52 protein-coding genes (1 of these 52 cut by a window edge) are annotated in these 57,671 nt (G+C 50.0%); 14 read left to right on the forward strand and 38 right to left on the reverse strand.

Translation table 11 applies throughout. The features are described 5' to 3' along the window. Positions 1-182 precede the first annotated feature (182 nt). From chrS to chrA, 3 genes are read left to right on the forward strand one after another with little or no spacing between them, the layout of a single operon-like run. Entirely contained in the window at positions 183-665 is a 483-nt protein-coding gene (gene chrS / locus M2277_RS15660; RefSeq protein ID WP_006208546.1) for a chromate efflux transcriptional regulator ChrS, read from the forward strand. A 54-nt stretch (positions 666-719) separates the two neighbouring features. Further along, positions 720-1,289, forward strand: a complete 570-nt coding sequence (gene chrB, locus M2277_RS15665) for a chromate efflux transporter ChrB (protein ID WP_063479755.1) — start codon at positions 720-722, stop codon at positions 1,287-1,289. Further along, positions 1,289-1,831 carry a chromate efflux transporter ChrA gene (gene chrA, locus M2277_RS15670; protein WP_063478762.1) on the forward strand — a complete coding sequence of 181 codons (543 nt, stop codon included), beginning with the start codon at positions 1,289-1,291 and terminating at the stop codon, positions 1,829-1,831. Before chrB ends, chrA begins: the two co-directional genes overlap by 1 nt. A gap of 694 nt (positions 1,832-2,525) precedes the next feature. Here the strand turns inward: chrA and M2277_RS15675 are convergent. From M2277_RS15675 to M2277_RS15700, 6 genes are all read right to left on the reverse strand, one after another. Further along, on the reverse strand, positions 2,526-2,897 hold the full coding sequence (locus tag M2277_RS15675) for a Rieske (2Fe-2S) protein (RefSeq protein ID WP_036641122.1): 372 nt from the start codon (positions 2,895-2,897) through the stop codon (positions 2,526-2,528). A gap of 323 nt (positions 2,898-3,220) precedes the next feature. Next, positions 3,221-4,276, reverse strand: a complete 1,056-nt coding sequence (locus M2277_RS15680; protein ID WP_280755130.1) for an amidohydrolase family protein — start codon at positions 4,274-4,276, stop codon at positions 3,221-3,223. 27 nt (positions 4,277-4,303) lie between these two features. Next, on the reverse strand, positions 4,304-5,854 hold the full coding sequence (locus M2277_RS15685) for an ABC transporter substrate-binding protein (protein ID WP_063478760.1): 1,551 nt from the start codon (positions 5,852-5,854) through the stop codon (positions 4,304-4,306). Positions 5,855-5,912: 58 nt separating this feature from the next. Beyond that, a complete protein-coding gene (locus M2277_RS15690) occupies positions 5,913-6,773 on the reverse strand; it encodes a carbohydrate ABC transporter permease (protein WP_006208540.1) in 861 nt (286 codons plus the stop codon). 12 nt (positions 6,774-6,785) lie between these two features. Next, positions 6,786-7,706: an ABC transporter permease gene (locus tag M2277_RS15695; protein WP_006208539.1), complete on the reverse strand. Its 921-nt coding sequence runs from the start codon at positions 7,704-7,706 to the stop codon at positions 6,786-6,788. Positions 7,707-7,897: 191 nt separating this feature from the next. Further along, complete coding sequence (locus M2277_RS15700) at positions 7,898-10,207, reverse strand: helix-turn-helix domain-containing protein (RefSeq protein WP_280755131.1); 2,310 nt, start codon at positions 10,205-10,207, stop codon at positions 7,898-7,900. 310 nt (positions 10,208-10,517) lie between these two features. Between M2277_RS15700 and M2277_RS15705 the strand changes: the two genes are divergently transcribed. Then, positions 10,518-11,702, forward strand: a complete 1,185-nt coding sequence (locus tag M2277_RS15705) for a glycerate kinase family protein (RefSeq protein WP_148248065.1) — start codon at positions 10,518-10,520, stop codon at positions 11,700-11,702. Then, positions 11,699-13,153: an SLC13 family permease gene (locus tag M2277_RS15710; RefSeq protein WP_280755132.1), complete on the forward strand. Its 1,455-nt coding sequence runs from the start codon at positions 11,699-11,701 to the stop codon at positions 13,151-13,153. Before M2277_RS15705 ends, M2277_RS15710 begins: the two co-directional genes overlap by 4 nt. Positions 13,154-13,273: 120 nt before the next feature. Here the strand turns inward: M2277_RS15710 and M2277_RS15715 are convergent, their stop codons facing one another. From M2277_RS15715 to M2277_RS15750, 8 genes are all read right to left on the reverse strand, one after another. Then, positions 13,274-15,235 (reverse strand): copper amine oxidase N-terminal domain-containing protein, encoded by a 1,962-nt coding sequence (locus tag M2277_RS15715; RefSeq protein WP_280755133.1) that lies wholly within the window; start codon positions 15,233-15,235, stop codon positions 13,274-13,276. 569 nt (positions 15,236-15,804) lie between these two features. Then, on the reverse strand, positions 15,805-16,059 hold the full coding sequence (locus tag M2277_RS15720; RefSeq protein WP_280755134.1) for a hypothetical protein: 255 nt from the start codon (positions 16,057-16,059) through the stop codon (positions 15,805-15,807). 151 nt (positions 16,060-16,210) lie between these two features. Further along, positions 16,211-16,552 (reverse strand): hypothetical protein, encoded by a 342-nt coding sequence (locus M2277_RS15725; protein ID WP_280755135.1) that lies wholly within the window; start codon positions 16,550-16,552, stop codon positions 16,211-16,213. Positions 16,553-16,604: 52 nt separating this feature from the next. After that, the gene (locus M2277_RS15730; RefSeq protein WP_280755136.1) at positions 16,605-18,851 is read right to left on the reverse strand and encodes an outer membrane protein assembly factor BamB family protein; all 2,247 of its coding nucleotides are present in this window, start codon (positions 18,849-18,851) and stop codon (positions 16,605-16,607) included. A gap of 196 nt (positions 18,852-19,047) precedes the next feature. Further along, on the reverse strand, positions 19,048-19,377 hold the full coding sequence (locus M2277_RS15735) for a hypothetical protein (RefSeq protein ID WP_006208529.1): 330 nt from the start codon (positions 19,375-19,377) through the stop codon (positions 19,048-19,050). Between the two features lie 218 nt (positions 19,378-19,595). Then, on the reverse strand, positions 19,596-20,804 hold the full coding sequence (locus M2277_RS15740) for a sensor histidine kinase (RefSeq protein WP_481857774.1): 1,209 nt from the start codon (positions 20,802-20,804) through the stop codon (positions 19,596-19,598). Between the two features lie 30 nt (positions 20,805-20,834). Beyond that, positions 20,835-21,527 (reverse strand): response regulator transcription factor, encoded by a 693-nt coding sequence (locus M2277_RS15745; protein ID WP_006208527.1) that lies wholly within the window; start codon positions 21,525-21,527, stop codon positions 20,835-20,837. 144 nt (positions 21,528-21,671) lie between these two features. Next, positions 21,672-22,856: an acyltransferase gene (locus tag M2277_RS15750; RefSeq protein WP_280755138.1), complete on the reverse strand. Its 1,185-nt coding sequence runs from the start codon at positions 22,854-22,856 to the stop codon at positions 21,672-21,674. Between the two features lie 232 nt (positions 22,857-23,088). Between M2277_RS15750 and M2277_RS15755 the strand changes: the two genes are divergently transcribed. After that, on the forward strand, positions 23,089-23,835 hold the full coding sequence (locus M2277_RS15755) for a class I SAM-dependent methyltransferase (RefSeq protein ID WP_152826853.1): 747 nt from the start codon (positions 23,089-23,091) through the stop codon (positions 23,833-23,835). A gap of 126 nt (positions 23,836-23,961) precedes the next feature. Here M2277_RS15755 and M2277_RS15760 read toward each other — a convergent pair whose 3' ends face one another. From M2277_RS15760 to M2277_RS15820, 13 genes are all read right to left on the reverse strand, one after another. Continuing rightward, complete coding sequence (locus M2277_RS15760) at positions 23,962-24,711, reverse strand: SDR family NAD(P)-dependent oxidoreductase (protein ID WP_063479752.1); 750 nt, start codon at positions 24,709-24,711, stop codon at positions 23,962-23,964. A 206-nt stretch (positions 24,712-24,917) separates the two neighbouring features. After that, the gene (locus tag M2277_RS15765; protein ID WP_006208523.1) at positions 24,918-25,406 is read right to left on the reverse strand and encodes a cation:proton antiporter regulatory subunit; all 489 of its coding nucleotides are present in this window, start codon (positions 25,404-25,406) and stop codon (positions 24,918-24,920) included. A gap of 81 nt (positions 25,407-25,487) precedes the next feature. Then, positions 25,488-26,708: a cation:proton antiporter gene (locus tag M2277_RS15770; protein ID WP_036641084.1), complete on the reverse strand. Its 1,221-nt coding sequence runs from the start codon at positions 26,706-26,708 to the stop codon at positions 25,488-25,490. Positions 26,709-27,073: 365 nt separating this feature from the next. Beyond that, a complete protein-coding gene (locus M2277_RS15775) occupies positions 27,074-27,676 on the reverse strand; it encodes a response regulator transcription factor (RefSeq protein WP_006208520.1) in 603 nt (200 codons plus the stop codon). Continuing rightward, positions 27,673-28,806 carry a sensor histidine kinase gene (locus M2277_RS15780; RefSeq protein WP_006208519.1) on the reverse strand — a complete coding sequence of 378 codons (1,134 nt, stop codon included), beginning with the start codon at positions 28,804-28,806 and terminating at the stop codon, positions 27,673-27,675. Before M2277_RS15780 ends, M2277_RS15775 begins: the two co-directional genes overlap by 4 nt. 34 nt (positions 28,807-28,840) lie before the next feature. Then, on the reverse strand, positions 28,841-29,917 hold the full coding sequence (gene desA / locus M2277_RS15785; RefSeq protein ID WP_006208518.1) for a Delta(5) desaturase DesA: 1,077 nt from the start codon (positions 29,915-29,917) through the stop codon (positions 28,841-28,843). A 128-nt stretch (positions 29,918-30,045) separates the two neighbouring features. Next, a complete protein-coding gene (locus M2277_RS15790; RefSeq protein WP_006208517.1) occupies positions 30,046-31,044 on the reverse strand; it encodes a Gfo/Idh/MocA family protein in 999 nt (332 codons plus the stop codon). Positions 31,045-31,091: 47 nt separating this feature from the next. Beyond that, complete coding sequence (locus M2277_RS15795; protein WP_280755139.1) at positions 31,092-31,547, reverse strand: acyl-CoA thioesterase; 456 nt, start codon at positions 31,545-31,547, stop codon at positions 31,092-31,094. A 269-nt stretch (positions 31,548-31,816) separates the two neighbouring features. Continuing rightward, the gene (locus tag M2277_RS15800) at positions 31,817-32,812 is read right to left on the reverse strand and encodes an ABC transporter permease (RefSeq protein WP_006208514.1); all 996 of its coding nucleotides are present in this window, start codon (positions 32,810-32,812) and stop codon (positions 31,817-31,819) included. Beyond that, a complete protein-coding gene (locus tag M2277_RS15805) occupies positions 32,809-34,299 on the reverse strand; it encodes a sugar ABC transporter ATP-binding protein (RefSeq protein ID WP_280755196.1) in 1,491 nt (496 codons plus the stop codon). The genes M2277_RS15800 and M2277_RS15805 overlap by 4 nt, the downstream gene beginning before the upstream one ends. 144 nt (positions 34,300-34,443) lie before the next feature. Continuing rightward, on the reverse strand, positions 34,444-35,565 hold the full coding sequence (locus tag M2277_RS15810; protein ID WP_006208513.1) for a sugar ABC transporter substrate-binding protein: 1,122 nt from the start codon (positions 35,563-35,565) through the stop codon (positions 34,444-34,446). A gap of 337 nt (positions 35,566-35,902) precedes the next feature. Continuing rightward, a complete protein-coding gene (locus tag M2277_RS15815) occupies positions 35,903-36,538 on the reverse strand; it encodes an SGNH/GDSL hydrolase family protein (RefSeq protein ID WP_036641078.1) in 636 nt (211 codons plus the stop codon). A 585-nt stretch (positions 36,539-37,123) separates the two neighbouring features. Beyond that, the gene (locus tag M2277_RS15820) at positions 37,124-38,866 is read right to left on the reverse strand and encodes an ABC transporter ATP-binding protein (RefSeq protein WP_280755140.1); all 1,743 of its coding nucleotides are present in this window, start codon (positions 38,864-38,866) and stop codon (positions 37,124-37,126) included. A gap of 147 nt (positions 38,867-39,013) precedes the next feature. On the opposite strand from M2277_RS15820, the gene M2277_RS15825 reads away from it, so the two are divergent. The 3 genes from M2277_RS15825 (at position 39,014) to M2277_RS15835 (ending at position 43,879) form a co-directional block, all read left to right on the forward strand. Next, the gene (locus M2277_RS15825) at positions 39,014-40,456 is read left to right on the forward strand and encodes an ABC transporter permease (RefSeq protein ID WP_006208510.1); all 1,443 of its coding nucleotides are present in this window, start codon (positions 39,014-39,016) and stop codon (positions 40,454-40,456) included. Between the two features lie 13 nt (positions 40,457-40,469). Continuing rightward, positions 40,470-41,978 (forward strand): ABC transporter permease, encoded by a 1,509-nt coding sequence (locus M2277_RS15830; protein ID WP_280755141.1) that lies wholly within the window; start codon positions 40,470-40,472, stop codon positions 41,976-41,978. A gap of 80 nt (positions 41,979-42,058) precedes the next feature. Then, positions 42,059-43,879, forward strand: coding sequence for an ABC transporter substrate-binding protein (locus M2277_RS15835; protein ID WP_036641075.1), 1,821 nt, complete (start codon positions 42,059-42,061; stop codon positions 43,877-43,879). 430 nt (positions 43,880-44,309) lie between these two features. Here the strand turns inward: M2277_RS15835 and M2277_RS15840 are convergent, their stop codons facing one another. Further along, positions 44,310-44,501 (reverse strand): hypothetical protein, encoded by a 192-nt coding sequence (locus tag M2277_RS15840; protein ID WP_280755142.1) that lies wholly within the window; start codon positions 44,499-44,501, stop codon positions 44,310-44,312. Positions 44,502-44,542: 41 nt separating this feature from the next. Between M2277_RS15840 and M2277_RS15845 the strand changes: the two genes are divergently transcribed. Beyond that, positions 44,543-44,767 (forward strand): hypothetical protein, encoded by a 225-nt coding sequence (locus tag M2277_RS15845; RefSeq protein WP_280755143.1) that lies wholly within the window; start codon positions 44,543-44,545, stop codon positions 44,765-44,767. Between the two features lie 106 nt (positions 44,768-44,873). Here the strand turns inward: M2277_RS15845 and M2277_RS15850 are convergent, their stop codons facing one another. After that, positions 44,874-45,305 carry a VOC family protein gene (locus tag M2277_RS15850; RefSeq protein ID WP_036641072.1) on the reverse strand — a complete coding sequence of 144 codons (432 nt, stop codon included), beginning with the start codon at positions 45,303-45,305 and terminating at the stop codon, positions 44,874-44,876. 92 nt (positions 45,306-45,397) lie between these two features. Then, a complete protein-coding gene (locus tag M2277_RS15855) occupies positions 45,398-46,300 on the reverse strand; it encodes a putative RNA methyltransferase (protein WP_006208506.1) in 903 nt (300 codons plus the stop codon). 446 nt (positions 46,301-46,746) lie between these two features. On the opposite strand from M2277_RS15855, the gene M2277_RS15860 reads away from it, so the two are divergent. From M2277_RS15860 to M2277_RS15870, 3 genes are all read left to right on the forward strand, one after another. Continuing rightward, the gene (locus M2277_RS15860) at positions 46,747-47,256 is read left to right on the forward strand and encodes a DUF6773 family protein (protein WP_228030064.1); all 510 of its coding nucleotides are present in this window, start codon (positions 46,747-46,749) and stop codon (positions 47,254-47,256) included. A gap of 22 nt (positions 47,257-47,278) precedes the next feature. Continuing rightward, positions 47,279-47,476 (forward strand): helix-turn-helix transcriptional regulator, encoded by a 198-nt coding sequence (locus M2277_RS15865; RefSeq protein WP_006208504.1) that lies wholly within the window; start codon positions 47,279-47,281, stop codon positions 47,474-47,476. Positions 47,477-47,663: 187 nt separating this feature from the next. Then, positions 47,664-49,115 carry an erythromycin esterase family protein gene (locus M2277_RS15870; RefSeq protein WP_280755144.1) on the forward strand — a complete coding sequence of 484 codons (1,452 nt, stop codon included), beginning with the start codon at positions 47,664-47,666 and terminating at the stop codon, positions 49,113-49,115. Positions 49,116-49,257: 142 nt separating this feature from the next. On the opposite strand, the gene M2277_RS15875 is transcribed toward M2277_RS15870, so the two are convergent. Next, the gene (locus M2277_RS15875; RefSeq protein WP_280755145.1) at positions 49,258-49,926 is read right to left on the reverse strand and encodes a DUF4097 family beta strand repeat-containing protein; all 669 of its coding nucleotides are present in this window, start codon (positions 49,924-49,926) and stop codon (positions 49,258-49,260) included. Between the two features lie 162 nt (positions 49,927-50,088). After that, positions 50,089-50,577 carry a DinB family protein gene (locus tag M2277_RS15880; RefSeq protein ID WP_006208500.1) on the reverse strand — a complete coding sequence of 163 codons (489 nt, stop codon included), beginning with the start codon at positions 50,575-50,577 and terminating at the stop codon, positions 50,089-50,091. 117 nt (positions 50,578-50,694) lie between these two features. On the opposite strand from M2277_RS15880, the gene M2277_RS15885 reads away from it, so the two are divergent. Beyond that, positions 50,695-51,642 (forward strand): helix-turn-helix transcriptional regulator, encoded by a 948-nt coding sequence (locus tag M2277_RS15885; protein WP_280755146.1) that lies wholly within the window; start codon positions 50,695-50,697, stop codon positions 51,640-51,642. Between the two features lie 711 nt (positions 51,643-52,353). Here the strand turns inward: M2277_RS15885 and M2277_RS15890 are convergent. The 6 genes in view from M2277_RS15890 to M2277_RS15915 are tightly spaced (at most 57 nt apart) and all read right to left on the reverse strand, a layout consistent with a single transcriptional unit that may run on beyond the window. Further along, entirely contained in the window at positions 52,354-53,517 is a 1,164-nt protein-coding gene (locus tag M2277_RS15890; RefSeq protein WP_280755147.1) for an N-acetylglucosamine-6-phosphate deacetylase, read from the reverse strand. Next, positions 53,510-54,298 carry a glucosamine-6-phosphate deaminase gene (locus M2277_RS15895; protein WP_006208498.1) on the reverse strand — a complete coding sequence of 263 codons (789 nt, stop codon included), beginning with the start codon at positions 54,296-54,298 and terminating at the stop codon, positions 53,510-53,512. The genes M2277_RS15890 and M2277_RS15895 overlap by 8 nt, the downstream gene beginning before the upstream one ends. A 17-nt stretch (positions 54,299-54,315) precedes the next feature. Next, entirely contained in the window at positions 54,316-55,344 is a 1,029-nt protein-coding gene (locus tag M2277_RS15900; protein WP_006208497.1) for a Gfo/Idh/MocA family protein, read from the reverse strand. Positions 55,345-55,394: 50 nt separating this feature from the next. Next, on the reverse strand, positions 55,395-56,405 hold the full coding sequence (locus M2277_RS15905) for a Gfo/Idh/MocA family protein (protein ID WP_063478742.1): 1,011 nt from the start codon (positions 56,403-56,405) through the stop codon (positions 55,395-55,397). Then, complete coding sequence (locus M2277_RS15910) at positions 56,402-57,268, reverse strand: sugar phosphate isomerase/epimerase family protein (RefSeq protein WP_280755197.1); 867 nt, start codon at positions 57,266-57,268, stop codon at positions 56,402-56,404. The genes M2277_RS15905 and M2277_RS15910 overlap by 4 nt, the downstream gene beginning before the upstream one ends. A 57-nt stretch (positions 57,269-57,325) precedes the next feature. Next, positions 57,326-57,671: the 3' end of a carbohydrate ABC transporter permease gene (locus M2277_RS15915; RefSeq protein ID WP_006208494.1), read on the reverse strand. The gene runs 479 nt beyond the window's last position; 346 of the gene's 825 nt are visible here — the last part of the coding sequence; the start codon falls outside the window, past its right edge; it ends in the stop codon at positions 57,326-57,328.

Below are 57,671 nucleotides of genomic sequence, written 5' to 3' on the forward strand. Positions count from 1 at the left end.
TCATAGACTTAGACTTGAAAAGCACGCAAAAAGTTTCAAACTTTGCAAATCATATTGAAAACATCATGAATACCTTATATATTTAGACTTATCGTAATGGATTGGAATGATTTGATTGCGTTTTGTAATAAAATACTGAGAAATCCCTTACATATAAGTAAAGGTCAAAGGAGCTGCATTCGATGGATATTCATTCTAACGGGGAGAATTCTCCTCCCGTGATTGACGATACAGACCGCAGGATCATGGCGATTCTTGGCAAGAACGGTCGAATCTCGTACACAGATCTAGCCAAGGAAATCGGATTATCCCGTGTCGCCGTTCAGGCCAGGGTCAGTGCCCTGATGGACGACGGCATTATTGAACGGTTCGCGGCGGTCATTAATCCGGAGAAGGTGGGGATTTCGGTGTCTGCTTTTTTCAACGTGGAGGTCGAGCCCAAATATCTGCAGCAAGTGGCGGACACGCTGGAGAACGAGCCGTATGTAACGAGCCTCTATCATATGACCGGGCCCAGCAAACTGCATATGCACGGACTGTTTACCAATCATAAGGAAATGGAAATGTTTTTAAATGAGAAACTCTACCCGCTTCCCGGCATTACGAGTGTAGACACCCAAATCTTGATCAAGCGGTATAAAAGCCGCATGGGCATCAGGCTCTAACTCCCACAACAGAAAGGACTCATACCTTTGAGCAGTAAACATAGCAACCCCTACATGGAATTAACGTTCGGCATGGTCCGAACCGGAATACTCGGCTACGGCGGTGGTCCTTCCGTTATTCCGCTGATACGGCACGAAGCCGTTGTACGCTATCACTGGCTGAGCGACGATGAATTCGGGGAGGTGCTCGCGCTCGCCAACGCGCTTCCGGGCCCGATCGCCACGAAGATGGCAGCCTATCTCGGCTACCGGGAAAAAGGAGCCCTCGGCGCGGTTGTCGCCGTTCTTGCGCACATCCTCCCAACCTGTATCGCGATGATTGCCCTGCTGTCTGCCGTCACCTTCCTCAGCAGCTCCAAAGTGGTCGCCGGCATGATTGCAGGCGTGACGCCGGTCATTGCCGTCATGCTGGGAACGATGGCTTACGAGTTTGGCGAGAAGGCCGTGAAGGGCCTCGGCATTTATGCCGGAATCGGATTTTTTGCCGTATCGTTTCTCCTGCTGGAGAGTTTCCAGATTCATCCGGCCATTGTGATTATATTGTTCCTCGCTTACGGCACGGTGCATTTCAAAACCGTATCCAAATTGAAAAAACAAAGACGGGACAAGGAGGGATCCGCTTAATGGAAGAATGGCTGCAGCTGCTGATCAGTTTTTTCATTGCTAACGTGCTCGGTTATGGCGGCGGTCCCGCTTCCATCCCGCTCATGTACAAGGAGATCGTCACCAACCACGGCTGGCTGACCGATCCGGAGTTCTCCAACATGCTTGCGCTTGGCAATGCACTCCCCGGTCCGATCGCCACCAAAATCGCCGCTTTTGTCGGGTATGACGTATACGGCTGGATGGGCATGTCCCTTGCCCTCGCGGCTACGGTTATTCCTTCCGCCGTCGCCCTCATTTGGCTGCTGAATCTGCTGCAAAAATACCGCACGTCACCGGTCGTCAAAGGCATGACCCTCCTGGTCCAGCCAGTCATCGCCATCATGATGCTGACCCTGACCTGGCAGATGGGCAAAAGCTCCGTCATCTCCATCGGCCTCCTGCAGTCGCTCGGCATCGCCGCCGTCGCCTTCTGGGCCATGAACATCCGCAAAATCCATCCGGCCTTGGTGATCCTGGCCGCGTTTGCCTACGGGGGGTTAGTGTTGTCGCGGGTGGTGTGAGGGGCTTGACTCATTAAAGTTCCCAGTTCCCAGACTGCATGTGGTCCGCTGCTATTCAAAAGAGCGAGTTGAAGGTAAATAGCCCTCGATACTCGCTCTTTTCGTTTTTGTTGAGCTAATCCAATTGTGGTGCTTATGGAAGTTGCCTCCCGTACCGGACACAGGATACCTTATTTCTTGGAAAACAGTACTTTTGAGAAGACGAACGGACCCAGAGGACCTTATTTACTGTCTTACTAAGTATTTGTACCCGTAATCCGTACATTAGCGGATCTGGTGTCCGGAACATTGTAAAAAAATGACTTATAATACGAAATAGCGGATCTACAGTCCGATGAAAGCTGGCGGGTGCTTTGAGTGTCTTGAGTGTCTTGAGTGTCTTGAGTTTCTTGAGTGTCTTGAGAGCCTTGGGTACTTTGAGTCTTTAAGCGCTTGAGTGTTTTGAATTCCTTGAGTGCCTTGAGTGCCTTGAGTGCTTTGAGTACTTTGAGTGCTTTGAGTGCCTTGAGTACCTCCGTGTAGATCTGCTATAGATGGAATTCATCCGTCCCAGATGACCAATTTCATCGACCTATTCTCTACTGATTCCTCCACTTATACCTCTACTACTTCCATCTACTACTTTCCCCACCTATTCCTCTACTACATCCCTACCTACTTCTCCACTACTTTCTTTACTACTTTCTCCACTTCGTTACCCACCAACTACTTTCCTCCCCATCACCACACCAACCTTGCCCTCATGAACCTCCACCTTGTATTTCTTCACCCGAATGCGGTCGCTGAACAGCGACTTGCCTGTCTGCAGGTCGAACTCCCAGCCGTGCCAGGGGCAGCGGACAATTTCGCCTGCCCGACCGTATTCGTAGTCGTACACCTCCGAGGGAAGCGTCGTCCCGGAGACGAGCCCCGCACAGATCGGCGCCCCTTGATGCGGGCAGTAATTGAGAATCGCGTGGTATTCGCCATTGATCCGGTAAATGCCGATTTCGCGTCCTTCAATATTTACGACCGCATGCCCATCATCCGGAATATCCCCCTCCGCCAGCACATAATGTATTCCCATTCATGCACCTCCTTGCCATTAACCGCTATTCATTGAATTTCTTGCTCAATTAGTTTGATATCTCATCACAATAATTGGCTCTAATGCTCAATTAGTAGGATATCTCATCGCAATCATTGGATCTCGTCGCTATTCGTCGGGTAAGTTCGTTATTCTCCTCGTGCGCTAGTTGAATGAGTCTGTCTTCCACCTCATGCACAATTAGTTGAATGAGTCCGTCCTCTACCTCGTACATAGTTACCTGGATGCGTAGTGTCCTCCACCTCATGCTCTATTGGTTGGATGCCGTAGTCTTCAACCTCGTGCCTTCTTCATCCATCCCCTCAATCCAGCCGGTACAGCTGCTTCGCATTCTCGCAAAAGATCTTCCGCCGCGCCTCGGGCTTCAGGCCCCGCAAAATATGCCCCGGCGAGTCGAAGTCCCAGTGCGGGTAATCGCTGGAATACAGCAGCATATTCTCGGCATCGATCATATTGAAGAGATCGATGAGATGCTGCGGATTATCCGGCTCCTCAATCGGCTGCGTGGATAAGAAGCAGTGATCCCGGATGTACTCGCTTGGCATTCTCCTAAGCCAGGGCACAGTTGCGCGCAGCGCTTTATAATTTTTATCCAGCCGCCACATCAGGCCCGGCAGCCAGGCCACACCGCCTTCAACCAGAACCACCTTAAGGTTCGGGTACTTCACGAACACGCCCTCGCAGACCATGCTCACCAGATGGGCCATAAACATCTGGGAAAGGCAGGTGTGCCACTCAATGTAGCGTGCCGGGTAGCCGGCCGCGGTGGGAGCCGTCGAGCTCCCGCCGCCTTCCGCTCCCGGATGGAGCGCGACCGGAAGACCATGGCGCTCCGCCGCTTCATAAATCGGATGATAGTGGCGCTGCCCGAGCGGCGAACGCGCCGCGCTGGAGATCATGACCTCTACGATATCCGGATGGCCGCCGATCCGGTCAATCTCGCGTGCCGCCAGCAGCGGATCCTGGGTGGCTACCGCCATCGCGCCCTTGAAGGCTTTATGCTTGCCGAGCCACTCGGCTATCAAATAATCGTTATAGGCCGAGCATATGGCCGCTGCGTAATCCGGGTCATGTGTCGACGAGATGTTGTAGACGACCCCCGTCAGTACAGCGTAATCCAGGTTGTAGCCTTCGATTAGCTGTTTAATCATATAGTCAGGGTCGGAGCCGGCTTTGCCTCCCCCCGGAGGGATCGAATCTTTTTTCATCACGCCGATCGGCGAATAGTAACCGGACCCGGCATAACCGATGCCGGATGCCGCTACCCGCGAACGCCAGGGCTCCTGCAAATACGGAAGCAGCGCCCGATCGTCCTGTTCGTTATGAACGTCGACATCGATAATTTGGTAGTCGTCCATTGCCTGATTCCTCCACTCTATCGCAGATTACTTGTCGCCGTATGTGCGTGTATACGCCGTGTTATACATAGCAAGGAGTTCGTCGGAACCAAGTTTCTTGGCCTGATCGATAAATTGCTGGTACGTCGTATCGTTAATTGGTGTTTTGCCGGTTACGAACTCCGTCACCTTCTGTTCCAGGAATTTGTTCAGATTGTTGAGTTTTGATTTTTCCAGTTCCAGCTCCTCTTCCGTCTTGACAATCTGCTTCGGTGCCGGGACGATATACTGCTCATACCTTGCGTTGATATCCTTGCTCTTCTCGCTCAAACCGCGCTCCCACACTTCACGGGATTTGGCGTTATTCAAGGTGATAAGGTCATACCATACGCCCCAATCCTTACGCAGGGCATTAAACGGAGATTCGCCGAACTCCTTGTTGTATACCGCCTTGCCGTCCTCCATCGTGTACGATTTGCCTTCAATGCCTAAGGACAGGTAGTTCGTTCCCTCTTCGCTGACCAAATAATCAAGGAATTGAACCGCGCGCTCCTTATCCTTGACTTTCGCCGAAATGGCTCTGCCGACAGTACCTACGACCGGACGGGAGAACTGGTAGTTCTTGATCCCTTCAGCAGCAAAGGAAGGAATGGCATCCAGCTCATATTCGGCAGTACCGGCACCGCGTGCCTTCGCTACAAGCGACTCCAGATCCGCCTTCCAGAAAAACGTAACCAGCGATTTGCCGGTTAATATTCGCTCCTCCCACTGCGCTTGCGTCAGCAGCGAGAATTCCGGATCCAGCAATTTTTCCGCGTACAGCTTGTTCAGAAATACCAGCATATCCTGATAATTCTCATGGTATGGAGCGAACGCGTATTGATCCGTTGTCGGATCGAGATTATAAAAGCCGCTGATGCCGGTGAATATGCGCCCGAATGTCGTATACAGTCCCGTATCCCCAACGATAGCGTTTGAGATGAGCGGATAGGAATCCGGAACCTTTTCCTTCAATATTTTCAGATACTGATAAAATTCATCCACCGTGGTGGGCGCCTGAATCCCGTACTGATCCATAATGTCCTTGCGGGCATACCAGATGAAGTTAAATCCCTTGCCTTCCGCATCCCCTTCCAGGACGGGTACCGTGTACAGCCCTCCATCCGTGCCCGTTGCCAGCGCTTTGGCTTCAGGATATTTCTCGTAAAATGCTTTGAGATTAGGTGCCCGATCCAAATAATCATTCAGGTTTAAGAATACCTTCTCCGGTCCATGCTCCCTGCCATCCTGGGTCGGTACCTGGATAAAATCCGTAGCGGTGTTCGTCGCAATCATGATCTGCCTTTTCTCCTCAAGTCCTTCCTGGCTTACGATTTGAAACTTCACTTTCACGCCCGTCTTGGCTTCAATCTCTTTGAAAATCTCCCAGTCATCCCGAACCTTCCCCTCCACCCGGTCGTATACCAGCCATGAGAAGGTAACCGGTTTGTCAGGACTTAACGTCCCCGAGTCATCTTTGCTGCCACTGGTGCACCCCGTAACAAGCATCACACCAAGCAGCAGGATGGCAATCGCCGTTCTGAACCCCTTTCGCTGCATTTCCTAACCTCCTTTTATAATGACAACGTATAGAGATGGATTTTCATAAAATCCACAGCTACCCCTTAATGCCTCCAATCATCGTGCCCTGTACAAAATATTTCTGGATAAACGGATAGACACACAGAATCGGCAGTGTGCCAATCATGATCATGGCGTATTTCAGCGTTTCCAGATGAGTCAGATCCCCTTCGCCCTGCACATTCGTACCGGCGATCAGGATATTGCGCATCATGATTTGCAGCGGGTACATATCCCGGTCATTCAGATAGATCAAAGCGCTGAAGAAGGAGTTCCATTGATTCACGGCCGTGAACAGACCGATCGTGACCATCACCGGTACGGATAACGGCAGTACGATCCGCACAAGAATCTGCAGGGACCCGCATCCGTCGATGGCAGCCGCGTCCTCCAGCTCCTCCGGCAAGGCCTCGAAGAATGTCCGCATAATAAACAGGTACCAGGTGCTGATCAGCGACGGAAGCACAATGGCCCATATCGTATCCAGCATTCCCAGCTTCTGAACGATCAGGAACGTCGGAATCATGCCCCCGCTGAACAGAAGCGTGAAGGCGGCCAGCAGCAAAATTACCCTTCGGCCGGGCAGCCACCGCTTCGCAAGCGGATATGCCATCGCGGAGGTAGCAATCAGCGTCAGTACCGTCTGCACGAAGGTGTAACGAATGGTATTCCAATAACTCACCCAAAGATCGGGGTTATAGACAAGCTGCTCGTACGCGACCAACGTAATCTTCTTCGGCCAGAGCAGCACGGCTCCACTCGCAACCAGGGCATTATTGCTGATGGAAGCCGAGAATACGTACACCATGGGGTAGGCCATTACAATAATCAGCACAATCATGAACAATACATTGAGTACATCAAACAGCTTCGAGGCTAAGCTTTCCTGCTTTTTCATCACGCACCTCCCTTACCACAGGCTGGTCTCCGAATATTTGCGTACCATCCGATTGGCCGCTACGACCAGAATGAAGCCAATCGCCGATTGGAACAGGCCCACCGCGGTTGCGAAGCTAAAATCGGCGTCGAGAATGCCCCGCCGGTACACAAAGGTGTTAATGACATCCGCCGTTTCGTAATTCATCGTGTTGTAGAGCAGCAATATTTTCTCAAAACTCGCCTCCATGAAATTGCCGAGCGACAGCACGAACAAAATAATCATGACCGGCACCATGCCGATGAATGTAATATGCCGGGCCTGCTGCCACCGGTTCGCTCCATCCATCCTGGCCGCTTCGTACAGTGTCGGATCAATCCCCGCAATGGCAGCCAAATAGAGAATCGTGCCCCATCCCACCTTCTGCCATATCTCGGAGCCCACATAAACTGTCCGGAACCACTCCGGCATGCCCAGAAACATGATCGGCTCGATGCCAAACGTCTTGACGAGCAGATGGTTAACCACGCCAGTTGTCGGGGACAGGAAGGTGACCAGAATGCCCGCAATCACAACGGTGGACAGGAAATGCGGCATATAGCTGATGTTCTGCACAAACCGTTTGAACCATTTCCCCTTCAGCTCATGAAACAGAACCGCCAGTATAATCGGCGCCGGAAAGTGAAAGAGAAGATCGTACACATTCAGCATGATGGTATTGCGAATCAGCTTCCATGCATCGGGGGTAACATAGAAAAATTCAATCAAATGCTTGAATCCAACAAACTTGCTTCCCAATATGCCCCTGCCGATCGAATAGTCCTGGAAGGCGATGATGATGCCGTACATCGGCGCGTACTTGAATATCAAGTAATACAAAATGCCAGGCAGCATCAGCAAGTAGAGCGCTTTATGTTTTTTCAGAACATAGCCGATTCGTGTTAGCTGCGCCAATAATCCCCACCTCCGATTGAAAGCATTTACATTCGTGTGTTGTTGTCCCCACTATACGAGCCGTGTTTCTCCCGCGTCTAGCATGCATCTTTTCCTCGAGACACTCGTTTTGCAGCGCCCATGGCGCAAGGCTTCCCGCTTGGTTCCATGCAAAAAAAGAGACTTCAGAAAATAATGCAGTCTCTTCTCTCCTATTGGTGGGAGCTCCGATATTTGGCCGGTGTGATGCCTTCGTATCGGCGGAAAGCCCGAATGAATGAATTCCTGCCCCAATATCCCACCTTCTCGGCAATTTCGTCGATTTTCAAATCGGTTTCGAGCAAAAACTGCTTGGCCTTCATCAGCCGGTATTTGGCAATATACTCCACGTATTTCTCGCCGATTTCATCCTTGAAGGTACGGCTGAAATGTCCGCTGGACATATTCATCAGCCCGGCAAAATACTCGATCGACAGCTCTTGATCATAATGCTCATGGATGTATTCCACGACCTCCATGAACTGTTGACTTCGACTGCTTGATACCGGCTTCCGGAACAAAAACCCGTGAATATCCTGAAAGCAGTGCGTCAGCTCGTCCCATGTCATGCACCGATTCAATCGTTCGAATAGACCGGCATAATAAGGGACGTTCAATTCGCTCCGCTCCGATTCTACCGCCCGGATCCAGGTATTCAGCACATCTGCCAGCAAATATTTCATCTGCACAGCTGCCGCGTCCTTGCGCTTTCCCTCCTCCAGCAGAGTATTCACGGATTGGAGCAGCTTATCGTACTCCCTGGTTTTATACTGATTGTGAATCCGCTGGACCTCCTGCACGGACAGAAAAGGGTCCCATTGCTGCGTCTCCCGACAAGGCTGGCTGCTGCAAATTTCAACGGCAGAGTGCAGTCCCCGATACTTCAGCATGGCCAAGGCATGCTCATAGGACTGGTGCAGCTCTTCCATGGCGTGAACGGTTCTGCCGATTCCGATCGTCGCTCTGTAATAAGTGCTGTACTCCAGGAATATGCGGCGAATCTGCTCCGCCATCCTTACCGGATGGTCCTCCAACTGCGGATCAAACTGAACGATGCAGGCCAGTAAATCCGGCCTTGTCTGGCAAATCCATACCATACCGGGTGCAAGTCGGTGAATCTTCTCCTTGAGTTCTGTCAGCAGAAAAGTCTTGGTCGATTCCGACGTGGACTCGTAAATCGACGGGTCCATGTGGAATGAGATGCACAGGACGGCTCTTGCCGCAGCTTCGCTATACGAGAATTCAATCTCCTTCGCATAATACTCAATGGATAACGCGTCACGATACTGACCCAGCAGTATTTTCGTGAAGAACTGCTCCTGCACGATGGGAAGCATCCCGCTCACCATCTGAAACAGCTCTTTATTCTCCGTCATGATGAACTGGGAATAGCGTTTAATGACATCGAACTCATTCCCTTCGTGGCGGATGGCCTTCCACGAGAAGTGATGCGATCTCAGCCCTTCCTTAATTTCCCGAATCGGCTGATATAAGCGGCGGCTTAAATAATACGAAATCAGAGCGCCGACAATCAGGAAAAAGACAAGGAACAACCAGCTGATAAAGCGGGTAATATGCACCGGCTTCATTAAGGTGCCTAAATCGATCATGCTGATATAATGCCAGGACTCGTCGAAGCTTGAGGTCATGAAAGACATCCCGAGCTTGTCCGATATCGTAAATTGCGGGGCTATGCCCTCTGTGCGTATTCGCTGCTGCAGTGCATCCTGATCCTGTCCGGTCAAGCCGGTTTGGGATAACACTCTTCCCGTATGATCCACAATGGCCGTGCCCGTGACCCAGCTCTCCGGAACATGAATCTGCTCCTGAAGCTTGTCTCGTTTCACTTCGACCAGGAGATATACTTCAGGAGCGGCGGTGTTGAACGGGTAGCTCATGGAAGCCGTTAGTGAGGCAGGGGAATCCAAGAAATCCATCATTTTCTTGCCGGATAATTCGGCTTCAAGCTGAGGACGACGGTTCAGGTCCGAGGGATAGCGGGAATGGAAGTAATACGCTTTATTCGTGTAGGTCTCGGCATCAATCATAAGGTCCTGGTGTACAAAATAATAATAAGCCTTATCGACCAAATCATCCGATTCCAGCTGCTGCAGCTGCTCCCGCAGCGAATGAAGCAGTTCCGGAAGCTGCTGACCATCCGGCGACGAAGACATCGGCGCAAGCAGCACGCTCCGCAATCTCGATGTGCTGAGGATATTGATCATGCTGGTCTTCAAGGACTGAAGCTCGGTATCCGTCTGCTCGGAGAATCGGCTCATCATGATGCTGTTGAAGCGCTCGGCATCCTTCTCAATAATTCGAACGACAAGCACCTGCGCGAGAACCGATGCCGCAATAACGGGAATGAGAATGAGGAGAAAATAGTTGGCGAACAGCCTCCAATAAAGGGTCTGTCTTCTGGGAGGCGAAGAATAGGTGTCCCCAGGCCCAGCCGTTTGGACAGGCGGTGTCCTTCGTTTCATGATTGTCCCCCCCTTTGCATTTCTAAATCGCAAGTCCAGCGGGCTTGCAGTTACGTTTACTATATTTTGATGTAAGTTATAATATTCGCCGCAGGAATCTATGGAGGGGGGCTAACAGTAGATGGATACGTTGGATTGATCGATAAAATCTGAGAATAAAAAATATCTTCATTATGCTAAGCAGGGGCAGACCGCTTTCCTCCCAATCCATCTTGGAATTATTTCACAGCAAATTCTAATTTGCCTCTAACCCTCCTCTCGTTTTTCTGTTCTACATTTAGAACATCAACAGACAACAGGAGGATATGATATGAAAATCGTTATGATTCCGTCAGGGTTTAAGGAATGCCTGGATGCGGAAGAAGTCGGTGAAGCGATGCGAATGGGCGTTCATCGTCTGAATTTGGATGCCAGCATCACCGTCATTCCGATGATTGATGGCGGCGAGGGCTTTGCCAAGAGCATCGTAAATATAAAGCATGGACGTCTGTATCACAAGGAAGTTACGGGTCCCGTTGGTCAACCCATTACGAGTTATTTCGGTATTTACACGGAAAACAACAAGAAAACAGCGGTCATCGAGATGGCAGCAGTCGCTGGCTTAAAGCTAGTTCCAAGGGAGCAGCGGAACCCACTGTGGACAACGACATATGGTGTAGGAGAGCTGATCCTGGGGGCACTCGACTTTGGAGTGGATCATATTCTGATTGGATGCGGCGATTCCGGCACTTCCGACGGCGGTGCAGGGATGGCGCAGGCGCTAGGAGCTGTTTTTACAGATGAAGCCGGGCAGCCGGTCTATATTCGAGGCGGCGGCGATTTGGCTAAAGTACGATCCATCGATCTGGCTGACTTGGACCCCAGACTCACGGATGTACACATTGACGTAGCCTGTAATTGGCACAATGTGCTGTGCGGACGGGACGGCGTTGCCCATGTTTTTGGTCCGCAGAAGGGAGCCACTGCTGAAGAAGTGGAGCACTTGGCAAGTGCATTCCAGCACTATGCCCATCTGATACACAACCAGCTTGGCGTGGATATCGCCTTGGCTCCCGGAAGCGGAGCATCCGGAGGTTTAGGCGCGGGCTTGGTTGCTTTTGCCAACGCGAAACTTCATCCCCGTTACGAGGTGATTATGCAATACATAAATATCGAGCAGCATATCCTGGAAGCCGATGTGGTGTTAACGGCCGAGGGCTGCCTGGATTACCAGACCCCCAACGGAAAAATTCCTTCGGAGGTTGCGCGAATAGCCAAATCCAAAGGAATCCCCGTGATTGCCATTACAGGAACCATTGGAGAAAATGCTGCCATTAATTATGAGAATGGAATCGACGCCTATGCGAGCATTATTCAGACGCCGGCCTCACTGGATCAAGCGATCTTAAACGCAACGCCGTGGATCGCAGACAGCACCGAAGCTGCTCTCCGGCATGTGCGTATCGGGTATCAGATCGCCCACCGTACGCTCAACGAAGGATATCGGCCATTATGAAGCCTGAATACATGCCATCCGCAGACCAGCCGCTGAACAAGGCTGGCCCCGGAGCGCCGTCTATCCGGCCTGCAAAAGGGTTATGGATGCTATCCGGTTTTGCAGGCTGCAGCATTTGGATCGCTTCGGTTGAACATTTATCGTACTCCGGTAAAACTGCCTTCATTTTTTTTATCATCGCCATGGCTTTATGGATTTTCACCAAGATGCCGGCGGGATGGATTGCGCTGGGGGCTCTTGTCTGCATCGTTGCCTTGAAGGGCGCCCCTCCTTCATTGCTTTACGAATCCATTGCCGAAGAAATCGTCTGGCTGATGATCGGTTCGTTTATCATCGGCGAAAGCGTCAAGACCAGCGGTCTGGCCGCTCGCTTCACTCGCTTTATGCTGCTGCGCGCACGCAAGCCCGAACATTTTTTATGGTGGCTCGCGTTCGTGATTCAGCCTTTGACTTTCTTTATACCGTCTACCTCCGGACGAGCCGCCCTGACACTTCCCATTGTGAGAGAGCTGCACGCTTTATTGAAGAATGATCAGCAGAAAAAATCGGTTGCCATGCTTCTTCCCGTGATGATATTGCTCGCTTCGTCTGCAACGGTCATCGGGGCCGGTTCTCACATCATTGGGATCGGGCTGTTAAACGGGGCAACAGGGGCAGACATCTCCTATGTAACATGGGTGATATGGGGAGCGCCTTTTGCGCTTGTCATGTGCGGGTTGGCTCTATTATGCGTAAAAATAATGTTTTGGAAGGATGAACCGCAAAGCAATATCATCCCTTCCGGACATCAGTATTCAGAGAAGCTTCCCCTGTCTGGCAGTGAGAAGAAAACCCTCGGCTTGATTGCCGGGATGGTTGTCCTGTGGATGACCGAAGGATGGCATGGTTATGACATTGCGTTCATTACGATGGCTGGTGCCATGCTGCTCATGCTGCCTTCCATCGGGATTATGGAATGGAAGCAGGGAATGAAGAGCGTTTCCTGGAATTTGATCATGTTTGTGGCAGCTGCCACTGCTCTGGGAAAAGCCCTTGTTGAGAATGGCGTGGTGGATTGGCTCCAGCAGATTGTGTTCAGCAAGCTTCGTGTTCTGGAGACAGCCCCTCCCTTCATAACGCTGCTGATCATCATTCTTGTATCCGTTACTTCGCACTTGTACATCACATCCCATACCACAAGGGCCGTGGTGATGATCCCGGCATTTATCGTGCTGGGCCAGACGCTTCAGCTTAATGCTTCCGCCGTCGTTTTCTTGACGCTGGTGGGCATGAATTACTGCATCACATTTCCGGTAAGCTCAAAAGCGTTGCTCTTGTATTACGAGGATGAGTCTGTCTCTTATCCCGCCAAGAACCTGGTCAAGCTCAGCATGGTATGTATGCCTCTATATGTGGGTGTCATGCTGTTGTTTTACTACACATATTGGCAGTGGACGGGGTTAAGGTTGTGAGGGGTTATGTTTAATAAAGCCTCGAGTTTGGCAGAACAAAGAACGATGCTCCATGAAAAAACCTCCGGATCAAATGTTTCCATTCGAACCGGAGGTCCTCTAATTCATTATCATTCCAACCTATTCGTACTCAAACACCGCATCCGGCGTCAGCGTTACATTTGGAGCATAACTCGGCATCTGACCGGTCTCCTGCAAGTATTGCTCGACAATCCGGTTAGCATCAACCAGGGAGGTCAGCATCCAATCCTCATAGAGCTTGCCAAATTTCTTGAGGAGCCATTCTGACGTATATTCATTGGACAATGTAAACAGGGAATAGATCTCACGCACGGTATTGGTACGCTTGCGGCCATTATCATCCGTCCAGGTAACCTTTTTATTCAAGTCTACCTTGCGGATATCTTCTGTTTTGGTAGCCAGGATGCCATTCTTGTATTGAAAATAAATCCGCAAGGATTTTTCGTATTCATGGCCTTTAAGCAGTTTCCACCCAGCCATACTCCCGCTTGCATTGACTGCAGACATTTTGCTTTTACCAGAAGTTCCTCCTGAACTGGAGTTCTGCGCCTTCTTCTGCTCGCCCTCCACAACAAATTGTGCTGATCCCAGGGCGACGGTCATTTGCTGTTTGGATGCATCCCACTTTAGCTTTGCACCCAGCGCTGCGGTTAACAGGTCCGCTGACACCAGTGTCTCCCCCTTATTCTGGATCGGAGCTCCTTTCATGTTTACGGTTTTACCGTTGATCTTCGCCTGTTTACTACCGGCCTTAACAGTTATCTCCGTCTCCCCTATGGTAATATCAAAGGTCTTGGAAGCTGCCTGATACTGAACCGTGCCTCCCACCGCTTCAAATACCCGCTTCAGCGGCAAATAAGTAATACCCTTCTCCTGCTTGGCGTTCTCGAGCGGCTTGCCAAGTCCCGAAACGATCTTGACCGATTGCTTCTTGCCGGCAATATCCACCGTCAGAGTGGCTTCACCCACACCTAGGATTTTGTAGGCTCCCTTCTCTACCGCTTTAATGATGTGCGGCTTATCTACAGACAAAGCGATCATATTGCCCGGAATCTTGTGTTTCTCTCCATTACCATACTGAAATTCAACAGTTGGAGTAATGGAGCTTCCTACCTTCGGCTTACTATTCGATACTTTTAGCGTAACGCTGGTAATGCTTGGAACTGGCACATCGTATTGTTGTCCGTTATCATACTCTATCCATGTGCCATCCATTAATTGTGCGAAAAAGCTTTTGGAACCTCCAATTCCCACAATCTGTTGAACCCCGCTGATCCCGTTCAACGGGTTCATTTCGAATGTTTGAGTGAACACATCCAATTTGGCATTCCACACAGTCCCATCCTTTTTCACAATAATCAACTTCTGTTCTTTACCAAAAGAAATGTCAGCTGCATCTTGAATCAGTTTTTGTGACAGGTAGGTTGTGCTGCCATTAATGCGAAGTGTACTGAACAGTACGAGCCTTCCGTCATTATATAAAATAGCGGCATAGTCGCCGGCCACTTTAATTTTGCGAATGGAGTTCACATCCGTCACTTGACCCAGGGCCACGGGCTCCGGCGTATAGGCGCTATTGTGATACAATACTGTCCCCGACTGGGTAACACCACCGATAATACCCTTATTCTCATCAAATATGGAAATCCCCTCAAAGCCCTTTACGGCTTGCGGTTTGGAACTATCCAGGCGGTTAACGTTGCCATCAGAGGTCAGCCAGTAGCCTTGTCCAACCTGCTTTACGTTACTCTGGCCCGCCACATTCTGAAAACCGGATTCTCCCCACATGACCAGTCCACCAGCGTTGTTCAGACCGAATCCGTACTCGCTTGATCCCGCAATCTGTTTCAGGTCCCCACCCATAGGAAGCGGGATTTTGGTCATTGGAAGACGAGCATAAGTAACCCAAGCTGTTCCATCCTCCATTAAGGGTGTGCCATCAGGCAGCAGCATCGCAATCTTAGAGCTTGCCTTGCCCGACTCGCCATAAGCAGCTCCGGCAGCTGTCGGGACTATCATACACACCGCTAACAGCAGCATTAACATTTTTTTAACATGCATGAACCTCATCTCTCTTAGAATGTATCACTTTCAAATCTAGTTATTTTGAACCAGGAATATTATACCATTCAATAGAATGAAACCATATTAAAATTTGGCAGCGTTGCTGATGGTGGCGGTGGTAACAGGGTGGCGTAGTGGTGATAGTGGCGTGGTGGTAGGTAGCGATTGTGATGGTGATGCTACACGGTTGCATGGTGGCTGGGGGCACAGTCGTATGGCGGTGCTGGGGGCACGGTTGCGTGGCGGCGGTGGGAACGTAGCGGTGAGGGGAGGGTAACAGTGGTGGTGACAAGGTGGCGGTAGTGGTGGTGGTGTGACATGGTAGCGATGTGGCAATGGTGACGTAGTGGTGGTGGTGTGACATGGTAGCGATGTGGCAATGGTGACGTAGTGGTGACGGTGCTGCCGCTCTTGGGGCTAACGGACAGAGGATACGTTATTTAGCTGGAAAAGTGTTGTTTTTGAGACTAACGGACATGAGATACGTTATTTGTGATATGAGTCAGCAATTTGTTTGTTTTATGAGGTAATAAGGGATCCTGAGTCCGTTAGATTCAAAAAAGGGATTAAAAGAGGCAAATAACGGATCTGGAGTCCGTTAAGATGTCGGAACAGCGGCAAGAACCTGGGTTACTCGCGTAATAGTGGTGTTGGCGACCAACCCCAGAATCTTTGTACACGGGGCTTGCAATCACCACGGCAGCAGCTCCTTCAACAGCCGTGATCCGGATTTCCGCAACCGATACATCCAAAAGCCCCAGCCACCTGATGCAGACACCAACCGTTGGGAGGGCGCCCCATCCTTTCATCGGTCTCCACAACTAACAGCCACTCCTTCTCAGGAACGAGCAGCAACTCCCTTGCTGTACCGGTTCTGAGGGCACGGGCAATCCAAGATTGATGTGCCAAATCGCAGAAAAAACGTCCCTAAAGCCTGTCTCCAGACTTTAAGGACGCCTCCCTATAACTCACTCAGTTCATACGCTCAAACACTTTGAAACTCCTGTCTTCTTGCAGAGCTACCAACATATCATCATTCACGATATAGATCTCCGTGCCTTCTTGAAGTTCATTCGACGATAGGTTCGTATCCGGGTATTGATCCGGCTCAAGCTGCTTCTGAATCCTACCCGCCAAGGTCAAATCTGCATCGGCAAAAACTTCCGCAGATTCGATGCCCTTTCCGATATACTCTTCATCGTTATAATTTAACACAGACGCATAACTCACTGACTGCTTCCTCCCGCAGCCCAAACACAGGATTAACAATAAACTGATGACAGGAATCCCTGCTAACTTTAGCCTGTTGCCCACAAGTCCTCCTCCTTTATAGCCTTTGCATTACCGTTTTTCTATAAAAAAGAGATTACAGCAGCTCATCCAGACGCGCCTCTAACTCTGCCCTATCATAACGAATGAATGCCCCATTCACCGTTCCAACCAGCACCTCATGCTCCGTTATGTTCAGCGCGCCATTTCTTGCATACTGCTCACGCAGGTCAACGCTGCCGGTGATCACATGCTGCAACCTTCCCAAGCTCTTGCCGGTCTCCTTGTTCAGCACCACCAGATCACTGCCAAGGCTTATAAGCAGGTAACGGTCCAATATTCCATAACTGCTGCCAACCAGATGGGATACATCTTCTTTTGCTTGCAACGAATGATCCATCTTCCAAATCACGCTGCCGGTCTTCTGATTCACAGCGGCCGGGATGCCGTTCAAGGTTAGATAGGCTCTCTCGCCCTCAATAATTCCGCGGGCAGCCCTTCCCTTCAGCGTCCAGACTACCTTCCCTTCAACGCTGTCATACAGCACGCTTTCGTAAGCGGTCGCCCCGCTGAAATACTTCCCGTTCAGCGCACGCTGCACCAGCAGATACCGCTCATCCAGCACCTCAAACCGTTCCATTTCGGAGGCTGGATAAACGCCCTCCCGCTCACCGGTCCTCGTATTGAACAGAACCCACTGGCTGCCCAGCAGCATCCATCTTGTCGTAAGGTCCGCTGGCGCTATCGGATCATAACGATATCCTCCCGTAAAATACGAATCCCGGGTCGGATCGTCCATTGCCCTTTTCCCGACGTTGACATACCATACGGCTTTGCCGGTTACAGGATCATACCCTTCAAGCCGCCCATTCTGTTCGATGAGTATGTACGGATCATCGCCCTGGCTTAACAGACGGTGGTCGCCAGTCAGCGTCTTTTTCCAGCGCAGCTTGCCGGTTTCCTGATCCAGCACACTCAGCAGACTCCGGGTTTCATGCAAATTAAGCGGTTCATCCAGAACAATCGCGTCTTGCACAGCCGTCATGGTCAGGCCAAATTCATTCTTCGGCTTAACCTCCCACAGCACTTTACCATCCGATAGCCGGATATGACGCACCCTGGCCTGATAATTTTTGATGACGGGATTGTAGGCCGAGAACATCGTGACATGCTCGCGATCCTTATCTATTACGGCCGTATACCAGCCAAAACCTGCATCCTCCTGCCACAGTTTCTTGCCTGTGCTTCGATCGATGGCATACAGGGATGAATGATCGTGCATGCCGCTATAACCGCCGTCATCTCCCTTGAGGAGCAATACGTCCTCATTGGCCTCCAGCAGGAACGTATAATTCAGATTGCCCTGATTTTTCCAGGCGGGGTCAGCCTCTATCGTCTTCAGCGGCGGTACAGCGGCAAAATGATAGGTAAACTCGTAGTCATCACCAGCACCTCTACGCTCAAACACTCCCGTTGCAGGCATTGTCCATTCGCTAGCCACCAGCTTTCCGGCAGGTGAGAAGGTGGCTGTATAATGTACATCCCGCAGCTCATACCTCCAGGTTTCACCCAGGATCATCGGTTTACTGGAGCTCTGCTCCTGATTCCGTGAGGTCTCCCTCACCTGCGGTTCTCCGAGCAGTTTTTTCACATAAGAAGAGCTGGTTCCTTTCTTGAAAAGAAACTCCGTCAAGTTGCGCACCACATCGGTCGATAATTCAGACTCCCCATCCAGCAGTCCGTCGGGCAACGTCTGTTTGCTTGCTATGTCCTTTCCTTGCACCCACATCATCGCCGGGCGATAGATCTGGTAATCATCCTTCCACTTGGCAGGAGGGATGATAACACCGTACCAGTCCTTCCACTGTGCGACGGCAACGAGTGACGTTCTCGCAGTTGTTACCGGCCATCTGACCCCACTCCCGGGAGCCAGGTATAGACTGCCACTACTGCGCAATTGAAGCGAGAGCGGGGAAATTTCTTGGCTTAGTGCTGCTTCCTTGGTCGCATACCACGTCGGGAGCCACAAGTCTCCTCGGGAATCGGATTGGATATAGGACATTTCGTCTTTCACGGAGCTGATCCGGAGCACTTCTCCCTTGGCTCCATAATAACTTGCCTTAAGATCTGTCAGATGGCTGTTCTTGGTAAGCGCACTAGGAAAAAGGGCGGTCTTCTGCCGGATCGTGACCGTTTGACCTGCTTTAATAACGTCTGCGGCACCAGCAACGACAACACGAGCGCTCTCCTCCGTCCGCTGAGCTGGAACCCAAATGAGCGATATACTGACGGCTGTCGCTATGCCGATGAACCATCGCTTTCGGATCGATACACGTGAACTCACAGGAACCATCCTCTCCAATACAAGCGTATATATGGTAAACGCTATTATAAGACAATATGTTCCATAATCCAAAGAAAAAGCTCCCTTTCGCGAAGGGAGCTTTTTCTAGTTTCTCTCGTTGTTGCGTAAATAAAGTAATCCTCTCACCGGATACGGCGTGGTATTTTCAACGGAACACGACTTGCCGGCTTTCCCTTCATCGTCGTATTTCCAATCTCTTGCCCGAGTCATATAGTAAACGGCCCTGCGGCACCTGCTCCCCAGTCATTTGCCTTGTACGATGAGTCACCCCATCCCACACTTCACCCCATAACTTCTCTATAAAAGATGCAGAAGAGGCAGGCGAATCCTTATGCATTTCTGCTGTTGATCCCTTAAGGCTTTTGCCGCTTGGAGTTAACGCCTCTCTGTAAGACATCCGGTCCCCTCCGCATCCCGATACAAACAAGACCATAACAATCAGACCCATTGCCAACCATACCATCGTAAATCCAGCGTTCTGCTTCGCATGCTGCAACAAACTCATCTTCGCTGCCTCCTTATGTACTTCCTGAAGGAAAGTATAAGGAACATATCTTATCAACCAGGCTTCCAAATCCTTAACGATTGCTTAAATTAAACTGAACAATTACATCGGGCATGCGATTACCAGCGTGAAAGCTTTCTTATCTTATTTGTCAACAAAAAAACGCTCCCTTCAAAGGGAGCGCTCCGTCAAGTACCCGCCAGCCTGTATAGCATCCATCATATGACTTTAGGAAAACGGGTTTCGAAGGTCGTTCTCCGCTCATCGCTCCGCACCCGGATTTCGCCGCCCTGGACCTCCACAATGCTCTTCGTAATCGCCAGTCCCAAACCGGTGCCGCCCGTCAGCTTCGAACGAGAGCCTTCCACACGGTAGAAGCGGTCGAATATGAAGGGCAGATCCCGCTCGGGAATCGGATCGCCATAGTTGGTGAAGCTGATGCTCACCTGATCCCGATCGCTTCGGACGGTGATGTCGATGATTTTGCCGGATTCTCCGTACCGGATCGCATTGGATATCAGATTCTCATAGGCACGGACAAGCTGCGCGCCGTCTGCCATGATGATGAGGTCTTCCTCTGCCGTTAGGTTGCATTCCATCCCGGATTTCTCCAGAGTCGGTACCGATTCCTCGATAAGCTGCCTGATGAACCGGACCATATCGATCTTCCGGATGTCCAGCGGGAGCCCATTATTAATCCGTGTATATTCAAACAGATCATCAATTAGCCTTTTCAGATTTTGGGCTTTCTCATAAGCGATATTTACGTAATATCGCAGCTCCACCTCATCCTGATATCGATCCTCCTCAATCACCTCAAGGAATCCCAGTATCGAGGTAAGCGGAGTCCGCAGGTCATGAGAAACCCCTGTAATCAGATCATTCTTGGTCTTCTCGGCATAGCGCTCCTCCAGAATGGATTGATGCAGCTGCCTGCTCATCTGATTGATGCTCTCGGCTACCTCGCCCAGTTGACTGCCGGAATAAACCGGAATTTCGGTATCGAAATTCCCTTTGGCAATTTCACGAAGCCCGTGCGTAATTTCCTCCAGGTAAGCGTTCAACTGCTCAGTCATGTGATTAATGCTGGAAGCAACGCTGCCTAATTCATCCTGGGTTTTGAGCTCGATTTTGGAATCGAATCGCCCGGCTGTGATTTCCTGAAGTCCTGTCTGGATCTTCTGCAGATCTATTACGAACCATCTTGTGGTCATATAATAGCTGGCAAAAAAGAGAATGATGCCCGTGAGCATCATGACTGGCTCCGAGCCAATGTTATTGATGAGCCAGGCAAGCGGCGAATTGATCGCCGGTATGCTGAGGATCAGCGTGCTTAATGAATAGAGAATAATAAGCAGGGCAGCCGTAATGCCGATGCTGCTGAGCAGCATGAGCATCATCTTCAGGCGGATGCTATGGAGCTTCATTACTTTCAAGTCTGTCACCTCTGCTTAAGTTTACTCTATCTTGTACCCGATTCCCCATACGGTTTTTATATACTCCGGCTGCTGCGGATCCTTCTCGATCTTCTCACGTAGCTTGCGAATATGGACCATGACCGTATTTTTCGATTCCATGAACGGCTCATTCCACACCTCGGTATAAATCTTGTCCATGCTCAGCACCAGCCCGCGGTTAATAGCCAGCATATGCAGCAGGGCAAACTCGCGTGGTGTCAGCTTGATCTCCTCGCCCGCCACCGTGACCCGGTGTGAAGCCACGTTGACAATCAGCTCATCGATCTGAATCTCGTTCTCGTTTCGTACCGATCTGCTGTTCAGGTGTTTGTATCTGCGCAGCTGCGATTTGATTCTGGCAATCAATTCGAGCGGACTGAACGGTTTGGTCACATAATCATCCGCGCCGATGCTGAGTCCTGCGATTTTATCAATCTCCTGGCTCTTGGCGGACAGCATGATGATTGGCGTGTTATTCTCCTCCCGGATCTTCATGCAAGCCTCTATCCCATCCATCTGCGGCATCATGACATCGAGGATGATCAAATCCACCTTCTGCGTTTTCAAAATCTCCAGCGCTTCCAGTCCATGAGAGGCCGTGAGCAGCTTGTAGCCTTCATTTCTCACGTAAATCTCCATTAATTTAATAATTTCGGTTTCATCGTCTACCATTAGTATCGTAACTAAAGACATGGCTCCTCCTTGATATGCAACTGACAGGAGAACGTCTACCAGACGCAAGCCTGTGCAGTCGAACCGCGCTGCGCGGCAGTTTCTATCCTGATGTTAGACAGCCGTGCCCTCGCTTGGCATACGTCCTGGCTGCTGCGAAGCGAACTATGAACCAGAGAGCGGCACGGCAGGTTGATCGGCAGGCTTGACGAATTTCTTCGATTTCGGAATATTGCCGAATATTACCCAAGAGCCTGGTATATAGCGCACCGTAAGCTCGACAACGATCCATGAGCACCCTAATGCGGCTGCAAAACCCCCGGCATACCACAGATGGGTAATAATCGAGCTCCCCGTGGCAAGCGGGAATTCACGGTAGATGAGCAGGAAGAACGGATGAATTAAATAGATTCCAAAAGAAATGGCCCCCAGTCTCTCCAGCGCAGGTGTCCAGCCACGAACCCCGATCCGATAAAATAGAATAGCAAGCTGGAGCAGCACCAGCGCCCCCAAATAGGTATGTGCATTCCACATCAACTCGTACAGCGTAGAATTATAACTCGTTCCGTGCAGACGATTGTTGTAATAAATGTAGACATGACCAAGACCCGCAGCAGCCCACATTACCCACAACATCACCCAAGCCGTAACGCGGTATGGCGTAACATTCGCACGGCTGATCACAATCCAGGCTTTCAGTTTCGGATAATAGATGCCGATAAAAGCTCCCAGCATGAAATAGGCCATGTAGGACAACGCCCAGCTTCCCTTATTCGGTACCTGCCAATAATACTTATTCATAAGTATAAACGTCCACTGGATGACCAGTCCAATCGGTATCGCCCATTTCGCAAGCGACGGCAGTTTCTTGAACAACCACAGCGCAAGCGGAAACAGCACGTAAAACTGAATGCTGATAAAGACAAAATATAGATGCGTATAGGCTTTGCCGGTCAGCAGCTTCTGGACAAAACTCTCCATCGTGTCGCCAAACGGTCTGCCTTGATAATACAGGTAGTGAAGCAGCACGAAGTAGAACACCGAAAAGAGCGTGTAAGGAATGATAATATATAACAGTCTTTTTTTGTAAAACCCGCCAATCAGCTTCTTCGTCGTGGGACGATCATAGTAATTGTAGAAGAGGACCAGACTGCTCAAAAATATAAACGTAGGCGTTCCGTACTTCATAAAGATATTCATGAAATTGTAGATAAAAAAATACTTGGACTCCGTCATGGCGGACACCGCATACGACGTAGAGTGAACGGACAGGACGCCGAGAATGGCAAATGCGCGTACCAGCTGCAGTTCGGGAAGACGCTCCCTTGGCAATACATTCGTTTTGTTCATAGAATTACCCTCTCATCTGAAGTCCGGTTATTTTCGTGTGTTAGACGAAACGGATTCATAAAGTATATAGGACAGTTCTTAACGCTATACTTCCAAATCCTTAACAATTACTTAAGATTCTGGTCCCTTCTCCTAACATAATTCTTCTTGATTGCATGAAGTCCTTGGACTTACAATTAAATTATCTTTCCAATCGGGGTAAAAATGGGAATATGGAAGGTGGTTCATATATATGAATTCACAGGAATACAAGCAATTTTATGATACCGTAGGAGCCTTGAACGGCTGGGACTTCAGCCAGATCAGATGTTCTTCAGAAGGCGTGGAATGGGATTTCTATGATCAGGTCAGTCGATTATGCACAGCTTCCGATGTTCTGCTTGATATCGGTACTGGCGGCGGAGAGAGCCTGTTGTCTACCGCCTCCCACGCAGCATTGCTGGTTGGGATCGATCTTTCCCACACCATGGTTGAAACCGCCCGGCGGAATATGCAGCGGACCGCGATTTCCAATGTACGCTTTGCACAGATGGAAGCTGAGTCACTCTCATTCCCTTCGGAATTTTTCAATATCATCTCATGTCGGCATTCCCCTTTCCACGCATCCGAAACTGCCAGAGTCCTGACGGAGGATGGCGTATTTCTGACGCAGCAGGTTCGCGAGTGTGATAAAGCCAATCTGGTACAGGCCTTTGGAAGAGGACAATCCCTTCGTCCGGACGGCAGCCTGAAGGAACAGTATACGAAGGAACTCCAGCTTGCCGGATTTCGCAATATTCATTATGCCGAGTATGATGCAGTCGAGTACTACGAGCGCGAGGAGGACCTGATCTTTCTGCTGAAGCACACACCCATCATTCCTCGATTCGGTCAGGAGGAAGATGATTTCCGTATCCTTCAGCAGTTTATCAGCGACCATCGCACCGATCGGGGAATTCGGACGAATGCCGCGCGGTTTATGATGATAGCCCGAAGATAAGAGAAGTCGAACCACTATCTTTTATCCTCCGGATATCCATACCCCATATCAGCCTGCCATTAAACACAAAGAGCGCACAAGGGACAAGGCCCTTGTGCGCTCTTTTTTTGAAGGAGAAATTCCCTATTATCTCAGCATGATTGAACCGCCATCTACCATCAGTGTTTGACCCGTCACGTAGTCGGAATCGGAGCTTGCCAAAAAAACGGCCACGCGTCCGATATCCTGCTCGGGATCCCCCATTTTTTTCAGCGGAATTTTATCGACCATGCCTTGGTATTCTTCCGGGAATGCCTTGCTCCACTGCTCAACGCCCGGCGTCAGTGCAATGGGACTGATCAGATTGACGTTGATGCCGTCGGCTCCCCATTCGTTGGCGGCCACGCGGGACAGCCCGCGAATGGCTTCTTTTGCTGCGGCATAGGAGGCTTGGTTCACCATGCCCGACAGACCGGCACCGGATGCAAAATTAATCACTTTGCCCCGAGTTGCCTTCAGATGAGGATAACACGTCTGCATAAAATAAAACGTCGGATAAAAACCGGTATCAAACGACAACGCCATCACGTCATCGGTTGTATCCACGATAGGTACCTGCTTGGACACATGTGCATTGTTAACGAGAACGTCGAGTTTGCCATAAGTTTTCATAACATCATCAACAATACTCTGAATCGAGGATTTATGGGTAATATCACCGTTGATAAACATCGAATCACTGAACTCTTTCAGTCTTTTCTCCGTTTCACGCCCTTTCTCCTCATTCACGTCCACAATCACAACCTTAGCGCCTTCCTTAGCCATGGCAAGAGCCATGCCGCTGCCGATGCCTCCGGCACCACCTGTAATTATAGCTACTTTATCCTTGAGTCTCATGCTGTATGCGCCTTCTTTCATCAAAATGATAGCCTCACTATCAACGATAGAGCATTTCGTGGAGAATTTCAAATTGCACCTATATTATCCCGCTGAAATATGGAAGCATATTTCTTATGCATCAAAAAAAAGCAAGCCTCTCACCAGGAGAAGCTTGCTGTCCATATTCGGATATGGTCATCACCGATCAGTGAATCTTATCGCTATTAACCGTTGACCAGCAGCTCTTTCAACTGCTTGATCTGTTTACGCTCTCCCGCAAGCACCAATGTCGATCCCGCTGTCAGGATATCGTCCGGACCCGGATTGATTCTCTGCTCTTTCTTGTTCACAATCGCTAATACATTAGCACCTGTACGTTGACGAACCTGTAGCCCCGCAATGGATTGTCCCACGCATTTGTAATGCGGCTCAATTCGTGCCCATTCGATGATCAGATCCTCCAGTGTCACCTCAATGGTCTCCAATGCTTTCGGTTTATACGTCATGCCGCCAATAATCCCGGCGATTTGTCTAGCCTCGTCATCTTCTAAGGTAATCTGGGAGATGCTCTCCTCAGGATTGTCATCTTCAAAGTGGTACAGCTCTCTTCGGCCGTCGTCATGTATAACAACAACCAGCTTATCCCCTGATCTCGCCTGAATAAGGAACTTCTTCCCGATACCCGGCAGATCAGATTCGCGAATAATACTCATGTGTAAATCCTCCGTTCTGGGTTAATTCAATCTCTAGATTATATAGATTAGTTGGGAGAAAGTAAATCATCTCGGTCGTCCTTATGCTTTCCTTTTTTTCACTTTCTCCACAGGATCGGTCCATTTGAATAATTGATTCATTCCACGGTACACGCGTTTTGATTCTTTCGCTAGAAGAGGCCCAAGAATCGCGAGAATCAGAACATAGAGCGCAGAGAATGGTTTCAGCATTGCGGACAGTCCGCCCGCGAGTCCCAGATTGGCAACGATAATCGTAAACTCGCCCCGTGCCATAATAGTCAACCCGATGTTAAGCGACGACTTATGCGACAGTCCAGCCTTGCGTCCCGCGATCATACCAGCAACGAGGTTGCCGATAATGGTCAGCACCACGGCGCCAAGTGCCAGCCATAACGCATTTCCCAGGGTGGTCGGATCGATACCAAGACCAAAACTGAAGAAGAATATTGCCCCAAAAAAATCACGGAAAGGAATAACCAGCTGCTCAATCCGCTCGCTATGCTCCGTCTCGGATAGAGCTAGTCCAAACAACAGCGCGCCGATCGCTTCGGCTACGTGCAGGGTCTCTGAGAACCCGGCAATAAAGAACATCGTTGAGAAAACAACAATAATGAAAATCTCGCTGGACGTAATATTCAGCAATTTGTTAAGTATAGGCGGGCCTTTTCTCGCAATGACAAAGAACAACAGCATGTAGCCAATGGAAATACAAACCGAGATGATCGTTGCTCCTACCGATGTCGCCCCGCCTAACAGCAGTCCAGACATGATCGACAAGAACACGGCAAGGAAAATATCATCGAACAAAATCATACCGAGAATAAGCTCCGTCTCCGCATTACCGGTGCGTCGCAGATCTACCAGTACCTTAGCCACAATCGCACTGGAAGAAACAGACAACATTCCTGCGATGATCAACGTCTCATACAGTGGCATATTGATCAGGAATCCGTAAGCAAGACCCAGTACAAAGTTCAATACTACATATACGGTTCCGCCTACCACAATGTTTCGTCCAGATTTGATCAATTTTTGAACGGAGAATTCAAGGCCGAGATAAAATAGCAAGAATAGGATACCCATCTGCCCCAGAAAATCAATGATTCCCTGGCTCTCGATAAACTTAAAATCCAGAATACCTATCGTTGGTGCATGTGGCCCTACAAGCATCCCCAGTACAATCAAGAATGGTATAATTGAGAACTTGAGTTTTCCGGCAATCGCAGAGGCTATAGCAACCAGAATCAGAGCAGTTCCAACCTCAAACATCATATGATCCATAGAAGACCTCCTCCTCCTCAAATTTTATTACTGGCAATCATTTCTATTATACATAAAAATGCATACATTTACAAAAATGCATCCATATTCTTTGGTTGACTCCGATTTAGATCATTATGTTCGAGCTCATAATAAATCTCATTATTTGATTAGTTATTTCATTGTTTCCATTAAATATAAATTCTATCCGAAAATCACAAACAATCCTGCAATAATGAATAAATATACATTATTATGCATGATACAACAGGTAAAAAAATCCATGTATCTACACTTAGCCACGCATCTCTACAACCGATATCCTTTTCGGACAGAAAAAAAAGAGCCTCATGGCTAGTGCCACGGGGCTTCTGTCATTTTCGTATTTATTTAAACCAGCCTTTTTCCTTAAAGCGGGTAATCGCCTCAATCCGGTTGCTGACGCCAAGCTTATCCAGAATAACGGAAATATAATTACGAACCGTCCCTGTTGTAATGAATAGCTGGGTGGCGATTTCTTTGGTGTTCTTGCCGTCTGCAATGAGACTGAGAACTTCCTTTTCCCGTTCCGTCAGCGGATTCTCTTCACCGGAATAGGCTTCGTCCACCAGCTCCGAGGCATATATCCGTCTGCCTGCCATAATGCTGCGAATGGATGCAGCCAATTCCTCGCTCGGGCTGTCTTTAAGCAGATACGCGTTAGCACCTGCCTTCACGGCACGCTCGAAATACCCGGGCCGGGCAAAGGTTGTCAAGATCATAACCTTACAACCATAACCCTTCAACTCTTCGGCCGCCTCAAGCCCGTTCATCATGGGCATCTCAATGTCCATGATACAGATATCCGGTCTATGAAGTTTGACGAGCTTTACGGCATCCTTCCCATTGCCCGCCGTTCCAACCACCTGCATATCTTCCTCCAGATCAAGCAGTGAGGCCAGAGCTCCAAGCAGCAGCCGCTGATCTTCGGCAATGACAATTCTGATCATATTCCCGCCTCCTTATCCGGCAGTCTGAGCACAGTAGGTACTCGAAGGACAAGCGTTGTACCCTCGCCAGAAGTGAACTCCATGCTTCCATTCACGAACTCAAGCCGCTCTCTCATGCCTCGCAGCCCATTACCGCGATTCTTCGCATCCGTCACAAATCCCGTTCCATTATCCTTCACCCTCGCAACCAGATCGCTTTCGGTGGATTCAATCGCAATGGAGCAGGTCGTTGCATTGCTATGTTTGACTATATTATTCACGGCCTCTTTCAGGCACATGCTGATTACATTCTCATTCATTAACGAAAGATTATCCGGCTCCAGCGTTCCCTCAAAGGTCAGCTCGATCTGAGCCGCCTTTAATATTTGCCGAATGCGGAAGAACTCATCCGTAAGCCGGGTACCCCGCATCCGCGTCACCATCTCGCGCACTTCTTTCAGTGCGGTTCTGGCCGTCTGGCGAACATCGTCGATCTCGGCTTGGGCTCTTGCCGTATCTTGTGTCATCAATTTGCCGGCCAAATCACTTTTAAGACCGATGAGAGACAGCTTTTGTCCCAGTGTATCATGCAAATCGCGGGCAATCCGCTGGCGCTCCTCCAGCTTGACGAGTTCAGAGATCCGTTTGTTCGCATCCTCCAATTGGCCCTGGAGTTGATCATTCTTATTTCGGTTATAGTTGGTCACGGGAAGCAGAATTACGCCTACCACACTGACCAGAACAAACGGCAGCTGTGTTATAAAGAACGGATTCCGCGTTAACAATCCATAATTGACCGTAATGACTGTCGTTATCAGATGAACGGTATACAGCGTGAAAAAACCGGCCTTATTCCTGATATTCCCGATAAAAAATGCGAGAAACAACGAGAAATAGATGTAACTGAAAACCACAGACATCGTGATTGATATCAGAATCTGCAGACTCGTCCAGAAATATACAACCCAGCCTTTCGACAGAAAGGACAAGACATAGAAGGCAAAAAACATCACAATCATCAGAATACCGATGACAATCTGATAGGTAGACGTCGACCGGAAGATGAAATAAAACGGAAGGATGTAGAAGACAACCCATACATACGGGCTTAACCCCGTGCTTTTATGAAATATCTGATACCATTTCTGCATGGGGTCCCACCTTCCGTCGGTTCAAGCTGATGAATTACTCGCCCTGCACTCTGGGTCTCGGGCTTGCCAGGTTCTTTTCGGCTTTCTCCAATACTGATTCTTTTGACGTACGCAGCGATCGCCGTGCATCCTTAAATGTTACGAACAGTTTTTTCTCTTCGTCCCATAAACGGAAGCGAATGGACTTCAAGCTGGTTTTCAGCGTAATCGTTGTTGCTTTTTGAAGAGGAGGTGCTGCTTCATGCGCCTTCTCAAGGTTATAGTTAGGAACCTTCGGACTAAGATGATGAACATGATGGAAGCCGATGTTGCCCGTGATCCACTGCAGAACCTTCGGCAGTTTGTAATAAGAGCTGCCTTCAACGGCTGCGTTGATATAACTCCATTCTTCATCATGCTCATAGTACGTCTCCTCGAATTGGTGCTGTACATAGAACAGCCATATCCCCAGCATTCCCGATACCATGAATATCGGAGCTTGAACGAGCAGGAATGCCTGCCATCCAATCGCCCAGCATAGCACTGCATACAAAGCCACAATCGAAATATTCGTTATATAGTTGCTGATCTTCTCCTTACGTCTCGCACCTTTACGGTTAAAACGATAGGAAACCAGAAAAATAGCGATGGGACCAAGGCCAAACATGACGATCGGGTTACGGTAAACCCGGTAGTACAGACGCTGCCAAAAGGATGCCGCTCCATACTCTTCAACGGTTAATACCCACATATCGCCGATTCCCCGCTTATCGAGGTTGCTGCTCGTAGCATGATGAATGGCATGCGTGTTTTTCCACTGCTCATAAGGACACAGCGTAATAACGCCCGTAATCGTGCCAAGGATTCTGTTCGCCCGGCGATTCTTGAAGAAAGACCCGTGAGTGCAGTCATGGAATATGATAAACGTCCGAACAACAAACCCCGAAGCAATAACGGCTATGGGAATGGTAAGCCAGTAAGATACAGATAAGCTTAGATAGGCGGCATACCATAGCAGTATTAAGGGAACCAGTGTATTAAGAAGCTGACCTATACTCGCCTTTGTGTCAATTTCCTCATAAGGGGCAACGTTCTTTTTCAAGCTGGACAGTTTGTTATCGGGCTTAGCCATAGTTGTCTTCCTCCTCGTAATGAAGCGCAAGGACGTTATGATCTCATTACGCACTTGTCTAACCTAATTATAAATAGTTTGTCATGTGCGTCGTAGTCATAAACGTCATTTCGGGAGTATGACAAATATCATATACCTGCCCGGGAGTCCGCCGGGAACCTCAAGCCGATCTGACGTCTGGCTTCCTGCATGATTTCAGCGGTAATAAGAGAGTTGGCATGCGTATTAGTTGCACTTTCCCGTTCACCGCATTTTAATAAATCAATGAATTCCTGAGCTTCATAATACATGGATTCATGGGTTTGCAGTTGGGTTACGTTCTCAATCGTGCCGTCTCTATAGTGGATCTTCACATCATACGGCTGATTGATCTTATCGATGATCATTGTTCCATTCTCGCCCTGGATCTCGGCAGGAGCATAGGAATCACTGATCTTGGAATGCATGATGACGGCTTCCATTTCCGGATATGATAACAACAGACTCCCCTCCCCATCAACCCCGGTGGATAACATATAGCCTGAAGCTTTCACGGAGTCCGGTTTACCGAACAGGGTAACCAGAGGGTACAGGCAATAGATGCCCAGATCCATCAGTGAGCCGTTGGAATACTCGGGATTGAATGCATTGAGAACCGTGCCCTGCTTATAAGCATCATAACGGGAGGAATATTGGCAGTAGCTTGCGAAGTAACGCCGAATCGGGCCCAGCTTGTACAGGTTGTCCCTTACGATTTTGAAGTTCGGCATTAATGTCGACTTCAAGGCTTCCATAAGCAGCACGTTATTGTTCTTGGCAGCTTCAATCATCGCAGACACTTCAACCGCATTGGAGGCCATCGGCTTCTCACAGAGGACATGCTTCCCATGGTTCATGCATTGTACAGCCTGCTCTGCGTGATAGGCATTCGGACTCGCAATGTACACAGCGTCAATCTCATCATCCTGCAGCATCGTCTCGAGACAAGTGTATACTTTTGGATCTGCATACTTTGCCGCGAATACCTTGCCCTTCTCTTCCGCTCGAGAATACACGGCGGCAAGAATAAATTCCTCGGTCTCCAGAGCCGCTTGAATAAACCGCTCGGTAATCCAGTTTGTGCCGATGATGGCAAAACGGATGGTCATCCTTAATCCCTTCCCCTCTTATCTTCATAATTGATTTCGTTTCTCGTTTACACCCATCCTTCAAATGCAGCAATCTTCTCTCGTGCCGAATCCGGAATCGGCGTGCTCTTGCCTGTCGCCGTATAAATGAGCACAATGGTTCCGCGTCCGGCAGCCTTTAAGGCACCGTCCACCACAATCGCATACTGCACATCCATCGAGGAACGCCCGATCTCTGACACCCGGACATGAAGCTTGAGCGGGTCCTTCAAATACAGCTGTGCCAGATACTGACACTCCAGATCCGCAACAACCGATACGGTCTTGTCACTGAATAAATCCTCGGTTAATCCCAAATTCTCGAAATACTCAATGCGTCCCTGTTCAAAATACATGAAATAACTGACGTTATTCACATGACCCAGCATGTCGGTCTCGCAGTACCTTATCTTTATCGGAATTTCAAAGTGGAAAGTGTCCAGCCAAGTCTGAGGATCCGGTTGGATAAAGGTTGTTTTTTTCATGATGAGTCCCCTTTCTCTTTATAAGAGGCGAATGTATGTACAATTTAAAATCAGCCTTCTACAAGGATAATGAAAAAAAGTTACGTACGTCAACTAAATAGCCAAATCATGGATAACATACCGGATTTATAGGAAAAAGACCATCCACTCTGGCAGCAGGATCACTGGAGGGAAGGTCTTTAGAAAGTATACATGTGTATGTGATGTAAGTGAAGCCTCAACCTTGCTGTTCCAGCTTCCAAGCGCGGCGGTTGCCTACAATGGCTGTATCAATGCCTCTTCTTATAGTAAGTCAAGGCAAGCGCCAACGCCAAAACGGAGCCCTTCACGATATCCATTGCATAATAAGGAACGGACAGCATGATCAGGCCATTTTGCAAAATACCGATCAGCACCGCGCCCACAAAGGTCCCCAGTGCATTCGGTTTGCCCGCTCCAAACACCGAGTATCCGATGAAGGTCGCAGCGACTGCATCCATCAGATAAGGTCCGCCGGAATTGACCTCGGCTGTCATCACTCGGGCACCGAGTATGATCCCGCCGATCGCAGCGAACAGGGCCGAAACCAGGTACGCAGCCAGACGATATTTACTCACTGGAATTCCGGATAAAGCCGCCGCTTCGCGGTTGCCGCCGATCATGTACATATACCGCCCATGTTTGGTATAGGTCAGGAATAGGTGAACCACGATGACAACCAGCACCATAATAACAATGATCCAGGGAACTTGCCCGATCTTCTCGAACACCGCCGGAATTTTGCCGGTAGCAAAGTCCCCGCTGGGCAGAATCATATTCTGGGAGATCGTAGCGCCGCGGGTATACGTAAGAGCAACCCCTTGGAATATAAACATCGTCGCTAAGGTCATCAGCATATCATCGATCTTGAAGTTGATGACCAGGAAGGCATTGATCAGCCCTACAGCGAGACAGAACAGCAGTGTCAGGCCAATGCCGATGCCTATATTTTGCCCATGCCAGACGAACATGGATATGACCAGTGCATTCGCCAGGGAGGCCGTCGAGCCGACGGACAAGTCGAAGCCGCCTACGGCCAGCGAAACCGTCAAGCCCACGGCAATAATCGTAACAATCGAAATCGAACGGAGAATGTTAATGATATTGCTCGTATTCAAAAAGTTGTCGGCCACCGTGCCGAAGACGAGAATAAGCACAAATACCGTAATCAGTGTGCCGTATTTATATAGAAAATCAAATGCGAAGCTAGCCGCCGGCTTCTCCTTAACAGGTCTTGCTGTATTCATGTCAACCCGCCTCCTGTGCAATAAAGCAATATTTCCTCTTCATGGGATGACCGCGTCGTCAGCTCTTTGGTGATACTGCCGTCATACATCACATACACCCGATCAGTGATGCCAACGATTTCGGACAGCTCGCTTGAGGCGTACAGCACGCATTTCCCCCGCTTGGCAAGCTCGGCCACGAGATTGAATATATCCCGCTTCGCGCCAACGTCGACCCCCTTGGTCGGCTCATCAAAAATATACACATCCGCATCGACCAGCAGCCACTTGCCAATCGCCACCTTCTGCTGGTTGCCCCCGGACAGATTTCTCACCCGCGCCTTCTCGCTCGGGGTCTTGATCCCGAGACGCTCAATCATCTCTCGCGCCGCTTGCTTCTCCTTGCCAAAGCTCAGCCAGGACCCCCATTTGGAAAAATGGGACAGCACCGCGGCCGTTAAATTAACGGACACCGGCTCTTCAACGAACACGCCCTCGCGGCGGCGCTCCTCGGGCACCAGGGCAATGCCATGCCGCACAGCGTCATGCGGCGAGCCGATGCGAAGCTTGCTGCCGCCCAGCCTGATCTCGCCGGTCGAAGTATCGGATGCTCCGAATATTGCCCGGCACAGCTCCGTTTTCCCGGCGCCCACCAGTCCCGCCAGACCGACAATTTCCCCTTGGCGGATATGGAGATTCACGCCGTTGATTTTGCCGCTGTCCAGCATGTTGTTCACCTCAAACCAGGTGGGACCGATTTCTCGCTCGATGCGGGGGAATTGCTGGTCCATCTTGGCACCCAGCATGTATTCCACCACCTTCGGCTGGTCGATATTCGCGATGCGATCGCTTTTCACCAGCTGGCCATCCCGCATAATGGTAATCTCGTCGCAGATTTCATAAAGCTCCGGCAGCCGGTGTGATATGAAAATAATGCTGACTCCATCCTCCTTCAGCTTGCGCACCAGCTTGAATAGCTGCTCGGTTTCGCTGTGGCTGAGCGGAGCTGTCGGCTCGTCGAGCACCAGAATCCGGCACTGCTTGGAGACGGCTCTTGCGATCAGGACCATCTGCTTCTCAGCCAGCGTCAGCTCCGAAATCAGCTTTTTGCCGGAGACCCGTATATTCATGCGCGCCAGGATGGATTCGGCTTCCTGATAGAGTTCCTTCCAGCGGATCAGGTGCCTTCTTCCCATATCATGAACCGTCCGGTCCAGCATGATGTTCTCCCCGACGGTCAGGTTCGGAATGAGTGCCGTATCCACCTCTTGATACACGATCTGAATGCCGAGATCCTTCGCTTCCTTCGGCGAACGAATCTGTACCTCGCGTCCATCCAGCCAGATTTCTCCCTCGTAGTGGTTGTACGCTCCCGATAGGATCTTCATCAGAGTCGATTTCCCCGCTCCATTCGCACCGATCAACGCATGGGCAGTCCCTGCGGTCGTCTGAAAGTCAACATCGGTCAACGCCTTAACGCCTGGAAAAGAAATCGAGATGTGCTTCATTTGAAGTAAGGGGGCCTCAGTCGACAGAGTGGTCGAAGTGACGGCTGTTGTCTCCATAACGCTTCGCAAGTGTATTCTTCCCTTCAAATAGGATAGGGCGCCCTTATCGATAACCGACAAGAGCGCCTGTAGGAATAATGCTGTTTATTTGCCGTTGGCAGCTTTCAGTGCCTTCATCCAGTCCTCTTCGAACTCGGTGCTCGTTCCCCAGCTAGGGATGATATCAGCCAGGTTCACCATGTTGACCGCTTCGGTTGAACCCTCAAGGCCGGAACGCTCAATCAATACAGGCTCCAGGTTGTAGACAGCAGGTGTTTCCTCGCCAGCAATTTTCTTGGCAAGCAAACGGACATTGATTGCACCGATCATTTTCGGATCTACGGCAGCCGTAGCCACCCATGGGCTGTCCTTCTTCTGAATCAGCTCCAGGTCCGCATTGGACACGTCGATGCCGTAAATCTTAACCTCGGTACGTCCGGCTTCCTCCAGCGCTCTGGCCGCGCCGATCGCAAACGCATCCCACGTTGCAAAGATCGCGTCGAGCTCACCCTTCGGATATTTCGTCAGGATGGCGGATACCGCATTTTGCGTTTCCAGGGAAGTCTGGTCGCTCGCTACGCCGAAGCGCTCCACTTCCTTAATGCCCGGGTTGTTCTTCAACGTTTCCTGATAGACTGCATTACGGCGTACCATCGGCGGGAATCCATCCACCCACAGGTATGCAATGTTAGCATCCGGTCCTTGCTCTTCAACCAGCTTGTCCAGCGCAAGCTTCGCGAGCTGCTCATCGTCTTGCGAGGTCTGCGTAACCCCTGCAATGTCTCCGATCTCCGGCAGGGAGTCGAAGGTGACAACCGGAATCCCTTTATCCGTGATCTTCTTCACATCTTGAACCGATGCAGGATCGTCTCCATGCGATATAATAAATCCATCGTAATCACTGTCAATGGCCTGCGCGATGGCATCATGGAATTTGGCGGAGTCCCCGTTCGCCGAGAAGGTATCTACCTTAAAGCCGAGAGCCTCGCCTTCCTGCTTCGCACCAGCCAAAAATTGTGCCGTATGATCATCGCCCCCGATCTTGCGAACCACCATCAGCTTCACCGGATCCTTCTCGGCAATGCCTGCCGGCAGGTTCTCGACCTTGTCGGCCAGATTGCCTGCTCCCTTACCACTGCCGCTGCCTGATTCGGCACATCCGGTTAAGACAATCATAAACGCGAGCACCAGCGCCGTTAATTTCCTTACATGTTTACTGCCTTTCATGTTCTCTCTCCCCCTGTTTTCCGTAAAAAGGACTATTAATACAAGTAATCCTATAGGATTTAAACAAAGGCGTCAACTATTATTTTTTCGCTTTAATGCATTACACCATGCAGGCAAAAAAAATGAAAGTTATTTCTAACTCTCGGGCAGGCCTCCTTCGGGAAGCTTGCATTTTCTCAACGTCATTCCTTTGTTTATATATGTATCGGTAGCTGCAAGCCCGCATTTCAGAGCTGTATGTCATTCTTATGAAAAAAGAGAGCTGCGGGCTTCATGCCCGAGCTCTTTTTAGTGGACAAGCTGTTTAAGTGCATATTACACCTACAGGGTGTATGCCTTAATCCAAACGAACGCCCATCGTTTCGAGCCAAGCCTTCGCAATCAGGCCGTGCCCGGCAGGTGACGGATGCACGCCGTCCGGAGCCCAGAAGGCCGCTTCGCGTCGCACCGACGCTGCAGCGAACAAGCCGTCCAGCGGCACCAGCAGCGCACCGTATTCAACTGCCAATTCGCGCACCGCCGTAATTTTCGGATCCAGATCCTCGCGCCAAACTCTGCGATCCTCCGGATGCGGCAGCACAAACGGTTCTACGAGAACCAGCTTGGCGTCCAGCGCCTCTTTGGTGCGTTCGATCAATTTACGGTACCCGGACTTGAAATCCTCGGTGCTTGTCGGATCTCCGCTATCATACCGGCGCCAGGTGTCATTGATTCCGATATAGATGGATACCCAGTCGGGCCTCAGGTCCAGGCAATCCTCCTGCCATCTGCCATTCAGATCGACGACCCGGTTTCCGCTGATCCCTCTATTCAAAAAGGTTACATTCAACTCCGGAAATTTCATGCCAAACATCGAGTCGATCAATAGCGGATAACCGTTGCCCAAGCTGCCGGAGAAGTTCCGGTCACGTCCGCAATCCGTAATGCTGTCCCCTTGAAATAATACAACATCCCCTTGCTGCAAACGATTCATTGCATTTCCTCCTCATCCGTATGGTGCTATTGTACGTACAATTGGAAACTCGTTACGCTCATTTTCTCGTGAGAACGCTTCCTAGGATTACATATTTGCCATACAGGGCTCAATTCCTTTTAATGAATCATGCAAATCATCGATTTATGAGTGAATTTTTGGACTGCCCCGTTGAATCAGGAAGACGTCTATCGACGTACCTTCCTCAGAAGACAGACCGCATCTATATAAGTTGAACTAAAGATTCTCAGCCCGAGCATCACTACGAATACGGATTATTCTTCCGATCGCTGTTGCCCCCAGATTTCTATCAATCCATTAAAAATGGTTGAAATCCGGGTGCAGTATATGCTTCCGATGCGAGCTTTCCTTTGGAAAGCTTTCGGGCGACCGCTACCGCTTCTCCAGAATAATTCCGCCTTCTCCGTTGAGGTTCTTCTTTTCATTAGTTCAATCTATCTAGCGGAAGTTTTCAGCAAAAGTTTTTGTGCGAGATCAAGGCGGTAAACTTCTGAACTTCATACTCCCTTATTCAACAAAAAACCTGCCCCGACTCCGGTCGGGACAGGTTCTATTATTGTACGATCAGGCTCCGGTTGGCATGGCCACCCAGTGGCCTTTCGATACCTCCACCAGCTCCGAATGCTCCAGATTATACTTGTCCTCACCGGTGCGTTCATCCAGCAGCACCCGTTTCTTCTGGGACTCAATCTTCGGATCGGGAACCGGAATGGCCGCCAGCAGAGACTTTGTATAATCATGCTGCGGATTGGAGTACAGCTCCTCGCTTTCTGCGAACTCCACGATTTTGCCCATATACATAACAGCAACGCGGTCACTGATGTGCTTGACCATCGACAGGTCATGTGCAATAAACAGATACGTCAATCCAAGTCGGTGCTGTAGTTCCTCCAGCAGCTTTACGATCTGCGACTGGATCGATACATCGAGCGCGGAAAGCGGCTCATCACACACGATGAATTTCGGCTCTACCGCAAGCGCGCGCGCAATCCCGATCCGCTGGCGTTGACCGCCGGAGAATTCATGCGGATAGCGTGTGGCATAGGCCGGATCCAATCCGACCATATCGAGCAGCTCCTCGACCCGTTTCTTCCGCTCCTGCTTGCTGCCGGTCAGCTTGTGAACGTCCAGCGCTTCGCCGATGATGTCCACAACCTTCAATCTTGGGTTCAGTGAAGCATACGGATCCTGGAATATCATCTGCATATGGCGACGCATCGCCTTCATTTCCGAAGGAGAGAGACGATTAACGGACATGCCTTGATACAGCACTTCTCCCCCTGTCGGCTGATGAAGGCGAAGAATAGCTCGTCCTGTCGTCGATTTTCCACTGCCGGACTCTCCAACTACCCCGAGGGTCTCGCCGGCCTGAATGTGAAAGCTGATATCATTCACCGCTTTGAGGACATTGCCTTTGCCCATATCAAAATACTGCTTCAAGGATTTAACCTCCAAAAGAGGTCCCTTATAGTCCGTGCTCGGCACGATGATCGGCGCCGGCTTCGCTTTCTTCTTCTCGTCCAGACGCGGAAGCGCATTTAACAGCTTCAAGGTGTAGGGATGCTGCGGATTCTCGAAGATTTCCTCCGTCGTTCCCGTCTCTACTATAACGCCGTCCTTCATTACCGCCACGCGATCACACATGCCCGCTACGACGCCGAGGTCATGCGTGATCAATATAATGGAAGATCCGAACCTCTCCTGCATATCCTTCATCAGATTGAGGATCTGTGCCTGTATCGTCACATCAAGTGCCGTTGTAGGCTCATCGGCAATCAGCAGTGCAGGTCTGCACGCAAGCGCAATCGCGATCATGACCCGCTGGCGCATGCCGCCCGAGAATTCGTGCGGGTATTGATTGTAGCGCGCTTCGCTGTTCGGAATGCCAACCAGCTTCAGCATATCAAGCGCTTGCTTCTTCGCCTCGTGCTTGGACAGCTTCTGGTGTTTAACCAGGCTTTCCGATATTTGTTCGCCGATTCGGATAGTCGGATTAAGCGACGTCATCGGATCCTGAAATATCATCCCGATGTCCCGACCGCGAATACTCTCCATTTCCTTCTCTGTTTTCTCGGCCAGATTCTGGCCCAGGAACCGGATCTCTCCATCCTTCATATAAGAAGGAGGGGACGGCAGCAGCCGCATGATCGAGCGTGCCGTGACGCTTTTGCCGCTCCCGGATTCACCAACGATTCCGAGCGTTTCGCCTTTTTTCACCTCAAAGCTCACCCCGCGCACTGCGTGGAATTCTGAATCGCGGGATTGAAAGGCTACACTCAAATTTTTAACCTGCAATATCGGTTCCAACTCTGCTCACCTGCCATTATGCGTTTATGTTAAAAAGGTAATATCCTCTGCAACTCTTATAATCTATTGACTTTTAAAATAGGCTAAAATAAAATATACTATATCACTCGGAATAATGCAATTTGGAACAAGGAGGAAAGGCACCTTATGGGGGGGACAGAAGCAGCAAGACCAAACAGACTCATAAGTTCAATAAGCAGCACCTACAGTAAGATCCTTCTGAATCCTTCTTATAGATACTTACTATTATTATTGGGAGCGCCCGTGAATCTCGTGGTCTTCCTATTTTATTTGGTTCAGAGGAAGAAGGATGACTACGCTGCGGCTGAGAACCGCATACGCAGCGAGATGCTGGCTGCCGGATATTTGGAAGCACTACGCACCGAAATTATGGAGCAGCAGAAGCGCAAGCATGGCTTCTTCAAGCAAAAGGTCAATGAAGGGCAGCTTCGGCAGGAAGTTGACAAGATCGTTCAAGCCAGGTTCCAGGAAGTCCTCAAGGAAAGAACCGGCAAGGAACTGAAGCTGAACCAGCAGAAGCGTTTGACCATGGCCGATACATTTGGTTCTCTTATCGAGAATCCGTTGTTTTTCATTATATCACTAATTCCGGGCCTGCTGATGTACATCCTTATTTTTTTGTACAGCAATCCCTACCTGAAATATATTCTGGAGAGACTCGTCATGACGGTCTTCGTGATCTTCGGCGTGGCGGTGCTCGTCTTTACGATCCTCCACTTGTCGCCGTTCAACCCGGCAGCCAACATTTTGGGGGAGACGGCAACACCGGAGCAGATCGCAGCTTTTAACAAAATGCACGGTCTGGACCAAGGGTACCTGACGCAGCTGTGGAACAATATTAAGGGAATCGCCTATTTCGATCTTGGGAAATCCTTCTCTGGCAACGAAGAGATCACGTCAAGCATCGCCAGGAAGTTCCCGATCACGCTGACACTCACGGTTATCTCCCTGATCATTGCGATTGCGATCGCATTGCCAATCGGGATTATCTCGGCTACGAGACCGAATTCGTTTTTTGACTATACCTTTATGTTTGTGGCTCTGCTCGGACTGTCCATTCCGAACTTCTGGCAGGGATTGATCTTTATCCTGAATTTCTCGATCAAGCTGCAATGGCTGCCTGCCACCTTTAATCCGGAGAACTGGCTGTCCATGATTATGCCGGTCATCGTGCTCGGGACGGGACTCACCGCTTCGGTAGCCAGAATGACGCGGTCTTCGACGCTGGAAGTCATTAATGAAGATTATATGATCACAGCCAGGGCGAAGGGGCTCGGCAAGCGCACCATTCTAATGAAGCATGCTGTCCGCAACGCCATTATTCCTATCATTACCGTCATCGGACTTCAGTTCGGCGGGATGCTCGGCGGTTCAGCCGTAACGGAGAAGGTCTTTAACATCAGCGGTATCGGCAGTTACATTGTGGATAAACAGTTTATCCCCGATATCCCGGCCATTATGGGCGGCGTGGTTTACACAGCCATTACCATTTCACTGGTGAATGTCATTATTGATATCTTGTACGCGTTCTTTGATCCACGGATCAGGTCCAAGATGAAACAATACTAAAGCAGGTGTACTCATGATCAAGAAGCTTCTTTCTAAACAAGAAACCAAACACCAGCTGAAATCCTCACACGAGTACAGTCAAGCCAGCTTCACATGGGTTATATCTTTGACCTTAACGGTGATCCTGCTGCTGAACAGCTTTGATTTCACTGGGGGAACCATCAAACCGTGGGTGTTCACCGCCTTTGCAGTGTACGCACTCTTTACCATCATTCAGATGATCATTACGCTGCTGATCCGAAGAGATCTTCGAAGCCAGGGAGAAATCCGGCGCTCCACGAGGATTCTGGGTTACATCCAGCTGCTGAGCATCGTCACAGGAAACCTGTTTACCGTTACTTTCGGTTTCAATCTGATCAAGAAACAGAAGCCGCCTGAATATACGATTGCCGTCTATATGCTGTTAACCCAGCTGTTTGTCATCGCCGTATCGGCGCTGAATCTATTTAAGCCTTATGTCTCAAATACATTCCTGCCAGCGATGGCAACACTTCTGATCATGGCCATCATTCAGCTGGTCGCTCTTATAATGGTTGCCAGATATGTAAAAACGAACTACGCTCATCCCAGAATGACCTGGCTTGCCTTTCCGATCATTCTGACTGCGGTAACGGGCAATATATTTGCCCTGGTGCTCGGCATTAATCTGCTAGCCAAAATCCGCAAGAACGGCAACCCTGCGATGACCCGCTGGGGCGACGTATGGGTGAAGCTTACAGCTAACCAGACGGCCATGTCTGGACTGTTCTTTGTTGTCTTCCTGTTCTGTCTATCGGTAAGCAGCCTGTTCACCTTCGATTACAGCATTGCGATTGATAACAACTACAGTGCCATTCTGCAGCCGCCAAGCCTTGCTTATCCATTCGGTACGGACAACTTCGGCCGGGATTTGTTCTCCCGCATCGTATTCGGAGCCCGGATTTCGCTGATTGTCGGATTTGCCTCGACGGCGATCCCCGTTATCATCGGCGGCGTTCTGGGTGCCATCTCCGGCTATTATGGCCGTCATACCGATAACATTATCATGCGATTGCTGGATGTGCTGTACGCAATACCGGGCATCCTGCTTGCCATTGCGATCATTGCTGCATTCGGAGCCAACACCGTCAATCTCATTCTGGCACTCAGCGTAGGCGCTATACCGACATATGCAAGAACAATGAGGGCGAATGTGCTCCTTGTCTCCACCTTTGAATATGTTGATGCAGCCAGAGCCTTCGGCTCCAGCAATTTTTCGATTATATTCAAGCATATCGTTCCTAACTCGCTCGCTCCCATGATTGTCAAATCCACATTGACTATCGGTGCAGCCGTCATCTCGACGAGCAGCTTGAGTTATCTGGGTCTCGGCGTTGAGCCGCACATTCCGGAATGGGGGAATATCCTCAAGATCGGAAGCACGTACCTTGAGACGCATTCCTACCTGGCCATTTATCCGGGCCTTGCCATCATTGCACTGGTGCTGTCCTTCAACTTCCTTGGGGACGGACTGCGGGATGCGCTTGATCCTAAGCTGGATTAAACCTCCAGCAAGTAAAGCACACTAACTTTGGTTTCAATAATATTTTATATATATTTTTACAACTCAGGAGGGTATCCACAATGAAAAAGAGTTCCTTGCTGTTACTGGTCCTCTCGCTAGTCATCGTACTGGCCGGATGCAACGTAACAACCAAAGATGATGCACAGCAAAATCAGCAAGAACCATCCGATACAGCAGCAGATACATCCGCTGTGAATATTGAACTTCTTGGCATGAGCTCCGGCGAATCGGATATCAACATCATTCGCGACCAGCTTACAAAGAACGGCTTCAACGTGAAGCTGAATCTGCAGCCGGACTACGGCAGCTACAAAGCTCAACAGGATGCCGGTAATTATGATGTCGCACTGTCCAGCTGGACGACCGTGACAGGCAACCCTGACTATGCTGTTCGTTCCCTGTTCAAAACCGGCGGCGACTACAGCATTATGTCCGACGAAGAAGTGGACAAGCTGATCGACCAAGCAGCAACACAAACGCCTGAAGACGCTGCTGAGACCTACAAACAACTGGAACAACGTCTTGTTACAGACAAAGCTTACATCGCTCCGCTGTACATTTCCCTGAAGAGCCAAGCGTTCAACAAGGATGTGCTGGACGAAAACTCTGTCCGTCTCTCGAAATCCCGCTCCCTTCCTTGGGAAGCTGTTGATTTCAAAGATCAATCCAAGCGCGCTTCGCAGCCGCTGATTCTGTCCCAATCGATCTCGGAACTGACTTCGCTTGATCCGATCAAGGGTAATGACGGTTCCATCAACATTATCAATACCAATATGAACGTTCGTCTGATCAACCTTACCGATGATGACAAGATCACGTCCGAAGGTTCGCTGTCTTACAACCATGCCATCGGTGAAGGCAATTCGGAGTACTACTTCATTCTTAGAGATGACATTAACTTTGCCAAAATCACGAACAAAAAAGCCGAAGATTCCGGCGAACGCGTAGGCGCAGACGACGTTATCTTCTCCATGAACAGAGCCAAAGACAAAAATTCAGTCCCTGATCATCGTACCTACACGCTTCACGAGCACATCAACACCGTTGAAGCTGTAACGGATATGAGCGTTCTTGAGAACACGAAAGTATCCGGAAGCGGCGACAGTGTTAAGAATGCTCTTGAAGCAGGCTTGGATACCAAAATCACTTCCCTGGTCAATGACAAGAACCAAGCAAGCACGAAAGACGGTAAATACCAGGTTATCAAATTGACTACTACAGAGCCGTTCCCGCAAGTACTGAACTACCTGGCTCACCAATCTGCGGGGATCGTATCGAAGAAACAAGTCGAATCGATCAACACATATGACGTTGAGAAGTTCGATGTGAACAAAGACATCCCATATGGTGACCAGAACACGGTAACCGAAGGCGACAAGTACAACAATACGCTGTATGCAAGCGGTCCTTACATCTTGTCTTCCAAAACGGATTATGAAGCGACCTTCTTCAAAAACCCTGGTTACATGAAGGGTACAGAGCACGAGCCGAAAATCGAGCAAGTGAAAATGCGCTTCATCAAGGATGCGGACAGCACACTCTCCGCTCTGCGCAGCGGCGAAATTCACCTGTACTACGGCGTGCCTGAAACAAAATACGATGTGGTTAAAGGCGACAGCAAGCTGAAACTGCAAACCATTGAGAGCAACGCGGTATCCTACTTGCTGTTCAACACGAAGAACCGTGATGTGGCAACAAGCGATGATCTGAGAAGAGCGGTGCTCTACTCGATCAACCAGGATGAGATTTTGACTTACTACAACAACAACAAAATCAAAGCCTACTCCACCGTCAGCCCGATTGTCAAAACCGGCAACGAACTGGTAGCCGACCCGGCGAAGGTGAAGGAATTCTTGAGCGCATATAAAGCGAGCAAGTAAAAAAGAGGACGACATTAGCGAAAAGCTGATGTCGTTTTTTTTAATGCGAGGTTATATGCGCCCCTTAACTTCTGATTCCCTTAGCATCGCTATATTCGTGGGTAGATCTTTGCATCGCTCCGTCTGTTTTTTGTATCGCTCCGCATGCGGATGATTCTTCCGATCTCTGTTGCCCCCAGATTTCTATGAATGAATGGGCTGATGTAGAAATCCGGGTGCGGTTTACGCTTACGATGCAGCTTTCTTTCAGAAAGCTTTCAGGAGACCGCTGTCGCTTCTCCAGAATCATTCCGCCTTCTCCGCTGGAGCAATCCTTTTAGGTAGTGCGCCACGGCTCTCTTTTTTGCACCTTTGACAAACTACGAAAGTCGCGTGATTATCTATGATGCGCAGCTAATGTCGTCCCTTTTTTATATACGCTTGATATCGTCTACAAGCTCGGGCAAGCCTTCAAGGAAATAGTGATCGTCACCCTCGTATGCCGGGTGACGGGCTGGGAAAGCTGCTTCGCGTAGTGCTGAGCGTGCGTAAACACCACGGGATCGTGGCGGGAGTGGTACAGGTATAAGCTGGATATGCGAGGCAGCAGAGTGGCAAAAGAATCCGGCCTGGATTGATCCATTTTTGATCTGCGTCATGGGCCGTTATAGAATCTTTTACCTAATGTCCAGCGATAAAACGCAGCGCAGCATGCTGATCGAACTCCTTAATCTGTATGGCTTTCAGGCGGATTCCTCCTTCCTCGCGAAAGTGGACTCTGCCGAGAAGAACAAGAAGGTTATCGAGCTTAAGATAAGCGGCAAGACACTAGTCATCGACCCGCTCGTAGCAAGTCCTACCGGACATGTCCAAATCTATTACAAGTGGTGGGATGGGACCCGGGCATAACCACAACGGGAATATCATAATGGTGGTCACTCCACTGGAGTGAGAAGAATCCCTAACGGTTTTCCGTTAGGGATTCTTGCATTGTTTCCTTTTGGACGCTCAGCTTCTAGCCTTTTACTTCTACTTCCGTTGAGATATTCCAGTTAATGCCGTATTTGTCCGCAACAATGCCATAGGCCGGGCTCCAGAAGGTCTCCTGAAGAGGCATGACAACCTGTCCGCCCTCCCGGAGTGCTTCATATACTCGTGTCGCCTGTTCCGCTGCATCCGTCATAATGCAGATCTGAACCTGATTGCTGGATTGAACCGGTTGTCCAGGAAACGTATCTGATAACATCAGGATCGTATCCCCAACCTGAAGCGTAGCGTGAGATACGCGATCCCGTGCATTCTCCGGCAGCGGAAAGTCCGGGTTAGCCGGCATTTCACCAAAGGTTTGAAGCATAATTACATGGGCATCCAAAGCCTTCTCATAGAATTGAACGGCTTCCTTAGCATTCCCGTCCATATAGAGATACGGATTCATTCGAAGTGTCATACGACTAGTCAACTCCTTTTTCTTATAATAGGCATCTACTCACATTATCTCCCAAAGGAGCACAATAGCAAAACATAAATTCCCGAATCAAACTACCAGAACCTCTGGTTCTTCTTCCAGCCATAGAGAACAGTCAAATCCACGGTTATCCCCATCTCTTCATCCAGCGTCTGCCCAATGACTTCCGGGGAACCCCCCCAGGATAACGGCGTCATGTGGATCAAGTGTCTCATCTGCCCGGAATCCAAATCGACGCGATACTGAATCCGCTCGGAATCCATCCGGTCAAAGTGACGGCCAAACAGCTTCATCGTGCTGTCATTGGAGTAACTCGCTCTGCTCGTCTGTCTGTAGAACATCTCTCGCAGCTCCTGCAAATAACCGCTTCCCGGAATCACCTTCACTACCATTCCATCATCTGCAAGCATTCGACCGAACTCGGCGTAGTTGGAGGGAGACAATATATTTATAATAAAATCGAACTGCTTGTCCGCGAACGGGCTATTCGCCAGATCTGCCGTACACCAGATATGTCCGGGTGCATTTCTTGCGGCCATCATGATGCCTTCTTTGGCAATATCCACGCCAACGCCAAGCACGTGTTGCTCCAGCTGCCGCTTCCCAAGTTTGTTCGTTATACCAGTTAGATGGGAACCCTCTCCACAGCCTGCATCCAGTATCTTCAGCTCCATTCCTTCTGATTTCTCTGCTTGAAGGATCCGATCCGTAATCCGCTCCATCATCGGGTCAAAAAAACCGCTGTTGTTTATCCGTTTTCGGGATTCGAACAGGGCCTTATCATATTTTGTTGTGACTGCATGGGAAAGCAAGTTCACATGCCCTTGCTTGGATATATCATAACAATGGCCCTTCTCGCACACTACACTTGCCAATCGTTCAACTTTCATGGAACAGCCGCAGATCGGGCATTTGAACATCTGCTCATGAATCGACAGCAGCTTCGCTTTTTGCAACAACTTTTCATTTTTGGACACAGCCCAATCATCCTTTCCATTCGTTATGACGAAATGAAAAAGGCACAGATAAATAAACTCTAGCCATCACTCTTTTTAAAAATGGCCGAGCTTATACGATCTGTACCTCACATTAACGTAAACGAATGTAATGGATCATGGTATCGAACACGCTCCTATCCTCTATTTTGCGTGGGTGATATGCGCCCAATAACCATTTTAACATGAGGACAAAGGATGTAAACCCGCTGCTCACTGTTCCTCTACATAGCAAAATATATCAAGAAAAAGGCCAGCCGCTACGGTAACATGCATGGATAAGATATACTTCGTTTTTTTGTTCATGTTAATTATTTTAATCATAATGACATATATATATTGCAAAATGACGTAAATACCATTACAATTCAGGTATTCAGGAAATTTCAGGTGCTTACTCTTTAGAGAGACGGAAGGGATTGATGGATATGAAATGGTTTAAGAGAAACGCTGTTGAGGATGAGCGCATCGTCAATATGAAGAACAAATTATACAAAGAGGTATACACCTTGATCATGGTCATCTGCAGTATTTCTGTCATTATCAAGTCTTTTATGCTGACCACAACGGAATCCGTTCTGCTGGAAATGTTGATCATTATTGGAGGAAGCTTATATTTCGGCATCCGAAGCGTGACGCTGGGAATCTACTCCGATGAGGTAGAGATTCACGACCAGAAGAGCAAGGTTTCGTTCAGTAAGCGTACTGCGATCTCGGGTCTTGTTATCGGTGTCGTACTCGCTCTTTTTTTCGGTATCCGAAGTGCGGTCTTGTACGGGAATGGCAACAGTTTAACCGAATGGAAGTATTTCTTCATCGTTTTCCTTGTTTCGCTGATCATCTATCTCCCGCTCTTTGTTGTCATGAATTCTGCGATCCACTACGGTGCCAACAAGGTCAGCCGAAGAATGTCACAGAACGATGAGTTTGATTCGTAGAAAGGTATCAAGGTGAATTGGCATGAAAAATATCAAACTGAAAATGGCAAGGGTCGAAAAGGATCTTTCACAGGAAGAATTAGCCCAGATTGTCGGCGTCTCGAGACAGACCATCGGATTGATCGAGCTTGGCAAATATAATCCTTCCCTCAGCTTGTGCGTGGCCATTTGCAAGGCTCTCTCGCGTACTCTCAATGATCTGTTCTGGGATGAAGACTAGACTGGCAAGGCGTTTATTTGGGACCAACAGACCGTATTCGTGACCATGTTAAGGAGGGGATGCCAAGATCAATTACCATACCCAGGGCACAGAAACATCCTGACGAGTTTTTTTTACTATGTATGTTCAACAATTAAGTACCGTTCATTTAATCCAGATCATCCTATAAGGAGTGACTTCATCTATCATGCCATTACATAAAACAAGCAAAGCATTCACCTTGTGCCTGCTCACCGCCTCCATCCTGGGCACATCCCTGATCCCTGACGGAAAAGCGTACGCTTCTCCCCCGGATGCCATCCAAGGACAGGTTACAGAAGTTAAGACTGCCCGAACATCGGATGAAAAAATAGCCGAGTGGGGGAACTGGGCCAAGGACCACGCATACCGCTTGGATACGATACAGCCCGCGGGTACGAACAACGGAACCACTCCGTTCAAGGATCTGGCCATGCTGAAGCCTTTGCTGCACGACAAACGCTTTGTATTCCTGGGGGAGAGTTCCCACGGCGTTGCCGAGTTCAATCTTGCAAAAACCCGATTGATTCAGTTCCTTCATCAAGAGATGGGATACCATGTGCTGGCTTTTGAGAGCGGTCTCGGAAATACCTCTCTCGCATACGGCAAAGCTGGACAACAGAGCGCAGAGCAAACCATGAAAGATTCCATCTTCGGCGTCTGGTGGTCCAAGGAAATCATGCCATTGTTCGAATATATCAAAACCTCCCGAAAGAGCGAGCAGCCGCTCGTATTGACAGGTTTTGATATACAGTTGCAAAATCCTTTGTTTGACGGAGCGTGGCTGAAGGATAAGGTTATGGCTGGGCGTCTTGCGGAAGCGGAGCAGAAACTCTCCGGCTACTCCGCTGGTACAGATCTTGCAGCTTACCGCCAAGAGAAGAGGCAGCTCATTCAAGTTTACAAGGACGCTCTGAAATCCTTGAAAACAGAGGCTAACGAGGCTCATCTGAAGCTGCTTTATCCGGATAACCCTAAGCTGACCACGCTGCTGGAGAGAAGCTTGAACGACCGGATTCGGGTTGCTGAGGAGTATGTGGAAATCTCCATCGAGTCTACGCTTGGCATGGAAAGCGGCGACTATACCCCGTTCCTTAAATCGATGGAATGGCGAGATCAAGCGATGTTGGATAACCTCATGTGGCTGGCTACCGAAGTGTACCCTACCGAGAAATTCATCGTCTGGGGACATAACGATCACATCCGTAAGGCTCAGACCGAAGTGATGGGCTCTCCGTATCCGGTTGCATTAATGGGAGAACAACTATCGGATGAGATGAAAAAATACAGTTATGTCCTTGGACTGTACCCGGCCAGCGGGAAAACCGCGGACAACATGGGCAATGTGCATGACGTTCTGCCGGCAGAGCCTGGTTCCATGGAATCCATTCTGTCAGCTGCAGGCGCACCATATACCTTCATAGATCTGCGTTACAGAAACCATGAGGCCGGAAACTCATGGATGTTCGAACCGCGGTTTGCCTACAGCTGGGGCATGATTCCAGAGAGCTTCGTGCCCCGTGATCAATACGACGGCATTCTGCTTATTGATAACGTGAAGCCGCCGGAGTATATAAGATCATCCGCTTCGTCGAAGTCTTCCGCACCTGCTGAGGATTAATATGCAGTCACCCTTATTATTCTAGTTATCTCTGGTGTTAAACCATTGCGTGCAATATCCCCCAACTGTCCTTTTTCCACAGGGTTCAAAGAGATCCATGACTCTGGAAACAGGACAGACAAGGGGATGTTTTTGCGCTATTTTATTGTATCGTAATGTTTCCCGAGCCGGTTTTGATCTTCACTTTATAGGTGCCATCTCCTGATCGGCCCTCGGTCTTGCGATTGCTTTCACTTCTGTCCTCCAAAGGGAGAGAGACAGACCGGCGTCCGCTCCCCGATTGCAAGAGCCATTCGGCATTCGGGGTTTCTTCTCCCAGCTTCAGGTTGACGTTTCCGCTTTTGACCGTCACATCCACATCATGATCGATACTCGTAAAGGCCAGCGAGATGTTACCGCTCTTTCCTTTTAATTGCAGGCTCTGGCTTTGCAATCCGGTACCCGTTACATTGCCGGAAGAGCCCTCTATCTGAACTTTACCTGCATAATCCTGCGGAATTCGAACCTTAAGCTGCGGCATCCTGCCGATATTCAACATGCGGATGATGTCATTGTCTAAATGGATCTTTACTTGGTTGTCGGCCTGATCCACAACGGCCTTCGCGGGTTTGTTATGACTGAGCAGCGAAACTTCCAATGCTTCCACGTCCGCTGTCTCCACATGCAAGCTTGTGCTGCCATGCTCAATCTCTACTACTTCAATTTGCTGAAGAGATACAATCTGGGTATCTTCACTTGCACCGTTTGAACTGCATGCACTGAGCAGAAACAAACTCAATACCCCTAATATCGCAACTGTATATCGTTTCATCTCTATCTCCACCCCTTATCAACGTTGATGCCATTATATTAGGTGACGTTACGTCATCTTCAAGCATTTTTTTCTTCCCTTCAAAAAACACAAAAAAAACACCGCCTCATAGCGGTGTCTCCTCCTGTGCAAGAATGGAGCTTATTCGGGTCAGCGGCTTGTCTAATATAAATCGAACATATTCACTTCATAACCCTGGGCCTTGAGATAATTGAACATCTGAGCCCGGTGGTGCTGGGCATGCGTAACGATTTCAATCAGCCACTTGGCTTGCGTGGAGCCATGCTCCAAGTAGAAGGGCTTGGTCTTTTTCTGCATAAACTCTTCATCTGTCAACCCGCTCATATACGACTTTACATCCGCAAGTCCCCTGTTCATCCAAGCCATAAGCTTGTCCTTGTCCCCGCCGTCGGCAGCAATACTCGCTTCAAGCTCTCGAATCTGCTCTTCACTATTCTCCTGCAAAATCAATAAATCGGCAGCAGGCACGGATACGAGATGGTGCACCAGTTCTTGAAGCGACCTCATATTATGAGCCGGCTTGTAATCCCAATCCTCTGCCGAAATTTTGGCAATCAGATTGGAGGTTGTCTTCACGATGTGCTCCAGTTCCTCGAACAGCAGCTGCTTCATTTCCTTTAAATCACTCATTTGTCTTCACTCCTCTTTCTTATTTGGGGTTAGGGGAACATCTAGGTTCTAACATGAGTATAGAGTATAATAGTGACAACTATTGTCATAGTTATCAAAGAATACGGAGCTGATATTATGTCCAAATCCAAACGTCTCATGGAGCTGATGATGACCGTAAACCGAATACGGAAATTTACCGTGCGACAGCTGGCTGATCAATTCGATGTGTCTCCCCGTACGATACTGCGAGATCTTCAGGAACTGAGCGAGCTTGGAGTACCGCTGTATTCGGAGGTAGGTCCGCACGGCGGGTACCAGGTGTTGAAGGAGCGGATCCTTCCTCCGATTGCCTTCAGCGAGGAAGAAGCCGTTGCGATGTTTTTTGCCAGTCACGCCTTGCGCCACTATCTATTTCTTCCCTTCGAGGCCGAGTCTTCTACCGCACTTCAGAAATTTTATTATTATATGCCGGGTGACGTCCGGGACCGCATTGACCAGATGAAGAACCGGGTGGATTTTCTAACGCACACAAGACAGCAGAAAGCCGAATATCTTGGAGTTCTGCTGGAAGCATCCGTGGATCAGCGGGTGGTTACGATGCAATATGAAACGAAAAACGGCTATTCGGAGCGAACCATCCAGCCCGTAGGCATCTATGCCAGCAACGGCTTCTGGTATTGCCCCGCATATTGTTTTCTACGCAGGGACTTTCGTCTGTTCCGTTGTGACCGAATGCAATCCGTCGCTAATGATTCAACCGGAATCGAGCCGCTCGACCACCGTCATATCCACCTTGGAAACTGGGAGGAACATGGGTCAGAGAAGCCTGTGTATATCCGGATGATTGTCGATCTGAGCAGGGAAGGCGTTCGGCGCTGCGAGTCCGAATTATGGCATGTTCCTCATATGGATATAACGCCGGATGGAAGCGGACAGCTTAACCAGAACGTCCCCAGCAGCGAGCTTATGTATTTTGCCAAATTTTTTATCGGCTTAGGGAATGAAGCTACCGTGAAGGAGCCGAGTGAACTGGTGGAGTGCATGAAGGGGATATTGAACGAGATTATGGCGAAGTATGACTAGAGGAATGGATGAATGTTGGTAAACCAGCCTCATAAATAAAAAAAACGGCAGCAGCTTGTTCACCATCCATCCCAAGGTTCTGCAGAAGCCGCTACCGGCAGAGTCTGCCTATGCTTAGACTGTTGACTGTTCGTCTATTCAACACGGTGAAGCGCAGCAAGCGCGGACTCACGGTCCTTGAGAAAAGTGTTCATTTCTTACGGGCCCATCATTAGATATCCTAAGAAGGTATAGATAAAATAAGATAATAGCGCAAGCACGTTGCAAGCGATTAATAGGAGGTCCCTGTTCGAATCGGTTCTCCCGTAGGAACGTATGGATAATACGATACCGAATGGCGGGATAACGACAGTAGAAACAAGGCCGTAATAGTGAAACCAGTGCCCGTCACGGACAAACAGAACCTCTATGATGAATAAGATAACAGGCAAAATGAATGTACAGGTGGAAACTTTACGTGCAGCGGAAACTTTCCGATTCAGTGTGATAACCTCCTTTTGCTTCGCTGTGATAAGGATCGAACCATGAGAACATCATATAACTCCTATGTTATTCCCTATTCTAAACTATCCCCGCACGGAGGTCATGCATAAACTTTCAAGCGTATATTCGTGCAGAACAACAACAATCCCCGCCAAAGCAAACACCCAAGTGTTCATGTCTGCTTGGCAGGGAATGGTTCAGTTCTTTGTCTCTACTTAATTAAATCCGTCAGCCCTCCGCACGATATACCGAATGACCGCCTTTGACGGTCTCCAGTACGCGAAGGCTCCCCTCGCGCTTCTCGAGCAGCACGAAATCGGCCCTTGCTCCTCTCTTCAACCCATCATAATCCGCCAGCCCCATCGCCTGCGCCGGCAGCATTGAAGCCATATCCCAAGCTTCGGGGAATGAACACAGTCCCGACTCCGCCAGCCTCTGCACCGCTTCGAGAAGCATCATGGCTGAACCGGCCAGCAGTTCAGGCTTGCGGGCAAGATGCAATCGGCCTTCCGGCGTTAAGATGACGTCGCCACCGATATGGGTCTCGTATTCTCCTGGCGGCATCCCGCTTAAATAGACAGCATCACTTACGAGCAGAGTTTTGGTCAACTTGGCGCGGAGAATCACCTTGATGACCGAATCCGGCAGATGATAACCGTCCGCGATCACACCTGCCCATAACTGGTCTTGTGCAAGCTGCTCCCATATGTAATTCGGATGGCGCGGCAGCGTCAGATGCGCACCATTGCCGAGATGAGTAGACATGGTCGCTCCAGCAGCCACCGCTTCCCGGATTTGCGCAGGCGTAGCGGCGGTATGACCGATGGATACAACGATTCCCGATGAAACGCACTTTCGGATAAAATCCGCAGCATTCGGCCACTCCGGCGATAACGTGAGGATACGAATCCGGTTCCCCGAAGCTGCCTGCCATCTTGTAAACAGTCCCCAATCGGGAGCCTTGATAAACCCGGAATCATGCGCTCCCCGGGGCCCTTCCTCCGATGAAATGAACGGTCCTTCCACATGAACCCCGCCAATGGTTGAACCGACCCTTTCATCCTCCAGGCAAGCCGCGTCGATAACACGAAGGATTTGTTCGATTTCATCATCGCCGTTGGTAATGACGGTTGGGTAATACAGCGTTACGCCCTTCTCCCATAAACGTCGGGTTACCTGAATGACCGTATCCGTTGTGAGCGGCAGCGAGTTCAAATCATATCCATAACCGCCGTTAATCTGAAGATCGATTAATCCGGGCGCGATCCATATCGTCTCTTCGCCTTCCCCAGGCAGCAGGCTGTCGATTCGGCCATCAGGGCTCCATGTGACCTGAATCCGCTCTTCCGATGCATAATGAAGGCCTGTGCGAACACAACGCTGGCTATCCATTCCGGATATCCCCGTATGAATCCCGATCCACGTACAGCGTGCAATCCGGATGCTGCCGAAGTATACTCGCCGGGCAGGCTTCGCTTATTTCGCCGTACAGCGCCCGTTGTACCGCCGCTCGCTTGCTCGCACCGGGAACAACGCAGAACAGCTGGGCACCCGACATTAAAGCCGGGATGGTAAGTGTCAGTGCATATTTCGGGACCTCCTCCAGATTGGCAAAGCAGCCATCGTTCACCTGCTGCTGTCGGCAATCCAGATCCAGCTTGACCTGCTTCACCCATAACGGATCGGCAAAATCAGCCACCGGCGGGTCGTTGAAGGCGATATGCCCATTCTCGCCAATACCCAGAACCACCATATCGATCGGTGACTCGCGAATCAACCGGCCATATCTCTCGCATTCTGCTTCAGGATCATTCATGCCGTCTAGTAGATGCACTTCCCCTGGAGATACCCGATCAAACAAGCTCCGGGAGAGGAAGCTTCCGAATCGCTGAGGCGCAGACCGGGGCAGACCGATGTATTCATCCATATGAAAAGCCGTTACCCGGCTCCAGTCCAATCCCTGCGATTGAACCAGCGCTGCCAGGCATTCATTCTGGGAGGGGGCAGCCGCAAATACGATTCGGATACGCTCCTTCTCAGCCAGAAGGCGCTTCATAGCCGCATGGATATCCGCGGCTGCCGCCTTGCCCATCGCTTCGCGGTGATCATGAACACAGACCCTCAGCCGATCTCTAATCTCTTCCTGAACAGGCTTCATGCCGTGCTGGGACATGTAGATTACCTCCATTCTTACAATGCCGGCGTTCCGGTCTGCAGTTCGATTTCCTTGCGCTGCCGGGACGCTTCATAGGTGCCCAGAATAATCTCCAGTGAATGTCTGCCTTCCTCCCCGGTAACTACAGGCTCGCGGCCTTCGCGTACGGCATATGCCATATCCTGAATTTGCAGACGGTGACCGTCAGGTATTACTTTGAACGGCTCGAATTCGGGCAGCTGTACCGGCTCCCCTTCGATCTCCAGGGACACAATCGTATCTTCTTCAATGACGAGCACTCCCTTATCCCCATGGATTACTAGCCGCTGCCCTTTACCGTCGCGGGCCGTTGTTGTTATCTCCAGAACGCCGAGCGCGCCATTCGCAAATTCAAGTGTCGCGATGACCGTATCCTCGACTTCGATATGGCGCAGGACCGCCTTCGCCTTTGCCGATAAGGAGGCAACCGGTCCAACGAGCCATTGCAGCATATCCACGGTGTGAATCCCCTGATTCATCATCGCTCCCCCGCCGTCCATCGCCCAGGTCCCTCTCCAGCCTGCACTGTCATAATAGGCCTGATCACGGTAAAGCATGACATACGCCGAGCATAAACTGAGCTTTCCAAGCCGTCCTTCCGAGATGACCTGACGGGCATATGCTGCCTGCGGAGACATCCGGCGTGGAAAGACGGTGGCGAGCAGCACGTCGTTCGCTGCGCATACCTCAATCATGCGCTCCACATCGTCTAGCCGGATCGCCATCGGCTTCTCCACCAGCACATGTTTGCCCGCCTGCGCAGCCATCGCTGTCTGCTCTGCATGCATGCCGCTTGGCGTGCAGATGCAGACCACCTCCACATCACCGCGCGCAAGCAGCTCTTCCATACTCCCGCATATATCTCCACCATACTTTTCAGTCAGCTTGACGGCTGACTCCCGTTTCGTATCGTATACGGCGGCAAGCACCGCTTCCTCCGTATTTAGGATGCCCTGGGCATGAATATCCGCAATAATGCCGCAGCCAATCAAACCGAATCCTACCGGTGACTTTTTCTCCGTCATATTGTCCGTTCCTCCTCCATTACGTTCTGGTCTGCAAGACTGCGCCTTCCCTATTCCCGGCAGATGATCTGCGCTCCCTCGTCTGCCGCTACAGTAGCCTCCGAAGCAGTGTAAATATCATGATGAGAGATCAAGCCGCGTTCTCCCTCCACCCGATTCAGGAAATCCTGCGCAAGCGAGAACGGCGGCGCCTCCAGCGGCACAGAACGCAGCTCCTGATTGGTGATAACCAGCACAACCTCGTCTCGCGACAATAACGGATCTCCTTCAAGCCGAATTTCCGCGATGCCCGACGTACCCGTAATGAATATTCGGCCATCTCCCCAGGTCCAGCTGCCTGCCGGTGTGTGCCAGTCTGCGTAGAGCTGTGCCGTTATGCCACCATCCATAAACACCTGAACGCCTGCCGCATCATAGAAGGTCGGGTATTCCGGCAGGATATGCTTCGCCAGATAACCGGATACCGTCTTCACTTCCCGGCCTGTCAGCCATCGCAGCAGATCAAAATCATGAACGAGGAGATCATTCAGAATGCCGCCGGATTGCGTTCTGTCAAAATGCCATGCCGGGCGGGTAACCGGATTCAGCCGATGCGGCTTGCGCATCGAAATATGAACGATATCCCCCAATTCGCCGGACTGGATCAGCCGATGGACAGTATACATGGAGGAACGAAAGCGCTCGGTCAGCATCATGCCCACCTCGATCCTGCCGCGTTCCAGGACGCCGTGCAGACGGCTCAGCCCTGCCCGATCCGTCACTGCAGGCTTGTCGATCATAATATGTTTACCGCGCTGCTCGCACAGCTCGATGACGTCAATCTTCTCACGGTTGATCGCCGCGCAGCCGATGACCATCACTTGTTCATCGGCGAGCAGCGACTCCCGATCCCCGATCAGTTCCAAACCATACCGCTCGGCAAGCGAAGAGGCTAATACCGTATGGTCCGGTTCATATAACCCGGCGCATTCCCATCCAAGCGCCTGCATCTCCTCAATAAATATGCCGATATGGGCATGCTGGCAGCCGATAATACCAAATTTCCGTCCGTTCCCCATCATCCCGCCGACACCTCCACAGCTTGCAGCCACTCCCTGATGATCCTCAGATCATAAGCGAGCCGTTCCTTCGGCGGATAAGGCGCTGCGCATTCCAGCGTCAGCCAGCCCTTGTAGCCCTGTTCCCGAAGCCCTCGGAGCAGCCCGCTGTGGTCCACTTCTCCTTCACCCAGCCGGCACTGCAGGAAGAATTCTTCCCCGTGACGGGTTACATTCTTGAATGTCCCCGGGGCCCCTCCTTGCCCGATCCGCTTCTCATCCTTGATATGCACATGGAACAGGCGGCTTCCAAGCTGCCGAATCGACTCTTCCCCAAATTCCGTGTCTGTGATGTACATATTCCCCGCGTCATGAATGAGGCCGACATGCTCCTCGCCGATCATATCCAACAATCGCAGGCCGCTATCCGCGGTTTCCACCAGGCTCTGATTGTGAATCTCCAATACGATGCGCTTTCCTGCCGCATGGGCTTCCGCTGCACATCGCCGAATCCAGTAAGCAGCCTTGGCATAATGATAGTCCTCCGCCAGGAATGCATTCGGCCCTCCCTGAAAGATGCGGATCATGTCCGCTTCCAGTTCCACCGCGCGTTCAAGCAATCCCAGAAACTGATCATAGGCCACGGCACATTCCGCATCCCCGCTTGTCGAGAAATGCCCCATATAACCTGCCAATGCCGGAATCTCCAGACCGTGTCCCTCGGCAATGCTTCTCATCTCGCGGACTCGCGGAAGGGAGCTCTCCGGGCTTAGATGCGGCTCGCGGCTCGCGATTTCGATACCGTCAAAACCAAGCCCAGCCGCAACCTTCATCGCTTCATGAATGCTGTAATCAATGAGTGATCCGCTGAATGCCGCTATTTTCATCTTCTCTTTCACCCTTTCCACTGTGCCAGACCTTCTCGAATCGTTGAACGAACACTATTATTTAATCCCGGCCATGTTGTGGTTCTGTACAAAATATTTCTCGGCAAACAGGAAGACCAGCAGGATCGGAACCAGGCTGACCAGTGCTGCCGCAATCATAAGCTGCTCATTCCCGGTCCACTGTCCGGATAAGGAGAGAATTCCGATGGGAAGCGTATACTTCTCATTAGAGGTCAAATAAATGACAGGTGTCAGAATCTCGTTCCACTTGCCCATGAACGTAAAGATCGCTAGCGTCGCAAGCGTGGGCCTGGCCATCGGAATAAAAATCCGCATATAAATCTGGAACGGATTGCAGCCCTCCATCTTGGCCGCTTCCTCATACTCTTTAGGTATATTCATG

Source organism: Paenibacillus sp. LBL, assembly GCF_029893715.1.
Classification (GTDB): domain Bacteria; phylum Bacillota; class Bacilli; order Paenibacillales; family Paenibacillaceae; genus Paenibacillus_AQ; species Paenibacillus_AQ glucanolyticus.

What these genes read in the sequence shown, in the direction of transcription:
- M2277_RS15705 (WP_148248065.1), top strand. Translation starts at nt 10,518, where the DNA reads ATGAAAATCGTTATGATTCCGTCAGGGTTTAAGGAATGCCTGGATGCG.
- M2277_RS15775 (WP_006208520.1), bottom strand. Translation starts at nt 27,676, where the DNA reads ATGATCAGAATTGTCATTGCCGAAGATCAGCGGCTGCTGCTTGGAGCT.
- M2277_RS15905 (WP_063478742.1), bottom strand. Translation starts at nt 56,405, where the DNA reads ATGATGGGGAACGGACGGAAATTTGGTATTATCGGCTGCCAGCATGCC.
- chrA (WP_063478762.1), top strand. Translation starts at nt 1,289, where the DNA reads ATGGAAGAATGGCTGCAGCTGCTGATCAGTTTTTTCATTGCTAACGTG.
- M2277_RS15735 (WP_006208529.1), bottom strand. Translation starts at nt 19,377, where the DNA reads ATGAGTTTGTTGCAGCATGCGAAGCAGAACGCTGGATTTACGATGGTA.
- M2277_RS15715 (WP_280755133.1), bottom strand. Translation starts at nt 15,235, where the DNA reads ATGCATGTTAAAAAAATGTTAATGCTGCTGTTAGCGGTGTGTATGATA.
- M2277_RS15795 (WP_280755139.1), bottom strand. Translation starts at nt 31,547, where the DNA reads ATGAAAAAAACAACCTTTATCCAACCGGATCCTCAGACTTGGCTGGAC.
- M2277_RS15845 (WP_280755143.1), top strand. Translation starts at nt 44,543, where the DNA reads ATGTCCAGCGATAAAACGCAGCGCAGCATGCTGATCGAACTCCTTAAT.
- M2277_RS15825 (WP_006208510.1), top strand. Translation starts at nt 39,014, where the DNA reads ATGGGGGGGACAGAAGCAGCAAGACCAAACAGACTCATAAGTTCAATA.
- M2277_RS15890 (WP_280755147.1), bottom strand. Translation starts at nt 53,517, where the DNA reads ATGGATAGCCAGCGTTGTGTTCGCACAGGCCTTCATTATGCATCGGAA.
- M2277_RS15780 (WP_006208519.1), bottom strand. Translation starts at nt 28,806, where the DNA reads ATGCAGAAATGGTATCAGATATTTCATAAAAGCACGGGGTTAAGCCCG.
- M2277_RS15790 (WP_006208517.1), bottom strand. Translation starts at nt 31,044, where the DNA reads ATGACCATCCGTTTTGCCATCATCGGCACAAACTGGATTACCGAGCGG.
- M2277_RS15750 (WP_280755138.1), bottom strand. Translation starts at nt 22,856, where the DNA reads ATGAACAAAACGAATGTATTGCCAAGGGAGCGTCTTCCCGAACTGCAG.
- M2277_RS15865 (WP_006208504.1), top strand. Translation starts at nt 47,279, where the DNA reads ATGAAAAATATCAAACTGAAAATGGCAAGGGTCGAAAAGGATCTTTCA.
- M2277_RS15875 (WP_280755145.1), bottom strand. Translation starts at nt 49,926, where the DNA reads ATGAAACGATATACAGTTGCGATATTAGGGGTATTGAGTTTGTTTCTG.
- M2277_RS15680 (WP_280755130.1), bottom strand. Translation starts at nt 4,276, where the DNA reads ATGGACGACTACCAAATTATCGATGTCGACGTTCATAACGAACAGGAC.
- M2277_RS15770 (WP_036641084.1), bottom strand. Translation starts at nt 26,708, where the DNA reads ATGGATCATATGATGTTTGAGGTTGGAACTGCTCTGATTCTGGTTGCT.
- M2277_RS15860 (WP_228030064.1), top strand. Translation starts at nt 46,747, where the DNA reads ATGAAATGGTTTAAGAGAAACGCTGTTGAGGATGAGCGCATCGTCAAT.
- desA (WP_006208518.1), bottom strand. Translation starts at nt 29,917, where the DNA reads ATGGCTAAGCCCGATAACAAACTGTCCAGCTTGAAAAAGAACGTTGCC.
- M2277_RS15910 (WP_280755197.1), bottom strand. Translation starts at nt 57,268, where the DNA reads ATGAAAATAGCGGCATTCAGCGGATCACTCATTGATTACAGCATTCAT.
- M2277_RS15760 (WP_063479752.1), bottom strand. Translation starts at nt 24,711, where the DNA reads ATGAGACTCAAGGATAAAGTAGCTATAATTACAGGTGGTGCCGGAGGC.
- M2277_RS15800 (WP_006208514.1), bottom strand. Translation starts at nt 32,812, where the DNA reads ATGAATACAGCAAGACCTGTTAAGGAGAAGCCGGCGGCTAGCTTCGCA.
- chrS (WP_006208546.1), top strand. Translation starts at nt 183, where the DNA reads ATGGATATTCATTCTAACGGGGAGAATTCTCCTCCCGTGATTGACGAT.
- M2277_RS15880 (WP_006208500.1), bottom strand. Translation starts at nt 50,577, where the DNA reads ATGAGTGATTTAAAGGAAATGAAGCAGCTGCTGTTCGAGGAACTGGAG.
- M2277_RS15755 (WP_152826853.1), top strand. Translation starts at nt 23,089, where the DNA reads ATGAATTCACAGGAATACAAGCAATTTTATGATACCGTAGGAGCCTTG.
- M2277_RS15850 (WP_036641072.1), bottom strand. Translation starts at nt 45,305, where the DNA reads ATGACACTTCGAATGAATCCGTATCTCTATATGGACGGGAATGCTAAG.
- M2277_RS15765 (WP_006208523.1), bottom strand. Translation starts at nt 25,406, where the DNA reads ATGAGTATTATTCGCGAATCTGATCTGCCGGGTATCGGGAAGAAGTTC.
- M2277_RS15675 (WP_036641122.1), bottom strand. Translation starts at nt 2,897, where the DNA reads ATGGGAATACATTATGTGCTGGCGGAGGGGGATATTCCGGATGATGGG.
- M2277_RS15690 (WP_006208540.1), bottom strand. Translation starts at nt 6,773, where the DNA reads ATGAAAAAGCAGGAAAGCTTAGCCTCGAAGCTGTTTGATGTACTCAAT.
- M2277_RS15895 (WP_006208498.1), bottom strand. Translation starts at nt 54,298, where the DNA reads ATGTCCCAGCACGGCATGAAGCCTGTTCAGGAAGAGATTAGAGATCGG.
- M2277_RS15815 (WP_036641078.1), bottom strand. Translation starts at nt 36,538, where the DNA reads ATGAATCGTTTGCAGCAAGGGGATGTTGTATTATTTCAAGGGGACAGC.
- M2277_RS15830 (WP_280755141.1), top strand. Translation starts at nt 40,470, where the DNA reads ATGATCAAGAAGCTTCTTTCTAAACAAGAAACCAAACACCAGCTGAAA.
- M2277_RS15805 (WP_280755196.1), bottom strand. Translation starts at nt 34,299, where the DNA reads ATGAAGCACATCTCGATTTCTTTTCCAGGCGTTAAGGCGTTGACCGAT.
- M2277_RS15710 (WP_280755132.1), top strand. Translation starts at nt 11,699, where the DNA reads ATGAAGCCTGAATACATGCCATCCGCAGACCAGCCGCTGAACAAGGCT.
- M2277_RS15840 (WP_280755142.1), bottom strand. Translation starts at nt 44,501, where the DNA reads ATGGATCAATCCAGGCCGGATTCTTTTGCCACTCTGCTGCCTCGCATA.
- M2277_RS15870 (WP_280755144.1), top strand. Translation starts at nt 47,664, where the DNA reads ATGCCATTACATAAAACAAGCAAAGCATTCACCTTGTGCCTGCTCACC.
- M2277_RS15900 (WP_006208497.1), bottom strand. Translation starts at nt 55,344, where the DNA reads ATGACGGAGAAAAAGTCACCGGTAGGATTCGGTTTGATTGGCTGCGGC.
- M2277_RS15745 (WP_006208527.1), bottom strand. Translation starts at nt 21,527, where the DNA reads ATGTCTTTAGTTACGATACTAATGGTAGACGATGAAACCGAAATTATT.
- M2277_RS15685 (WP_063478760.1), bottom strand. Translation starts at nt 5,854, where the DNA reads ATGCAGCGAAAGGGGTTCAGAACGGCGATTGCCATCCTGCTGCTTGGT.
- M2277_RS15740 (WP_481857774.1), bottom strand. Translation starts at nt 20,804, where the DNA reads ATGAAGCTCCATAGCATCCGCCTGAAGATGATGCTCATGCTGCTCAGC.
- M2277_RS15835 (WP_036641075.1), top strand. Translation starts at nt 42,059, where the DNA reads ATGAAAAAGAGTTCCTTGCTGTTACTGGTCCTCTCGCTAGTCATCGTA.
- M2277_RS15885 (WP_280755146.1), top strand. Translation starts at nt 50,695, where the DNA reads ATGTCCAAATCCAAACGTCTCATGGAGCTGATGATGACCGTAAACCGA.
- chrB (WP_063479755.1), top strand. Translation starts at nt 720, where the DNA reads ATGGAATTAACGTTCGGCATGGTCCGAACCGGAATACTCGGCTACGGC.
- M2277_RS15810 (WP_006208513.1), bottom strand. Translation starts at nt 35,565, where the DNA reads ATGAAAGGCAGTAAACATGTAAGGAAATTAACGGCGCTGGTGCTCGCG.
- M2277_RS15700 (WP_280755131.1), bottom strand. Translation starts at nt 10,207, where the DNA reads ATGAAACGAAGGACACCGCCTGTCCAAACGGCTGGGCCTGGGGACACC.